Source organism: Bacillus sp. EU55, from assembly GCF_038005925.1.
GTDB lineage: Bacteria > Bacillota > Bacilli > Bacillales > Bacillaceae > Bacillus > Bacillus velezensis.
In genome coordinates, this window is sequence record NZ_JBBOUE010000001.1 from 95,172 (window position 1) to 150,925 (window position 55,754).

Annotated in this window: 62 protein-coding genes, 9 tRNA genes, 5 rRNA genes, 1 pseudogene and 2 other annotated features (2 of these 79 cut by a window edge); all 77 genes and pseudogenes read left to right on the plus strand. The window is 45.4% G+C overall.

Annotated elements, in window-relative coordinates; translation table 11 throughout:
- Window positions 1-654, plus strand: a 23S ribosomal RNA gene (locus NYE50_RS00495) (it extends 2,276 nt beyond the left edge of the window).
- A 50-nt stretch (window positions 655-704) separates the two neighbouring features.
- Window positions 705-820, plus strand: a 5S ribosomal RNA gene (gene rrf, locus NYE50_RS00500).
- 23 nt (window positions 821-843) lie between these two features.
- A tRNA-Val gene (locus NYE50_RS00505) sits at window positions 844-919 on the plus strand.
- 5 nt (window positions 920-924) lie between these two features.
- A tRNA-Thr gene (locus NYE50_RS00510) sits at window positions 925-1,000 on the plus strand.
- A 36-nt stretch (window positions 1,001-1,036) separates the two neighbouring features.
- Window positions 1,037-1,112, plus strand: a tRNA-Lys gene (locus tag NYE50_RS00515).
- Window positions 1,113-1,118: 6 nt separating this feature from the next.
- Window positions 1,119-1,200, plus strand: a tRNA-Leu gene (locus tag NYE50_RS00520).
- Between the two features lie 24 nt (window positions 1,201-1,224).
- A tRNA-Gly gene (locus tag NYE50_RS00525) sits at window positions 1,225-1,299 on the plus strand.
- Between the two features lie 14 nt (window positions 1,300-1,313).
- Window positions 1,314-1,399 (plus strand) — tRNA-Leu (locus tag NYE50_RS00530).
- Window positions 1,400-1,410: 11 nt separating this feature from the next.
- Window positions 1,411-1,487: transfer RNA gene (locus NYE50_RS00535), tRNA-Arg, on the plus strand.
- A 16-nt stretch (window positions 1,488-1,503) separates the two neighbouring features.
- A tRNA-Pro gene (locus NYE50_RS00540) sits at window positions 1,504-1,580 on the plus strand.
- A gap of 4 nt (window positions 1,581-1,584) precedes the next feature.
- A tRNA-Ala gene (locus tag NYE50_RS00545) sits at window positions 1,585-1,660 on the plus strand.
- A 165-nt stretch (window positions 1,661-1,825) separates the two neighbouring features.
- Window positions 1,826-3,375 (plus strand): 16S ribosomal RNA (locus tag NYE50_RS00550).
- Window positions 3,376-3,550: 175 nt separating this feature from the next.
- Window positions 3,551-6,480, plus strand: a 23S ribosomal RNA gene (locus NYE50_RS00555).
- Window positions 6,481-6,530: 50 nt separating this feature from the next.
- Window positions 6,531-6,646: ribosomal RNA gene (rrf, locus tag NYE50_RS00560) — 5S ribosomal RNA — on the plus strand.
- Together the 16S, 23S and 5S rRNA genes with 9 tRNA genes alongside form the textbook arrangement of a ribosomal RNA operon.
- A 279-nt stretch (window positions 6,647-6,925) precedes the next feature.
- Complete coding sequence (ctsR, locus tag NYE50_RS00565; RefSeq protein ID WP_003156396.1) at window positions 6,926-7,390, plus strand: transcriptional regulator CtsR; 465 nt, start codon at window positions 6,926-6,928, stop codon at window positions 7,388-7,390.
- Between the two features lie 13 nt (window positions 7,391-7,403).
- The gene (locus NYE50_RS00570; RefSeq protein ID WP_003156397.1) at window positions 7,404-7,961 is read left to right on the plus strand and encodes a UvrB/UvrC motif-containing protein; all 558 of its coding nucleotides are present in this window, start codon (window positions 7,404-7,406) and stop codon (window positions 7,959-7,961) included.
- Window positions 7,961-9,052 (plus strand): protein arginine kinase, encoded by a 1,092-nt coding sequence (locus NYE50_RS00575; protein ID WP_159353704.1) that lies wholly within the window; start codon window positions 7,961-7,963, stop codon window positions 9,050-9,052. The genes NYE50_RS00570 and NYE50_RS00575 overlap by 1 nt, the downstream gene beginning before the upstream one ends.
- On the plus strand, window positions 9,049-11,484 hold the full coding sequence (clpC, locus tag NYE50_RS00580; protein WP_159353705.1) for an ATP-dependent protease ATP-binding subunit ClpC: 2,436 nt from the start codon (window positions 9,049-9,051) through the stop codon (window positions 11,482-11,484). Before NYE50_RS00575 ends, clpC begins: the two co-directional genes overlap by 4 nt.
- A 93-nt stretch (window positions 11,485-11,577) precedes the next feature.
- Window positions 11,578-12,957, plus strand: a complete 1,380-nt coding sequence (gene radA / locus NYE50_RS00585) for a DNA repair protein RadA (protein WP_014416742.1) — start codon at window positions 11,578-11,580, stop codon at window positions 12,955-12,957.
- Between the two features lie 3 nt (window positions 12,958-12,960).
- The gene (gene disA, locus NYE50_RS00590) at window positions 12,961-14,043 is read left to right on the plus strand and encodes a DNA integrity scanning diadenylate cyclase DisA (RefSeq protein WP_003156401.1); all 1,083 of its coding nucleotides are present in this window, start codon (window positions 12,961-12,963) and stop codon (window positions 14,041-14,043) included.
- A 112-nt stretch (window positions 14,044-14,155) separates the two neighbouring features.
- On the plus strand, window positions 14,156-15,256 hold the full coding sequence (locus NYE50_RS00595) for a PIN/TRAM domain-containing protein (protein WP_003156403.1): 1,101 nt from the start codon (window positions 14,156-14,158) through the stop codon (window positions 15,254-15,256).
- Window positions 15,257-15,268: 12 nt separating this feature from the next.
- A complete protein-coding gene (ispD, locus tag NYE50_RS00600) occupies window positions 15,269-15,967 on the plus strand; it encodes a 2-C-methyl-D-erythritol 4-phosphate cytidylyltransferase (protein WP_003156405.1) in 699 nt (232 codons plus the stop codon).
- The gene (gene ispF / locus NYE50_RS00605) at window positions 15,960-16,436 is read left to right on the plus strand and encodes a 2-C-methyl-D-erythritol 2,4-cyclodiphosphate synthase (RefSeq protein WP_003156407.1); all 477 of its coding nucleotides are present in this window, start codon (window positions 15,960-15,962) and stop codon (window positions 16,434-16,436) included. The genes ispD and ispF overlap by 8 nt, the downstream gene beginning before the upstream one ends.
- A 91-nt stretch (window positions 16,437-16,527) precedes the next feature.
- A complete protein-coding gene (gltX, locus tag NYE50_RS00610) occupies window positions 16,528-17,979 on the plus strand; it encodes a glutamate--tRNA ligase (RefSeq protein ID WP_015388783.1) in 1,452 nt (483 codons plus the stop codon).
- Window positions 17,980-17,981: 2 nt separating this feature from the next.
- Window positions 17,982-18,215, plus strand: a binding site (T-box leader).
- Window positions 18,216-18,289: 74 nt separating this feature from the next.
- Entirely contained in the window at window positions 18,290-18,943 is a 654-nt protein-coding gene (gene cysE / locus NYE50_RS00615) for a serine O-acetyltransferase (protein WP_003156410.1), read from the plus strand.
- A complete protein-coding gene (cysS, locus tag NYE50_RS00620; RefSeq protein WP_109566634.1) occupies window positions 18,940-20,340 on the plus strand; it encodes a cysteine--tRNA ligase in 1,401 nt (466 codons plus the stop codon). The genes cysE and cysS overlap by 4 nt, the downstream gene beginning before the upstream one ends.
- A 4-nt stretch (window positions 20,341-20,344) precedes the next feature.
- The gene (locus NYE50_RS00625) at window positions 20,345-20,776 is read left to right on the plus strand and encodes a Mini-ribonuclease 3 (protein WP_003156412.1); all 432 of its coding nucleotides are present in this window, start codon (window positions 20,345-20,347) and stop codon (window positions 20,774-20,776) included.
- The gene (rlmB, locus tag NYE50_RS00630; RefSeq protein WP_033575236.1) at window positions 20,760-21,509 is read left to right on the plus strand and encodes a 23S rRNA (guanosine(2251)-2'-O)-methyltransferase RlmB; all 750 of its coding nucleotides are present in this window, start codon (window positions 20,760-20,762) and stop codon (window positions 21,507-21,509) included. Before NYE50_RS00625 ends, rlmB begins: the two co-directional genes overlap by 17 nt.
- A gap of 6 nt (window positions 21,510-21,515) precedes the next feature.
- Window positions 21,516-22,028 carry a ribosome-dependent mRNA decay endonuclease Rae1/YacP gene (gene rae1 / locus NYE50_RS00635; protein ID WP_003156414.1) on the plus strand — a complete coding sequence of 171 codons (513 nt, stop codon included), beginning with the start codon at window positions 21,516-21,518 and terminating at the stop codon, window positions 22,026-22,028.
- Window positions 22,029-22,090: 62 nt separating this feature from the next.
- Window positions 22,091-22,747, plus strand: coding sequence for an RNA polymerase sporulation sigma factor SigH (sigH, locus tag NYE50_RS00640; protein WP_003156415.1), 657 nt, complete (start codon window positions 22,091-22,093; stop codon window positions 22,745-22,747).
- An 85-nt stretch (window positions 22,748-22,832) separates the two neighbouring features.
- The gene (gene rpmG, locus NYE50_RS00645; RefSeq protein WP_003156421.1) at window positions 22,833-22,982 is read left to right on the plus strand and encodes a 50S ribosomal protein L33; all 150 of its coding nucleotides are present in this window, start codon (window positions 22,833-22,835) and stop codon (window positions 22,980-22,982) included.
- Window positions 22,983-23,014: 32 nt separating this feature from the next.
- Entirely contained in the window at window positions 23,015-23,194 is a 180-nt protein-coding gene (gene secE, locus NYE50_RS00650) for a preprotein translocase subunit SecE (protein WP_003156422.1), read from the plus strand.
- Window positions 23,195-23,358: 164 nt separating this feature from the next.
- A complete protein-coding gene (nusG, locus tag NYE50_RS00655; protein WP_003156423.1) occupies window positions 23,359-23,892 on the plus strand; it encodes a transcription termination/antitermination protein NusG in 534 nt (177 codons plus the stop codon).
- A 167-nt stretch (window positions 23,893-24,059) separates the two neighbouring features.
- Window positions 24,060-24,485, plus strand: a complete 426-nt coding sequence (rplK, locus tag NYE50_RS00660) for a 50S ribosomal protein L11 (RefSeq protein WP_003156430.1) — start codon at window positions 24,060-24,062, stop codon at window positions 24,483-24,485.
- Window positions 24,486-24,579: 94 nt separating this feature from the next.
- On the plus strand, window positions 24,580-25,278 hold the full coding sequence (gene rplA / locus NYE50_RS00665; protein WP_003156431.1) for a 50S ribosomal protein L1: 699 nt from the start codon (window positions 24,580-24,582) through the stop codon (window positions 25,276-25,278).
- A gap of 48 nt (window positions 25,279-25,326) precedes the next feature.
- Window positions 25,327-25,469 (plus strand) — a sequence feature (ribosomal protein L10 leader region).
- 63 nt (window positions 25,470-25,532) lie between these two features.
- Window positions 25,533-26,033, plus strand: coding sequence for a 50S ribosomal protein L10 (rplJ, locus tag NYE50_RS00670; protein ID WP_014416746.1), 501 nt, complete (start codon window positions 25,533-25,535; stop codon window positions 26,031-26,033).
- Window positions 26,034-26,074: 41 nt separating this feature from the next.
- A complete protein-coding gene (gene rplL / locus NYE50_RS00675) occupies window positions 26,075-26,446 on the plus strand; it encodes a 50S ribosomal protein L7/L12 (protein ID WP_003156436.1) in 372 nt (123 codons plus the stop codon).
- 91 nt (window positions 26,447-26,537) lie between these two features.
- Entirely contained in the window at window positions 26,538-27,143 is a 606-nt protein-coding gene (locus NYE50_RS00680; RefSeq protein ID WP_172869803.1) for a class I SAM-dependent methyltransferase, read from the plus strand.
- Between the two features lie 244 nt (window positions 27,144-27,387).
- Window positions 27,388-30,969 carry a DNA-directed RNA polymerase subunit beta gene (rpoB, locus tag NYE50_RS00685; RefSeq protein ID WP_003156440.1) on the plus strand — a complete coding sequence of 1,194 codons (3,582 nt, stop codon included), beginning with the start codon at window positions 27,388-27,390 and terminating at the stop codon, window positions 30,967-30,969.
- Window positions 30,970-31,031: 62 nt separating this feature from the next.
- Entirely contained in the window at window positions 31,032-34,631 is a 3,600-nt protein-coding gene (gene rpoC, locus NYE50_RS00690; RefSeq protein ID WP_016935905.1) for a DNA-directed RNA polymerase subunit beta', read from the plus strand.
- Between the two features lie 168 nt (window positions 34,632-34,799).
- A complete protein-coding gene (locus NYE50_RS00695) occupies window positions 34,800-35,048 on the plus strand; it encodes a 50S ribosomal protein L7ae-like protein (protein ID WP_045927004.1) in 249 nt (82 codons plus the stop codon).
- 115 nt (window positions 35,049-35,163) lie between these two features.
- Complete coding sequence (gene rpsL, locus NYE50_RS00700) at window positions 35,164-35,580, plus strand: 30S ribosomal protein S12 (protein ID WP_003156445.1); 417 nt, start codon at window positions 35,164-35,166, stop codon at window positions 35,578-35,580.
- Between the two features lie 39 nt (window positions 35,581-35,619).
- Entirely contained in the window at window positions 35,620-36,090 is a 471-nt protein-coding gene (gene rpsG / locus NYE50_RS00705; protein WP_003156447.1) for a 30S ribosomal protein S7, read from the plus strand.
- Window positions 36,091-36,142: 52 nt separating this feature from the next.
- Entirely contained in the window at window positions 36,143-38,221 is a 2,079-nt protein-coding gene (gene fusA / locus NYE50_RS00710) for an elongation factor G (RefSeq protein ID WP_007410399.1), read from the plus strand.
- A gap of 119 nt (window positions 38,222-38,340) precedes the next feature.
- Entirely contained in the window at window positions 38,341-39,531 is a 1,191-nt protein-coding gene (gene tuf, locus NYE50_RS00715; protein ID WP_003156451.1) for an elongation factor Tu, read from the plus strand.
- A gap of 104 nt (window positions 39,532-39,635) precedes the next feature.
- Window positions 39,636-40,601, plus strand: coding sequence for an alpha/beta fold hydrolase (locus NYE50_RS00720; RefSeq protein ID WP_060963746.1), 966 nt, complete (start codon window positions 39,636-39,638; stop codon window positions 40,599-40,601).
- Window positions 40,602-40,849: 248 nt separating this feature from the next.
- Window positions 40,850-41,158, plus strand: coding sequence for a 30S ribosomal protein S10 (gene rpsJ / locus NYE50_RS00725; protein WP_003156464.1), 309 nt, complete (start codon window positions 40,850-40,852; stop codon window positions 41,156-41,158).
- A gap of 39 nt (window positions 41,159-41,197) precedes the next feature.
- Window positions 41,198-41,827: a 50S ribosomal protein L3 gene (rplC, locus tag NYE50_RS00730; RefSeq protein WP_007410402.1), complete on the plus strand. Its 630-nt coding sequence runs from the start codon at window positions 41,198-41,200 to the stop codon at window positions 41,825-41,827.
- A 27-nt stretch (window positions 41,828-41,854) separates the two neighbouring features.
- Window positions 41,855-42,478: a 50S ribosomal protein L4 gene (gene rplD / locus NYE50_RS00735; RefSeq protein ID WP_224988806.1), complete on the plus strand. Its 624-nt coding sequence runs from the start codon at window positions 41,855-41,857 to the stop codon at window positions 42,476-42,478.
- Window positions 42,478-42,765 carry a 50S ribosomal protein L23 gene (gene rplW / locus NYE50_RS00740; protein ID WP_003156467.1) on the plus strand — a complete coding sequence of 96 codons (288 nt, stop codon included), beginning with the start codon at window positions 42,478-42,480 and terminating at the stop codon, window positions 42,763-42,765. The genes rplD and rplW overlap by 1 nt, the downstream gene beginning before the upstream one ends.
- 31 nt (window positions 42,766-42,796) lie before the next feature.
- A complete protein-coding gene (gene rplB, locus NYE50_RS00745) occupies window positions 42,797-43,630 on the plus strand; it encodes a 50S ribosomal protein L2 (RefSeq protein ID WP_003156470.1) in 834 nt (277 codons plus the stop codon).
- A gap of 57 nt (window positions 43,631-43,687) precedes the next feature.
- The gene (gene rpsS / locus NYE50_RS00750) at window positions 43,688-43,966 is read left to right on the plus strand and encodes a 30S ribosomal protein S19 (RefSeq protein ID WP_003156472.1); all 279 of its coding nucleotides are present in this window, start codon (window positions 43,688-43,690) and stop codon (window positions 43,964-43,966) included.
- A 16-nt stretch (window positions 43,967-43,982) separates the two neighbouring features.
- Window positions 43,983-44,324, plus strand: coding sequence for a 50S ribosomal protein L22 (gene rplV, locus NYE50_RS00755; protein WP_003156475.1), 342 nt, complete (start codon window positions 43,983-43,985; stop codon window positions 44,322-44,324).
- 3 nt (window positions 44,325-44,327) lie between these two features.
- On the plus strand, window positions 44,328-44,984 hold the full coding sequence (rpsC, locus tag NYE50_RS00760) for a 30S ribosomal protein S3 (RefSeq protein ID WP_003156476.1): 657 nt from the start codon (window positions 44,328-44,330) through the stop codon (window positions 44,982-44,984).
- A 1-nt stretch (window position 44,985) separates the two neighbouring features.
- The gene (gene rplP / locus NYE50_RS00765) at window positions 44,986-45,420 is read left to right on the plus strand and encodes a 50S ribosomal protein L16 (protein WP_003156478.1); all 435 of its coding nucleotides are present in this window, start codon (window positions 44,986-44,988) and stop codon (window positions 45,418-45,420) included.
- The gene (rpmC, locus tag NYE50_RS00770; protein WP_003156482.1) at window positions 45,410-45,610 is read left to right on the plus strand and encodes a 50S ribosomal protein L29; all 201 of its coding nucleotides are present in this window, start codon (window positions 45,410-45,412) and stop codon (window positions 45,608-45,610) included. Before rplP ends, rpmC begins: the two co-directional genes overlap by 11 nt.
- A 22-nt stretch (window positions 45,611-45,632) precedes the next feature.
- Complete coding sequence (gene rpsQ / locus NYE50_RS00775; protein WP_016935900.1) at window positions 45,633-45,896, plus strand: 30S ribosomal protein S17; 264 nt, start codon at window positions 45,633-45,635, stop codon at window positions 45,894-45,896.
- Window positions 45,897-45,936: 40 nt separating this feature from the next.
- Window positions 45,937-46,305: a 50S ribosomal protein L14 gene (rplN, locus tag NYE50_RS00780; protein WP_007410404.1), complete on the plus strand. Its 369-nt coding sequence runs from the start codon at window positions 45,937-45,939 to the stop codon at window positions 46,303-46,305.
- A 36-nt stretch (window positions 46,306-46,341) separates the two neighbouring features.
- The gene (rplX, locus tag NYE50_RS00785) at window positions 46,342-46,653 is read left to right on the plus strand and encodes a 50S ribosomal protein L24 (protein WP_003156486.1); all 312 of its coding nucleotides are present in this window, start codon (window positions 46,342-46,344) and stop codon (window positions 46,651-46,653) included.
- A gap of 26 nt (window positions 46,654-46,679) precedes the next feature.
- The gene (gene rplE / locus NYE50_RS00790) at window positions 46,680-47,219 is read left to right on the plus strand and encodes a 50S ribosomal protein L5 (RefSeq protein ID WP_003156487.1); all 540 of its coding nucleotides are present in this window, start codon (window positions 46,680-46,682) and stop codon (window positions 47,217-47,219) included.
- A 22-nt stretch (window positions 47,220-47,241) separates the two neighbouring features.
- Window positions 47,242-47,427 (plus strand): 30S ribosomal protein S14, encoded by a 186-nt coding sequence (gene rpsN, locus NYE50_RS00795; protein ID WP_003156488.1) that lies wholly within the window; start codon window positions 47,242-47,244, stop codon window positions 47,425-47,427.
- 31 nt (window positions 47,428-47,458) lie between these two features.
- Complete coding sequence (rpsH, locus tag NYE50_RS00800; RefSeq protein ID WP_003156489.1) at window positions 47,459-47,857, plus strand: 30S ribosomal protein S8; 399 nt, start codon at window positions 47,459-47,461, stop codon at window positions 47,855-47,857.
- 30 nt (window positions 47,858-47,887) lie between these two features.
- Complete coding sequence (gene rplF, locus NYE50_RS00805; protein WP_003156490.1) at window positions 47,888-48,427, plus strand: 50S ribosomal protein L6; 540 nt, start codon at window positions 47,888-47,890, stop codon at window positions 48,425-48,427.
- 34 nt (window positions 48,428-48,461) lie between these two features.
- The gene (gene rplR / locus NYE50_RS00810) at window positions 48,462-48,824 is read left to right on the plus strand and encodes a 50S ribosomal protein L18 (RefSeq protein ID WP_003156492.1); all 363 of its coding nucleotides are present in this window, start codon (window positions 48,462-48,464) and stop codon (window positions 48,822-48,824) included.
- Between the two features lie 24 nt (window positions 48,825-48,848).
- The gene (gene rpsE / locus NYE50_RS00815; RefSeq protein WP_003156493.1) at window positions 48,849-49,349 is read left to right on the plus strand and encodes a 30S ribosomal protein S5; all 501 of its coding nucleotides are present in this window, start codon (window positions 48,849-48,851) and stop codon (window positions 49,347-49,349) included.
- A gap of 13 nt (window positions 49,350-49,362) precedes the next feature.
- Complete coding sequence (gene rpmD / locus NYE50_RS00820) at window positions 49,363-49,542, plus strand: 50S ribosomal protein L30 (RefSeq protein WP_003156497.1); 180 nt, start codon at window positions 49,363-49,365, stop codon at window positions 49,540-49,542.
- A 30-nt stretch (window positions 49,543-49,572) separates the two neighbouring features.
- Complete coding sequence (gene rplO / locus NYE50_RS00825; protein ID WP_003156499.1) at window positions 49,573-50,013, plus strand: 50S ribosomal protein L15; 441 nt, start codon at window positions 49,573-49,575, stop codon at window positions 50,011-50,013.
- A 1-nt stretch (window position 50,014) separates the two neighbouring features.
- Window positions 50,015-51,310, plus strand: coding sequence for a preprotein translocase subunit SecY (gene secY, locus NYE50_RS00830; protein WP_007410406.1), 1,296 nt, complete (start codon window positions 50,015-50,017; stop codon window positions 51,308-51,310).
- Window positions 51,311-51,361: 51 nt separating this feature from the next.
- Window positions 51,362-52,015, plus strand: coding sequence for an adenylate kinase (locus NYE50_RS00835; protein WP_007410407.1), 654 nt, complete (start codon window positions 51,362-51,364; stop codon window positions 52,013-52,015).
- Complete coding sequence (gene map, locus NYE50_RS00840; RefSeq protein ID WP_007410408.1) at window positions 52,012-52,758, plus strand: type I methionyl aminopeptidase; 747 nt, start codon at window positions 52,012-52,014, stop codon at window positions 52,756-52,758. The genes NYE50_RS00835 and map overlap by 4 nt, the downstream gene beginning before the upstream one ends.
- Window positions 52,759-52,822: 64 nt before the next feature.
- Window positions 52,823-53,105, plus strand: a pseudogene (locus tag NYE50_RS00845) (KOW domain-containing RNA-binding protein).
- Complete coding sequence (gene infA / locus NYE50_RS00850; RefSeq protein ID WP_003156508.1) at window positions 53,083-53,301, plus strand: translation initiation factor IF-1; 219 nt, start codon at window positions 53,083-53,085, stop codon at window positions 53,299-53,301. The pseudogene NYE50_RS00845 and the gene infA overlap by 23 nt, the downstream one beginning before the upstream one ends.
- Window positions 53,302-53,334: 33 nt before the next feature.
- Window positions 53,335-53,448, plus strand: a complete 114-nt coding sequence (gene rpmJ / locus NYE50_RS00855) for a 50S ribosomal protein L36 (protein ID WP_003156543.1) — start codon at window positions 53,335-53,337, stop codon at window positions 53,446-53,448.
- Window positions 53,449-53,470: 22 nt separating this feature from the next.
- The gene (gene rpsM / locus NYE50_RS00860) at window positions 53,471-53,836 is read left to right on the plus strand and encodes a 30S ribosomal protein S13 (RefSeq protein ID WP_003156545.1); all 366 of its coding nucleotides are present in this window, start codon (window positions 53,471-53,473) and stop codon (window positions 53,834-53,836) included.
- Window positions 53,837-53,856: 20 nt separating this feature from the next.
- Complete coding sequence (gene rpsK, locus NYE50_RS00865) at window positions 53,857-54,252, plus strand: 30S ribosomal protein S11 (protein WP_003156547.1); 396 nt, start codon at window positions 53,857-53,859, stop codon at window positions 54,250-54,252.
- Between the two features lie 176 nt (window positions 54,253-54,428).
- Window positions 54,429-55,373 (plus strand): DNA-directed RNA polymerase subunit alpha, encoded by a 945-nt coding sequence (locus NYE50_RS00870; RefSeq protein WP_003156549.1) that lies wholly within the window; start codon window positions 54,429-54,431, stop codon window positions 55,371-55,373.
- 77 nt (window positions 55,374-55,450) lie between these two features.
- On the plus strand, window positions 55,451-55,754 hold the 5' portion of the coding sequence (gene rplQ, locus NYE50_RS00875; protein WP_003156550.1) for a 50S ribosomal protein L17. Its footprint extends 59 nt past the window's final position; only the first 304 of its 363 coding nucleotides appear in the window; its start codon is at window positions 55,451-55,453; its stop codon lies off the right edge, out of view.

Below are 55,754 nucleotides of genomic sequence, written 5' to 3' on the forward strand. Positions count from 1 at the left end.
GACTGGGGCGGTCGCCTCCTAAAAGGTAACGGAGGCGCCCAAAGGTTCCCTCAGAATGGTTGGAAATCATTCGCAGAGTGTAAAGGCACAAGGGAGCTTGACTGCGAGACCTACAAGTCGAGCAGGGACGAAAGTCGGGCTTAGTGATCCGGTGGTTCCGCATGGAAGGGCCATCGCTCAACGGATAAAAGCTACCCCGGGGATAACAGGCTTATCTCCCCCAAGAGTCCACATCGACGGGGAGGTTTGGCACCTCGATGTCGGCTCATCGCATCCTGGGGCTGTAGTCGGTCCCAAGGGTTGGGCTGTTCGCCCATTAAAGCGGTACGCGAGCTGGGTTCAGAACGTCGTGAGACAGTTCGGTCCCTATCCGTCGCGGGCGCAGGAAATTTGAGAGGAGCTGTCCTTAGTACGAGAGGACCGGGATGGACGCACCGCTGGTGTACCAGTTGTTCTGCCAAGGGCATCGCTGGGTAGCTATGTGCGGACGGGATAAGTGCTGAAAGCATCTAAGCATGAAGCCCCCCTCAAGATGAGATTTCCCATTCCGCAAGGAAGTAAGATCCCTGAAAGATGATCAGGTTGATAGGTCTGAGGTGGAAGTGTGGCGACACATGGAGCTGACAGATACTAATCGATCGAGGACTTAACCAATTTGAATGTATGCTTACTGTTATCTAGTTTTGAGAGAACACTCTCAATGGTTTGGTGGCGATAGCGAAGAGGTCACACCCGTTCCCATGCCGAACACGGAAGTTAAGCTCTTCAGCGCCGATGGTAGTCGGGGGTTTCCCCCTGTGAGAGTAGGACGCCGCCAAGCCATTACACGCAAGTGTAATATATGGAGGATTAGCTCAGCTGGGAGAGCATCTGCCTTACAAGCAGAGGGTCGGCGGTTCGAGCCCGTCATCCTCCACCATATTTGCCGGCCTAGCTCAATTGGTAGAGCAACTGACTTGTAATCAGTAGGTTGGGGGTTCAAGTCCTCTGGCCGGCACCATTTTTGGACAAGATAATAACATAAGTCTTTTAAAAAGAGCCATTAGCTCAGTTGGTAGAGCATCTGACTTTTAATCAGAGGGTCGAAGGTTCGAGTCCTTCATGGCTCACCATGTTACGCGGGTGTGGCGGAATTGGCAGACGCGCTAGACTTAGGATCTAGTGTCTTATGACGTGGGGGTTCAAGTCCCTTCACCCGCATTATACAGGATAACTATCCTGTATGCGGAAGTAGTTCAGTGGTAGAACACCACCTTGCCAAGGTGGGGGTCGCGGGTTCGAATCCCGTCTTCCGCTCCAACTATACCATCCACGCCGGGGTGGTGGAATTGGCAGACACACAGGACTTAAAATCCTGCGGTAGGTGACTACCGTGCCGGTTCAAGTCCGGCCCTCGGCATTCATTATTATGCGCCCGTAGCTCAATTGGATAGAGCGTTTGACTACGGATCAAAAGGTTAGGGGTTCGACTCCTCTCGGGCGCGCCATAATATTTTTAAAAATCGGGAAGTAGCTCAGCTTGGTAGAGCACATGGTTTGGGACCATGGGGTCGCAGGTTCGAATCCTGTCTTCCCGACCACTTCGGGGCCTTAGCTCAGCTGGGAGAGCGCCTGCTTTGCACGCAGGAGGTCAGCGGTTCGATCCCGCTAGGCTCCACCATTTATAAAAAAACATGTTGACTTTAAGAGGAACTTATTATATACTTAAAAAGTTGCTTGAGTAAGTGAACAAAATGATCTTTGAAAACTAAACAAGACAAAACGTACCTGTTAATTCAAAGTTTTAAATAAATCGCACAGCGATGTGCGTAGTCAGTCAAACACTTTATCGGAGAGTTTGATCCTGGCTCAGGACGAACGCTGGCGGCGTGCCTAATACATGCAAGTCGAGCGGACAGATGGGAGCTTGCTCCCTGATGTTAGCGGCGGACGGGTGAGTAACACGTGGGTAACCTGCCTGTAAGACTGGGATAACTCCGGGAAACCGGGGCTAATACCGGATGGTTGTTTGAACCGCATGGTTCAGACATAAAAGGTGGCTTCGGCTACCACTTACAGATGGACCCGCGGCGCATTAGCTAGTTGGTGAGGTAACGGCTCACCAAGGCAACGATGCGTAGCCGACCTGAGAGGGTGATCGGCCACACTGGGACTGAGACACGGCCCAGACTCCTACGGGAGGCAGCAGTAGGGAATCTTCCGCAATGGACGAAAGTCTGACGGAGCAACGCCGCGTGAGTGATGAAGGTTTTCGGATCGTAAAGCTCTGTTGTTAGGGAAGAACAAGTGCCGTTCAAATAGGGCGGCACCTTGACGGTACCTAACCAGAAAGCCACGGCTAACTACGTGCCAGCAGCCGCGGTAATACGTAGGTGGCAAGCGTTGTCCGGAATTATTGGGCGTAAAGGGCTCGCAGGCGGTTTCTTAAGTCTGATGTGAAAGCCCCCGGCTCAACCGGGGAGGGTCATTGGAAACTGGGGAACTTGAGTGCAGAAGAGGAGAGTGGAATTCCACGTGTAGCGGTGAAATGCGTAGAGATGTGGAGGAACACCAGTGGCGAAGGCGACTCTCTGGTCTGTAACTGACGCTGAGGAGCGAAAGCGTGGGGAGCGAACAGGATTAGATACCCTGGTAGTCCACGCCGTAAACGATGAGTGCTAAGTGTTAGGGGGTTTCCGCCCCTTAGTGCTGCAGCTAACGCATTAAGCACTCCGCCTGGGGAGTACGGTCGCAAGACTGAAACTCAAAGGAATTGACGGGGGCCCGCACAAGCGGTGGAGCATGTGGTTTAATTCGAAGCAACGCGAAGAACCTTACCAGGTCTTGACATCCTCTGACAATCCTAGAGATAGGACGTCCCCTTCGGGGGCAGAGTGACAGGTGGTGCATGGTTGTCGTCAGCTCGTGTCGTGAGATGTTGGGTTAAGTCCCGCAACGAGCGCAACCCTTGATCTTAGTTGCCAGCATTCAGTTGGGCACTCTAAGGTGACTGCCGGTGACAAACCGGAGGAAGGTGGGGATGACGTCAAATCATCATGCCCCTTATGACCTGGGCTACACACGTGCTACAATGGGCAGAACAAAGGGCAGCGAAACCGCGAGGTTAAGCCAATCCCACAAATCTGTTCTCAGTTCGGATCGCAGTCTGCAACTCGACTGCGTGAAGCTGGAATCGCTAGTAATCGCGGATCAGCATGCCGCGGTGAATACGTTCCCGGGCCTTGTACACACCGCCCGTCACACCACGAGAGTTTGTAACACCCGAAGTCGGTGAGGTAACCTTTTAGGAGCCAGCCGCCGAAGGTGGGACAGATGATTGGGGTGAAGTCGTAACAAGGTAGCCGTATCGGAAGGTGCGGCTGGATCACCTCCTTTCTAAGGATTTTAACGGAATATAAGACCTTGGGTCTTATAAACAGAACGTTCCCTGTCTTGTTTAGTTTTGAAGGATCATTCGATTCTTCGAGATGTTGTTCTTTGAAAACTAGATAACAGAAGTAATTCACATTCAATTAGTAATGCAAGATATCACGTAGTGATTCTTTTTAACGGTTAAGTTAGAAAGGGCGCACGGTGGATGCCTTGGCACTAGGAGCCGATGAAGGACGGGACGAACACCGATATGCTTCGGGGAGCTGTAAGCAAGCTTTGATCCGGAGATTTCCGAATGGGGAAACCCACCACTCGTAATGGAGTGGTATCCATATCTGAATACATAGGATATGAGAAGGCAGACCCGGGGAACTGAAACATCTAAGTACCCGGAGGAAGAGAAAGCAAATGCGATTCCCTGAGTAGCGGCGAGCGAAACGGGACCAGCCCAAACCAAGAGGCTTGCCTCTTGGGGTTGTAGGACACTCTGTACGGAGTTACAAAGGAACGAGGTAGATGAAGAGGTCTGGAAAGGCCCGCCATAGGAGGTAACAGCCCTGTAGTCAAAACTTCGTTCTCTCCTGAGTGGATCCTGAGTACGGCGGAACACGTGAAATTCCGTCGGAATCCGGGAGGACCATCTCCCAAGGCTAAATACTCCCTAGTGACCGATAGTGAACCAGTACCGTGAGGGAAAGGTGAAAAGCACCCCGGAAGGGGAGTGAAAGAGATCCTGAAACCGTGTGCCTACAAGTAGTCAGAGCCCGTTAACGGGTGATGGCGTGCCTTTTGTAGAATGAACCGGCGAGTTACGATCCCGTGCAAGGTTAAGCAGAAGATGCGGAGCCGCAGCGAAAGCGAGTCTGAATAGGGCGAATTGAGTACGTGGTCGTAGACCCGAAACCAGGTGATCTACCCATGTCCAGGGTGAAGTTCAGGTAACACTGAATGGAGGCCCGAACCCACGCACGTTGAAAAGTGCGGGGATGAGGTGTGGGTAGGGGTGAAATGCCAATCGAACCTGGAGATAGCTGGTTCTCTCCGAAATAGCTTTAGGGCTAGCCTCAAGGTAAGAGTCTCGGAGGTAGAGCACTGATTGGACTAGGGGCCCCTACCGGGTTACCGAATTCAGTCAAACTCCGAATGCCGATGACTTATCCTTGGGAGTCAGACTGCGAGTGATAAGATCCGTAGTCGAAAGGGAAACAGCCCAGACCGCCAGCTAAGGTCCCAAAGTATACGTTAAGTGGAAAAGGATGTGGAGTTGCTTAGACAACCAGGATGTTGGCTTAGAAGCAGCCACCATTTAAAGAGTGCGTAATAGCTCACTGGTCGAGTGACTCTGCGCCGAAAATGTACCGGGGCTAAACGTATCACCGAAGCTGCGGACTGTTCTTCGAACAGTGGTAGGAGAGCGTTCTAAGGGCTGTGAAGCAAGACCGGAAGGACTTGTGGAGCGCTTAGAAGTGAGAATGCCGGTATGAGTAGCGAAAGAGGGGTGAGAATCCCCTCCACCGAATGCCTAAGGTTTCCTGAGGAAGGCTCGTCCGCTCAGGGTTAGTCGGGACCTAAGCCGAGGCCGAAAGGCGTAGGCGATGGATAACAGGTTGATATTCCTGTACCACCTCCTCACCATTTGAGCAATGGGGGGACGCAGGAGGATAGGGTAAGCGCGGTATTGGATATCCGCGTCCAAGCAGTTAGGCTGGGAAATAGGCAAATCCGTTTCCCGTGAAGGCTGAGCTGTGATGGCGAGCGAATTATAGTAGCGAAGTTCCTGATTCCACACTGCCAAGAAAAGCCTCTAGCGAGGTGAGAGGTGCCCGTACCGCAAACCGACACAGGTAGGCGAGGAGAGAATCCTAAGGTGATCGAGAGAACTCTCGTTAAGGAACTCGGCAAAATGACCCCGTAACTTCGGGAGAAGGGGTGCTCTGTTAGGGTGCAAGCCCGAGAGAGCCGCAGTGAATAGGCCCAGGCGACTGTTTAGCAAAAACACAGGTCTCTGCGAAGCCGTAAGGCGAAGTATAGGGGCTGACGCCTGCCCGGTGCTGGAAGGTTAAGAGGAGCGCTTAGCGTAAGCGAAGGTGCGAATTGAAGCCCCAGTAAACGGCGGCCGTAACTATAACGGTCCTAAGGTAGCGAAATTCCTTGTCGGGTAAGTTCCGACCCGCACGAAAGGCGCAACGATCTGGGCACTGTCTCAACGAGAGACTCGGTGAAATTATAGTACCTGTGAAGATGCAGGTTACCCGCGACAGGACGGAAAGACCCCGTGGAGCTTTACTGCAGCCTGATATTGAATGTTGGTACAGCTTGTACAGGATAGGTAGGAGCCTTGGAAACCGGAGCGCCAGCTTCGGTGGAGGCATCGGTGGGATACTACCCTGGCTGTATTGACCTTCTAACCCGCCGCCCTTATCGGGCGGGGAGACAGTGTCAGGTGGGCAGTTTGACTGGGGCGGTCGCCTCCTAAAAGGTAACGGAGGCGCCCAAAGGTTCCCTCAGAATGGTTGGAAATCATTCGCAGAGTGTAAAGGCACAAGGGAGCTTGACTGCGAGACCTACAAGTCGAGCAGGGACGAAAGTCGGGCTTAGTGATCCGGTGGTTCCGCATGGAAGGGCCATCGCTCAACGGATAAAAGCTACCCCGGGGATAACAGGCTTATCTCCCCCAAGAGTCCACATCGACGGGGAGGTTTGGCACCTCGATGTCGGCTCATCGCATCCTGGGGCTGTAGTCGGTCCCAAGGGTTGGGCTGTTCGCCCATTAAAGCGGTACGCGAGCTGGGTTCAGAACGTCGTGAGACAGTTCGGTCCCTATCCGTCGCGGGCGCAGGAAATTTGAGAGGAGCTGTCCTTAGTACGAGAGGACCGGGATGGACGCACCGCTGGTGTACCAGTTGTTCTGCCAAGGGCATCGCTGGGTAGCTATGTGCGGACGGGATAAGTGCTGAAAGCATCTAAGCATGAAGCCCCCCTCAAGATGAGATTTCCCATTCCGCAAGGAAGTAAGATCCCTGAAAGATGATCAGGTTGATAGGTCTGAGGTGGAAGTGTGGCGACACATGGAGCTGACAGATACTAATCGATCGAGGACTTAACCAATTTGAATGTATGCTTACTGTTATCTAGTTTTGAGAGAACACTCTCAATGGTTTGGTGGCGATAGCGAAGAGGTCACACCCGTTCCCATGCCGAACACGGAAGTTAAGCTCTTCAGCGCCGATGGTAGTCGGGGGTTTCCCCCTGTGAGAGTAGGACGCCGCCAAGCTATCATTACGGTAAAGGCAGCTCATCATGAGCTGCCTTTTTTGTGTTTTTTTGCATACGTTATATAATATGAGAAACGTAACGATATGCCTTTTTGCAAAAGCAGGTTTTATGCTTGTGCAAAGTGGAAATAATAGAGATAGAGCGATACAGTTGAAAAATTTTGCGAAACACCTTATAGTAAGATTAAAGTCAAATATAGTCAAAGTCAATAAAGGCGAAACACCTTATAGTAAGATTAAAGTCAAATATAGTCAAAGTCAATAAAGGAGGGGGTTGAGTGGGACATAATATTTCTGACATCATTGAACAGTACTTGAAACAAGTATTAGATCAAAATGGCAAAGAAATTTTAGAGATCAAACGCAGTGAAATCGCTGATAAATTTCAATGTGTTCCTTCCCAAATAAATTATGTCATCAACACCAGATTTACAAGTGAAAGAGGATATATTGTTGAAAGTAAACGGGGAGGCGGCGGTTATATTCGTATTATCAAAATTAAAATGAATAACGAAGTCGTCCTCATCAATAATATTATTTCGCAGATTCATACCCACTTGTCCCAGGCAGCCTCTGATGACATTATTCTCAGACTGTTAGAGGACGGAGTTATTTCGGAAAGAGAAGCTAAAATGATGGTGAGTGTAATGGATCGTTCAGTTCTATATATTGATTTGCCCGAACGGGATGAGCTAAGAGCCAGAATGATGAAAGCAATGCTCACATCTTTAAAACTAAAGTAAGCGGGTGAAAAGATTGATTTGTCAAGAATGCAATGAGAGACCGGCCACTTTTCACTTTACGAAAGTTGTTAATGGAGAAAAACAAGAAGTTCATATTTGTGAACAATGTGCAAAAGAAAATAGCGATTCATACAGTATAAGTGGAAACCAAGGGTTCTCGATTCATAATTTATTATCAGGGCTGCTGAATATGGAGTCTTCATTTCAAAACACCGGTTCTCAAATGTTCGGCTATTCAGAGCAAGGGACAGCTTGTAAGAAATGCGGTATGACGTTTCAGCAGCTGAGAAAAACAGGGCGTTTCGGCTGTGCGGAATGTTACGATACGTTCTACAGCCAAATTACGCCGATCTTGCGAAAAGTTCATAGCGGGAATACGGTGCATGCCGGGAAAATTCCAAAACGAATAGGCGGAAACCTGCATGTAAGACGGCAAATGGAAATGTTAAAAAAAGAACTTGAATCTTTAATACACCACGAAGAGTTTGAAAGGGCAGCGGAGGTCAGGGATCAGATCCGATCGTTAGAGCAGGAATTAAAAAGTACAGACAGTGAGGGGGAACAAGGGTAATGTCGCTCAAGCATTTTATTCAGGACGCACTAAGCAATTGGATGAAGCAAAAGGGACCTGAAAGTGACATTGTACTCAGCAGCCGTATACGGTTGGCCCGAAACTTTGAAAATATAAAGTTTCCTGCCAGGTATACGAATGAAGAAGCCTCATCCATCATTCAGCAATTCGAAGATCATTTTTCAGGAAAAGAACTGCCTGATATCGGTCAATTTCATTTAATCAGAATGAGTGAAGCTCAGCCTTTGGAAAAACGGGTGCTAATGGAGAAACATCTGATCAGTCCTAATTTAACGGAATCTCCTTTTGGCGGCTGTCTGCTTTCTGAAAATGAAGAAGTCAGCATTATGTTAAATGAGGAAGATCATATCAGAATTCAATGCCTCTTCCCCGGCTTCCAGCTTCTCAACGCCATAAAAGTGGCAAACCAGGTTGATGACTGGATTGAGGAGAAAGTGGATTACGCCTTTGGAGAGAAGAGAGGGTACTTAACAAGCTGTCCTACAAATGTAGGGACGGGACTAAGGGCTTCAGTCATGATGCATTTGCCGGGCCTTGTATTAACTAGGCAAATGAATCGAATTATACCGGCAATTAACCAATTAGGTTTAGTTGTTAGAGGAATTTACGGTGAAGGCAGCGAAGCATTAGGAAATATCTTTCAAATTTCAAATCAAATCACACTCGGAAAATCAGAACAGGACATTGTAGATGATTTAAACAGTGTGGCTGCCCAGCTGATTGAGCAGGAACGTTCAGCCCGAGAAGCGCTTTACCAAACTTCGAAAATTGAATTGGAGGACCGGGTATTCAGATCTTACGGTGTTTTATCCAACTGCCGTATGATTGAATCAAAGGAAACGGCGAAATGCCTTTCTGACGTTCGGCTGGGGATAGACCTGGGGATCATCAAAGGGCTATCAAGCAATATACTTAATGAACTGATGATTTTGACACAGCCGGGTTTTCTCCAGCAATATTCGGGCGGTGCATTACGGCCGAACGAAAGAGACGCGAGAAGAGCGGCTCTTATCAGGGAAAGGCTGCATTTAGAAATGAGTGCAAATAGACAGGAGGATGATTCGATATGATGTTTGGAAGGTTTACAGAGCGAGCTCAAAAGGTATTGGCACTGGCACAGGAAGAAGCACTGCGCTTAGGCGATACAAATATCGGAACTGAACATATACTATTAGGGTTAGTCCGTGAAGGCGAAGGGATCGCATTTAAAGCTTTAGAGGCGCTTGGCCTTAATTCAGATAAAATGCAGAAAGAAGTGGAAAGTTTGATCGGTCGAGGGCAGGAAAGCACCACCTCTGTTCCTCATTACACACCTCGAGCCAAAAAGGTAATAGAGTTATCAATGGATGAAGCCAGAAAGCTAGGACATTCTTATGTGGGAACAGAACACATACTTCTCGGACTGATTCGTGAAGGAGAAGGCGTGGCGGCGAGAGTTCTGAATAATCTCGGTGTCAGCTTGAATAAGGCGAGACAGCAGGTGCTGCAGCTTCTGGGAAGCAATGAGACGGGATCTTCTGCATCCGGTACGAACAGCAATGCAAACACGCCGACGCTGGACAGTCTGGCGCGTGATTTAACTGCGATTGCGAAGGAAGACAGTCTTGATCCGGTTATCGGCCGAAGCAAAGAAATTCAGCGTGTTATTGAGGTATTAAGCCGCAGAACGAAAAATAATCCCGTTCTTATCGGAGAACCGGGTGTAGGTAAAACTGCGATTGCTGAAGGCCTCGCACAGCAGATCATCAATAATGAAGTGCCGGAAATTTTACGTGATAAACGCGTAATGACGTTAGACATGGGTACGGTTGTAGCCGGTACGAAATACCGCGGAGAATTTGAAGACCGCTTGAAAAAAGTAATGGATGAAATACGTCAGGCCGGCAATATTATTTTATTCATTGACGAACTGCATACACTGATCGGAGCGGGGGGAGCAGAAGGTGCGATTGACGCATCGAATATCTTAAAACCTTCACTGGCCCGCGGAGAGCTTCAATGCATCGGTGCCACAACGCTTGATGAATACCGTAAATATATCGAAAAAGACGCGGCTCTCGAGCGCCGTTTCCAGCCGATTCAGGTGGATCAGCCGTCAGCCGATGAAAGCATTCAAATTTTAAAAGGGCTCCGTGACCGGTATGAAGCGCATCACCGCGTATCCATTACCGATGAAGCGATCGAAGCGGCGGTTAAATTGTCCGACCGTTATATTTCTGACCGCTTCCTTCCGGATAAAGCGATCGATTTAATTGATGAAGCCGGTTCAAAAGTGCGTCTCCGTTCTTTCACAACCCCTCCGAACTTAAAAGAGCTTGAGCAGAAACTCGATGAAGTTCGCAAGGAAAAAGACGCTGCCGTTCAGAGCCAGGAGTTTGAAAAAGCGGCTTCCCTTCGTGATACAGAGCAGCGCCTGAGAGAACAGGTGGAAGATACGAAAAAAACGTGGAAAGAAAAACAAGGCCAGGAGAACTCCGAAGTTTCTGTAGAGGATATCGCGATGGTTGTATCCAGCTGGACCGGGGTTCCCGTATCTAAAATTGCCCAAACGGAAACAGATAAGCTTCTCAATATGGAAAGCATTCTGCATTCCCGCGTCATCGGCCAGGATGAAGCCGTTGTAGCCGTTGCAAAGGCTGTCAGACGTGCAAGAGCCGGACTGAAGGACCCGAAACGTCCGATTGGTTCATTCATCTTCTTAGGCCCTACAGGCGTTGGGAAGACAGAGCTGGCAAGAGCGCTGGCGGAATCCATTTTCGGTGATGAGGAAGCGATGATCAGAGTGGATATGTCCGAATACATGGAGAAACACTCGACTTCACGCCTTGTCGGTTCTCCTCCCGGATATGTCGGCTATGATGAAGGCGGCCAGCTGACAGAAAAAGTGAGAAGAAAACCTTACTCTGTCGTATTGCTTGATGAAATTGAAAAAGCGCACCCTGATGTGTTTAACATTCTCCTGCAAGTGCTTGAAGACGGACGCTTGACTGATTCAAAAGGACGCACTGTGGATTTCCGCAACACGATCCTGATTATGACGTCAAACGTCGGGGCGAGCGAGCTGAAGCGCAACAAATATGTGGGCTTCAATGTCCAGGATGAATCACAAAACCATAAAGACATGAAAGACAAAGTCATGGGAGAGCTGAAGCGTGCCTTCAGACCTGAGTTTATCAACCGGATTGACGAAATTATCGTCTTCCACTCCCTTGAGAAAAAACATCTTACAGACATCGTGTCGCTTATGTCTGATCAGTTAACAAAACGTCTGAAAGAACAAGATCTCTCTATCGAGCTGACGGATGCTGCAAAAGCAAAAGTAGCAGAAGAGGGCGTCGATTTGGAATACGGCGCACGTCCGTTAAGAAGAGCGATTCAAAAGCATGTGGAGGACCGGTTATCAGAAGAACTCCTCAGAGGCAATATTGATAAAGGCCAGCACATTGTTCTTGATGTTGAGGACGGCGAATTTGTCGTAAAAACAACTGCTAAAACGAACTAATATAGTGACAAACATGAGGCATACGTAAGCGAGTGTATGCCTCACTTTGTTATATAGAGAAATATTCGATAAGGAAGAGGTCTTACAACATATATGGCTAAATCAAAAACAAAATTCATCTGCCACTCATGCGGTTATGAATCCGCAAAATGGATGGGAAAGTGCCCGGGCTGCGGGGCTTGGAATACAATGGTGGAAGAAACCATAAAAAAAGCGCCGGCGAATCGGCGGGCGGCTTTCTCCCACTCCGTTCAAACCGTCCAGAAACCATCACCCATTACATCAATTGAAACATCAGAAGAACCCCGCGTTCACACAAAGCTCGAAGAATTCAACAGAGTGCTTGGCGGCGGCGTTGTGAAAGGCTCGCTAGTATTGATCGGCGGTGATCCCGGGATCGGAAAATCAACGCTCCTTCTCCAAGTATCCGCACAATTAGCAGATACAGCCGGCAGCGTGCTTTACATTTCAGGGGAAGAATCCGTGAAGCAAACGAAGCTGCGCGCCGACAGACTTGGAATCAACAGCCAAATGTTACATGTTTTATCTGAAACCGATATGGAGTATATTTCGTCTGCTATACAAGAGATGAAACCCGCATTTGTTGTCGTAGACTCCATTCAGACCGTTTACCAAAGTGATATCACCTCGGCTCCCGGCAGTGTATCACAAGTAAGAGAGTGTACGGCCGAATTGATGAAAATTGCGAAAACAAACGGCATACCTATTTTTATCGTCGGACACGTCACAAAAGAAGGATCGATCGCAGGGCCGAGATTGCTTGAGCACATGGTCGATACCGTTCTATACTTTGAAGGAGAGCGGCACCATACATTCCGTATTTTGCGGGCCGTAAAAAACCGTTTCGGCTCAACAAATGAAATGGGCATCTTTGAAATGCGGGAAGAGGGGCTTACGGAAGTGCTGAACCCTTCTGAAATTTTCTTGGAAGAGCGTTCTGCCGGGGCATCGGGCTCGAGTATCGTTGCGTCAATGGAAGGAACGAGACCGATCCTGGTTGAAATCCAGGCGCTCATATCACCGACCAGTTTTGGAAACCCGCGCCGTATGGCTACAGGCATTGACCACAACAGGGTGTCGTTAATTATGGCAGTGCTTGAGAAGCGGGTGGGTCTTTTGCTTCAAAATCAAGATGCGTATTTAAAGGTCGCCGGCGGGGTCAAACTGGATGAACCGGCGATTGATTTGGCAGTAGCCGTCAGCATTGCCTCAAGCTTCAGAGATACACCGCCGAATCCCGCAGATTGCTTTATCGGTGAAGTGGGACTGACAGGAGAAGTCCGCAGGGTGTCAAGAATCGAACAGCGCGTAAAAGAAGCGGCAAAACTCGGCTTCAAGCGCATGATCATACCTGAGGCGAATGCAGACGGGTGGACAATACCAAAAGGGATTGAGGTTGTCGGAGTAGCAAATGTTGCAGAAGCGCTTCGTACTTCATTAGGAGGATCATAATAGATGGAAAAAGAGAAAAAAGGGGCGAAACAAGAGCTTGACCTGTCTGCAATTCTGCAGTTCGTTGCACCGGGCACCCCGCTCAGAGCCGGGATAGAGAATGTACTTCGGGCAAATACAGGCGGCCTGATTGTTGTCGGATACAATGATAAGGTAAAGCAAGTCGTGGATGGCGGTTTTCATATTAATACATCATTTGCGCCCGCTCACTTATACGAGCTGGCCAAAATGGACGGTGCCATTATTTTAAGTGATTCCGGCCAGAAAATTCTTTATGCGAATACGCAGCTTATGCCGGAGGCGACCATTTCTTCTTCAGAAACGGGAATGAGGCACCGTACGGCGGAACGGGTGGCGAAGCAGACCGGCTGTCTCGTCATCGCCATTTCTGAGCGCAGAAATGTCATTACGTTATATCAGGACAGCATGAAGTACACACTAAAGGACATAGGTTTTATTTTAACAAAGGCAAATCAGGCGATTCAAACGCTCGAGAAGTATAAAACCATTTTAGACAAAACGATTACGGCTTTAAACGCATTAGAGTTTGAGGAGCTTGTGACATTCAGTGACGTGCTGTCTGTCATGCATCGGTATGAAATGGTGCTCCGAATAAAAAATGAAATCAATATGTATATTAAAGAACTCGGAACGGAAGGCCACTTAATCCGTCTGCAGGTGATTGAACTGATTACGGACATGGAAGAAGAGGCGGCACTTTTCATCAAAGACTATGTCAAAGAAAAAATCAAAGATCCGTTCGTGCTGTTAAAAGAGCTTCAGGATATGTCCAGCTATGATCTGCTTGATGATTCCATTCTGTTTAAACTGCTTGGATATCCGGCTTCTACGAATCTTGATGATTATGTGCTCCCGAGAGGCTACAGGCTGCTGAACAAAATTCCGCGTCTGCCGATGCCGATTGTTGAAAATGTGGTTGAGGCGTTCGGGTTTTTGCCAAGCATAACGGAAGCCACTGTAGAAGAGCTTGATGATGTCGAGGGTATCGGCGAAGTGCGCGCCCAAAAAATCAAAAAAGGCTTAAAACGCCTTCAGGAAAAACACTATATAGATAGACAGCTTTAAGTATCGCTTAAACCTGTCGGAATCCGGGTATATTATTGTTAGTTTTTGTTTATTCTGAATTTGTAGGCTCTGACAGTCTGCTGAAAAATGTTACTTAAAAGGAGGTGGAGGTATGTTAAAACGAATAGTTCAGGCGTTCTTCATTATTGTGGGCGGCGTTGTCGGTATCTTTTTAATACCTGAATTGTTTGTACTGTCAAATATACAGGACATACCTTTAATAACAAACGCATATACGTCTGCTGCAATTGGTGCTATTATCTTTTTTCTCATCAGTATATGGACGACAGAATATGTGATTAATTGGGTAAAATGGATTGAAGATTCTTTGCTGAGAGCTCCGGTGCCGGATCTGTTATTCGGGAGTCTCGGATTGGTTTTTGGACTTATCATCGCATATCTCATTGTAAACGTGATTCCGCTGGACAATATTCCGTACCGTATATTCAGCACCATCATTCCGGTCTTTCTGGCTTTCTTTCTCGGTTATCTGGGCTTCCAAGTCGGATTTAAGAAAAAGGATGAACTGATCAGTCTTTTCTCCATTTCTGCCAGAATGCAGAAGAAAAAGGGAAGTGCTGATGAGGAGCAGGAAGAACAGGATAAAAGGCTGAAAATCTTGGATACAAGTGTTATTATTGATGGGAGAATTGCAGATATTTGTCAGACGGGCTTTTTAGAAGGCGTCATTGTCATTCCTCAATTTGTGCTGGAGGAATTACAGCATATCGCTGATTCTTCAGATGTTTTAAAACGTAACAGAGGACGCCGCGGACTGGATATCTTGAATCGCATTCAAAAGGAACTGGATATTACGGTTGAAATTTATGAAGGCGACTTCGAAGACATTCAGGAGGTTGACAGCAAGCTTGTCAAACTTGCGAAGCTGACATCCGGTGTCGTTGTGACGAATGATTTTAATTTAAATAAAGTATGCGAGCTTCAAAAGGTTGCGGTACTGAATATTAATGACCTTGCAAACGCGGTGAAGCCGGTTGTGCTTCCGGGCGAAGAGATGAATGTGCAGGTGATTAAGGACGGGAAAGAGCATAATCAAGGTGTGGCTTACTTGGATGACGGCACGATGATTGTTGTGGAAGAAGGCCGCAATTATATAGGGAAACATATTGATGTGCTCGTAACCAGCGTACTGCAGACAGCGGCGGGACGAATGATTTTTGCCAAGCCCAAGCTGCTTGAGAAAGCTCTTTAAGAGGGAGTTCATATGGAGTATGTTGTCGTTATTCCGGCTGCCGGACAAGGAAAAAGGATGAAGGCCGGGAAAAATAAGCTGTTCATCAGCTTAAAAGGTGCGCCTGTTATTATACACACACTGCGGGTTTTTGAAAGCCACGCACCCTGTCAGAAAATAATCCTGGTGATAAATGAGAGTGAACGGGAAGATTTTCGCCAGCTGCTGGCCCAATTTCCGATTCAGACGGAAATTGAGCTTGTTACCGGAGGTGCGGAGCGTCAGCACAGTGTATACGAAGGACTGAAAGTGATTGATAAGGAATCGGTCGTCCTTGTTCATGACGGAGCACGCCCGTTTGTCACACATCAGCATATCGATAAGCTCGTTGAAACAGCAGAGGAGGCGGGAGCGGCTGTCCTGGCTGTTCCTGTGAAAGACACGATAAAACGGGCGGAAGGCTCCCGGGCTGCGGAGACCTTTGACCGTTCAAGCTTGTGGGCCGTTCAAACGCCGCAAGCTTTTCGTCTTTCTTTATTGAAGACGGCGCATATGGAAGCGGAAAACAAAGGCTTCTTAGGTACGGATGACGCCAGCCTCGTCGAGCGTCTTGATGGATATCAGGTGAGTATCGTTGAAGGAAGCTATACCAATATTAAGCTGACAACGCCGGATGACCTGATATTTGCGGAAGCAATCATGAAAGCGGAAAGTGGGAATCATAATGTTTAGAATCGGACAAGGATTTGATGTGCATCAATTAACGGAAGGCCGTCCTCTCATCATCGGCGGAATTGAAATTCCTTATGAAAAGGGACTGCTCGGACATTCAGATGCTGATGTATTGCTGCATACAGTCGCAGACGCGTGTCTCGGAGCGGCAGGTGAAGGAGATATCGGCAAACATTTCCCGGATACTGATCCGGAATTCAAGGATGCGGATTCTTTTAAGCTGCTTCAGCATGTCTGGAACATTGTAAAAGAAAAAGGGTACGTACTCGGAAATATAGACTGCACGATTATTGCGCAAAAGCCGAAAATGGCGCCGCATATTGATGCTATGAGAAAACGGATAGCTGAAGGCCTTGAGGCGGACGTCTCTCAAGTAAACGTAAAAGCGACGACGACCGAAAAGCTCGGGTTTACCGGAAGAGCCGAAGGAATTGCCGCTCAGGCAACCGTTCTGATCCAAAAAGCCTGATCATTGTTTTGATGCCGGGTCTATTTGGTGGTAGAATAGATACATATATTCGGCTAGAGGCTACAGACGAGATGAAAGGAAGTATTTGAACATGGGAAATGAAGTACGCGTTCGTTATGCACCGAGTCCGACCGGACATTTGCATATCGGTAACGCCAGAACGGCGCTTTTTAACTATTTATTTGCCCGCAGCCAAGGCGGAAAGTTTATTATCCGGATTGAGGATACGGACAAAAAGCGAAATATTGAAGGCGGAGAGCAAAGCCAGCTCAACTATTTGAAATGGCTCGGCATGGACTGGGATGAAAGTGTGGATGTCGGCGGAGAATACGGCCCGTACCGCCAGTCTGAGCGTAACGACATTTACAAAGAGTACTATGAAGAGCTTCTTGAAAAAGGGCTAGCTTATAAATGTTTCTGTACGGAAGAAGAACTTGAGAAAGAACGTGAAGAGCAAATCGCCCGCGGGGAAATGCCGCGCTATTCCGGCAAACACAGAAACCTGACTCAGGAAGAGCAGGAGCAGTTTTTAGCCGAAGGCAGACAGCCGAGCATCCGTTTCCGCGTGCCGGAAGGGAAAATCATCGCATTTAACGATATCGTAAAAGGCGAGATTTCTTTTGAATCAGACGGCATCGGCGACTTTGTCATCGTCAAAAAAGACGGAACACCGACGTATAACTTTGCTGTCGCGATTGACGATTACTTAATGAAAATGACGCACGTGCTCCGCGGTGAGGATCACATTTCAAATACACCGAAACAGATCATGATTTTCCAGGCATTCGGCTGGGATATTCCTGTCTTCGGACATATGACGCTTATCGTAAACGAAAGCCGCAAAAAATTAAGTAAACGTGATGAATCAATTATCCAGTTTATTGAGCAGTATGATGAGCTGGGTTACCTGCCTGAAGCGCTGTTTAACTTTATCGGACTTCTCGGCTGGTCTCCCGTCGGTGAAGAAGAGCTTTTCACAAGAGAACAATTCATTGAAATTTTTGATGTAAATCGTTTGTCTAAGTCACCGGCTCTGTTTGATATGCATAAACTGAAATGGGTCAACAACCAATACGTCAAAGCGCTGGATCTTGATCAAGTGGTTGAGCTGACCCTGCCGCACCTGCAAAAAGCAGGAAAAGTCGGCACTGAGCTTTCTGCCGAAGAACAGGAATGGGTTCGTAAATTAATCTCTCTTTACCATGAGCAATTGAGCTACGGCGCTGAAATTGTCGAGCTGACTGATTTGTTCTTTAAAGATGAGATCGAGTATAATCAAGAGGCAAAAGCCGTTCTGGAAGAAGAACAGGTGCCTGAAGTGCTCAGCGTATTTGCTGCGAAGCTTGAAGAGCTTGAAGAATTTACGCCTGAGTTGATCAAAGCCTCAATCAAAGCTGTTCAGAAAGAAACAGGCCATAAAGGCAAAAAGCTGTTCATGCCGATTCGTGTAGCGGTTACCGGTCAGACACACGGTCCGGAGCTTCCGCAGGCCATTGAGCTGATCGGCAGAGAAACAGCCGTCAGACGCCTGAAAAGCATTTAAATATACGATTGTTGACAGGGAAGAGTATAAAACAATGACCATTACAGAAAGAATCTTCGTCGGCTGAGAGAGATTCATGCGTCATGTTTTAGAAGTGCGCCCTTAAGACCTTTGAAGAACATTTCTGCGGAAATCAGTATTTAAAGGCGGCCGCCGCCGTTACCGGCTTTTAAGTTGGGAAAACAGTGACTTGTTTTTCAAACAGAGTGGAACCGCGCGGTAAAAGCGTCTCTGTCATGTTTACATGCAGAGGCGCTTTTTTTATAGGCGGAAAAACAGACTGGAGCGGGGAGAGAATGGGGGGAAGCATGTGTTTTTTAAAATGCTAAAAGAAGACATAGATACAGTGTTCGATCAAGATCCGGCAGCAAGAAGCTATTTCGAAGTTGTTTTAACTTATTCTGGTTTACATGCTATATGGGCGCATCGGATTGCACATGCTTTATATAAACGGAGATTTTTCTTCCTGGCGCGCCTGATATCACAGATTGCCCGTTTCTTTACCGGAATTGAAATCCATCCCGGCGCGACCATCGGGAGAAGGTTTTTCATTGACCACGGTATGGGGGTCGTCATAGGGGAAACATGTGAAATCGGCAATAACGTGACGGTATTCCAGGGTGTCACTCTCGGGGGAACGGGAAAAGAAAAGGGAAAGCGGCATCCGACCATAAAAGATGATGCTTTAATTGCAACCGGAGCGAAGGTGCTCGGCTCTATTACGGTCGGTCAGGGTTCTAAAGTAGGGGCCGGCTCCGTTGTGCTTCGTGATGTTCCCGACTTTTCGACCGTTGTCGGCATACCGGGGAAAGTCGTCATTCAGAACGGAAGAAAAATCAAACGCGATCTCAATCACCAAGACTTGCCCGATCCGGTTGCTGACCGGTTTAGAGCATTGGAGCAGCAGATTTTTGAACTGCAGGCTGAACTGGAAGATAAAAAAGAAAGGATCAACCAAAAATGACCATTACACTTTATAATACATTGACACGGAAAAAAGAAACATTCGTTCCTCTTGAGGAAGGCAAAGTAAAAATGTACGTGTGCGGACCGACTGTATACAACTATATTCATATCGGAAACGCCCGTCCGGCGATTATGTATGATACCGTACGCAACTATTTGGAGTATAAAGGATACGATGTTCAATACGTATCGAATTTCACCGATGTTGACGACAAACTGATTAAGGCGGCCAACGAGCTCGGCGAGGACGTCCCGACCGTTTCTGAACGGTTCATTAAAGCGTATTTTGAAGACGTGGGCGCCCTCGGATGCCGGAAAGCGGATCTTCACCCCCGGGTCATGGAAAACATGGACGCCATTATTGAATTTGTCAGCGAGCTGATTAAAAAAGGCTACGCTTATGAATCAGAAGGCGACGTCTATTTCAAAACAAGGGCCTTCGAAGGCTACGGCAAGCTATCTCAGCAATCAATTGATGAACTCAGATCAGGCGCGCGTATCCGTGTCGGCGAGAAGAAAGAGGATGCGCTGGACTTTGCGCTTTGGAAAGCTGCTAAAGACGGAGAAATTTCTTGGGATAGCCCTTGGGGAAAAGGCCGCCCGGGCTGGCATATTGAATGCTCCGCAATGGTGAAAAAGTATTTGGGTGACGAAATCGATATTCATGCCGGCGGTCAGGACCTGACATTCCCGCACCATGAAAACGAAATCGCGCAATCTGAAGCATTAACAGGCAAGACATTCGCAAAATACTGGCTTCATAACGGATATATCAATATCGATAATGAGAAAATGTCAAAATCGCTCGGCAACTTTGTTTTGGTGCACGATATCATTAAGCAATATGACCCGCAGCTTTTGAGATTTTTCATGCTGTCCGTTCATTACCGCCACCCGATCAACTATTCGGAAGAGCTGCTTGAGAAAACAAAAAACGCGTTTAACCGCCTGAAGACGGCATACAGTAATTTAAACCATCGTTTGATTAGCAGCACGAATCTGACTGACAATGATGAGGAATGGCTCGCTAAAATCGAAGAGCACCGCACTGCGTTTGAAGAAGCAATGGATGATGATTTTAATACGGCGAATGCGATTTCCGTTTGGTTTGATCTGGCGAAGCTCGCCAATTACTACATGCAGGAAGACAATACGGCGGATCACGTGATTAAAGCCTTTATCAGCATGTTTGACAGAATCGGATCTGTTCTCGGACTTACGCTCGGCGAAGAAGAGCTTGTCGACGAAGAGATTGAAGAGTTGATTGAGAAGAGAAATGAAGCCCGCCGCAATCGCGATTTTGCTTTGTCAGACCAGATTCGCGATCAGCTGAAAAGCATGAATATCATTCTTGAAGATACGGCCCAGGGAACTCGCTGGAAGCGGGGAGAATAAGCGGATGCTTCAATTTGAACAAATCAAAGATTCAAAGCAGTTAAACGGTCTTGCGCTCGCTTATATGGGTGATGCCATTTTTGAAATATACGTCCGGCATCACCTGCTTAAGCAGGGCTTTACGAAACCGAATGACCTTCATAAGAAGGCGAGCCGGATTGTATCGGCAAAATCACAGGCAGACATATTGTTCCGCCTTCAGGACGAATCCTTTTTCACGGAGGAAGAGGAAGCCGTGCTGAGAAGAGGCAGAAACGCGAAATCAGGGACGACGCCTAAAAACACAGATGTACAGACGTACCGCCATAGTACAGCTTTTGAGGCTTTACTCGGATACCTTTTTCTTGAGAAAAGAGAAGAAAGACTGAATCAGCTGATTGCTGAGGCTATACAAGTCGGGACGTCAGGGAGGAAAACAAATGAGTCAGCAACATGATTACGTCATAGGAAAAAACGCTGTGATTGAGACGTTAAAGTCAGATCGCAAGCTGTATAAGTTATGGATGGCGGAAAACACAGTAAAAGGACAGGCGCAGCAAGTTATGGAGCTTGCTAAAAAGCGCGGCGTCACCATTCAATTTGTACCGAGGAAAAAACTCGATCAGATGGTGGAGGGGCAGCATCAGGGTGTTGTCGCCCAGGTGGCGGCATATGAATATGCACAATTAGACGAATTATATAAAAGAGCGGAAGAGAGAAACGAACAGCCTTTCTTTCTCATATTGGACGAGCTGGAAGACCCTCATAATCTCGGTTCCATCATGAGAACGGCTGACGCTGTCGGTGCACACGGCATTGTGATTCCGAAACGCAGAGCGGTCGGACTGACGTCGACGGTCGCAAAAGCTTCGACCGGCGCGATTGAACACATTCCCGTCGTGAAGGTGACCAACCTTGCCCGGACACTTGATGAAATGAAGGAGCGGGGGGTTTGGGTCGTCGGAACGGATGCATCCGCCCGGGAAGACTACCGCTCTATGGACGGCAAGATGCCTTTGGCGCTCGTTATCGGAAGCGAAGGCAGAGGAATGGGCCGGCTTGTGAAAGAGAAATGTGATTTTCTCATTAAACTTCCGATGGCCGGAAAAGTCACGTCTCTGAATGCGTCGGTAGCGGCCGGCCTTCTCATGTATGAAGTCTACCGGAAGCGCAATCCTTTAGGGGAATGAAGACAGATGGACATCCTGTTAGTAGACGGATACAACATGATTGGAGCTTGGCCGCAGCTAAAGGATTTAAAAGCGAACAGTTTTGAAGAAGCGAGAGATGTACTGATCCAGAAGATGGCGGAATATCAGTCCTACACGGGAATCAGAGTCATTGTGGTGTTTGACGCACATCTGGTAAAAGGCATAGAGAAAAAACAAACGAATCACAGAGTCGAAGTGATTTTTACACGGGAGAATGAGACGGCGGATGAGCGGATCGAGAAGCTTGCCCAGGCGCTGAATAATATTGCGACACAGATTCATGTCGCAACCTCCGATTATACGGAGCAGTGGGCGATTTTCGGACAAGGGGCTCTCCGCAAATCCGCCCGGGAGCTCCTGAGGGAAGTGGATACGATAGAACGGCGGATTCAAAGGCGGGTTTCAAAGATCACTTCTGAAAAACCACCGGGGAAAATCGAGCTTTCCGAAGAGGTTTTGAAAACGTTTGAAAAGTGGCGCCGAGGCGGTCTGGATTAGGTTGACGCTTTTTCGCCCATTAATGTATAATATTTCTATCTACGTGCGCCGGGGGGATCGCAGTGAATCTACAGAACAGCAAGGGAAAGTTCAACAAAGTGCAATTTTGCCAGTTGGAGGACGAGCAGGTCATTGAAAAGGTTCATGTTGGGGATAGTGATGCGTTAGATTACTTGATTACGAAGTACCGTAATTTTGTACGGGCGAAAGCAAGGTCTTATTTTTTAATAGGGGCCGACAGAGAAGATATTGTGCAGGAAGGGATGATAGGCTTATATAAGTCTATCCGAGACTTTAGAGAGGACAAGCTTACTTCATTTAAAGCTTTTGCAGAATTATGCATTACCCGCCAGATTATTACCGCAATAAAGACAGCTACCCGTCAGAAACACATTCCTTTAAATTCCTATGTTTCTTTAGACAAACCTATTTTTGATGAAGAATCTGACAGAACACTGCTTGATGTCATTTCAGGCGCTAAAACGTTAAATCCTGAAGAGATGATTATTAATCAGGAAGAATTTGATGATATCGAAATGAAAATGGGAGAACTGCTGAGCGATCTGGAGAGAAAGGTGCTTGTTTTGTACTTGGACGGAAGAAGTTACCAGGAAATTTCAGATGATTTAAACCGACACGTAAAATCAATCGATAATGCCCTGCAGCGCGTGAAGCGCAAGCTTGAAAAGTATTTGGAAATAAGAGAAATCAGTCTGTAGCAGGTTTCTGTGTCATATTGACAGAATTTTTCTGACTGTGCTATTTTATTAAGATAAATGATTGTTTAGGAAAAGGTGTAACGACATGAGAAAAAAGATTACGCTGGCATGCAAAACATGCGGAAATCGTAATTATACGACAATGAAAAGCTCTGCATCAGCGGCTGAGCGGTTAGAAGTTAAGAAGTACTGCAGCACTTGCAATTCACATACAGCTCATTTAGAAACAAAATAGTGTTCGCTTTTTAAATTGTGGAGGTCTTTTACATGCGCATGATGAGTTTCTTTAAAGATGTTGGCAAAGAAATGAAAAAGGTTAGCTGGCCTAAAGGCAAAGAGTTAACGCGCTATACGATCACGGTAATTTCAACGGTTATCTTTTTTGTTATCTTTTTTGCCCTCCTTGATACAGGAATTTCTCAATTAATTCGTTTAATAGTTGAATAATGATCAGCAATACGTGCTATAATAGATCATAATATCGTTTGCCAAAACCCGTTCAGCGGGTTTTTTATTGTGTTGAAAAAAGGATTCATAGGCTCTGAGCCTATTTTTTGTTTTACACTTCATTTTTAAATGCGGGGAGGGAAGGACTGCAGAGTCCTGATAGAATGGAAAAGAATTGGTATGTTGTTCATACGTATTCCGGTTATGAAAACAAAGTAAAAGCGAACCTTGAAAAACGTGTGGAATCAATGGGAATGCAGGATAAAATTTTCCGCGTTGTCGTCCCTGAAGAAGAAGAGACTGATATTAAGAACGGCAAGAAAAAAGTAGTCAAAAAGAAAGTGTTCCCGGGTTATGTGCTTGTTGAAATCGTCATGACTGATGATTCCTGGTATGTGGTCCGCAACACGCCGGGCGTTACCGGATTCGTCGGATCAGCCGGTTCAGGCTCAAAGCCGACTCCGCTTCTTCCTGGCGAAGCGGAAACCATCTTAAAACGCATGGGCATGGATGAGCGGAAAACCGACATTGATTTTGAATTGAATGAGACAGTCAAAGTCATAGACGGACCTTTCGCCAACTTTACAGGATCAATTGAAGAGATTGATTATGATAAGAGCAAAGTGAAAGTATTCGTTAACATGTTCGGCCGTGAAACGCCGGTTGAGCTGGAATTTACCCAGATCGACAAATTGTAATGTGAAAAAACTTGAAATTGCTATATATTAATGATAATATAGCAAAGGTACGTCTTGGACTAATCCAAGGCAGCTAGCTTGATATTTCGTCATTCATATAAAGAATGAAACCTTGAGTGGGAGGGTTTACCCTATTACCACATCACGGACTTAAGGAGGTGTGTCTCGTGGCTAAAAAAGTAGTAAAAGTTGTAAAATTGCAAATTCCTGCTGGAAAAGCTAACCCAGCGCCGCCAGTTGGACCTGCACTAGGTCAAGCCGGTGTAAATATCATGGGATTCTGTAAGGAGTTTAACGCTCGTACAGCTGACCAAGCTGGTTTAATCATTCCTGTTGAAATTTCGGTTTACGAAGACCGTTCATTTACATTTATTACAAAAACTCCGCCTGCTGCAGTATTGCTTAAAAAAGCAGCTGGAATTGAGTCTGGTTCTGGTGAACCAAACCGTAATAAAGTGGCAACCGTTAAGCGCGATAAGGTTCGCGAAATCGCTGAAACGAAAATGCCTGACTTAAACGCAGCAGACGTTGAAGCGGCAATGCGCATGGTTGAAGGTACTGCCCGCAGTATGGGTATCGTTATCGAGGATTAATTTGTTTCTTGTCGGGTTGCGAGTTTTCACAAGTTCGCAACCCTTATTCGTGGGAGGTTATTCCGCTATAACCACATAAGGAGGAAATTTTAAAATGGCTAAAAAAGGTAAAAAGTACGTTGAAGCTGCGAAGCTTGTAGACCGTGCGAAAGCTTACGACGTCGCTGAAGCAGTGGCGCTTACTAAAAAAACAAACACAGCTAAATTCGACGCTACAGTTGAAGTTGCTTTTCGTTTAGGGGTTGACCCTCGTAAAAACGATCAGCAAATCCGCGGTGCAGTTGTACTTCCTAACGGAACTGGTAAAACTCAGCGCGTGCTTGTATTCGCTAAAGGCGAAAAAGCAAAAGAAGCTGAAGCTGCCGGTGCAGACTACGTCGGCGATTCTGATTACATCGCGAAAATCCAGCAAGGCTGGTTCGAATTCGATGTAATCGTTGCGACTCCTGACATGATGGGTGAAGTCGGTAAAATCGGCCGTGTGCTTGGACCAAAAGGTCTTATGCCAAACCCTAAAACAGGAACTGTTACATTCGAAGTAGAAAAAGCAATCGGCGAAATCAAAGCTGGTAAAGTAGAATACCGCGTTGACAAAGCTGGTAACATCCATGTTCCGATCGGAAAAGTTTCTTTCGAGGATGAAAAACTTGTTGAGAACTTCACAACAATGTATGATACAATCCTGAAAGCAAAACCGGCTGCGGCTAAAGGTGTTTACGTGAAAAACGTTGCCGTTACTTCTACTATGGGCCCTGGTGTCAAAGTAGACGCTTCTACTTTCAACGTAAAATAATATTTGACTTTAGATCAGCATTCTGATATGATTCAAAATGTTGTAAAATATAATATGTCATTTATACCGTAGACAGCAGGGGCCGTTGAGGCTTAATATCCTGCCGAGGTGTATATATATCACAGCTATTACGTTACGTATGCTTGTATATACAGCCTCCATGTCCACATGGAGGCTTTTTATATGAAATCGTCGTCACAGTCGTGATCACCTAGCGGTATAAGTGTTACACAAAATCTACAGGAGGTGTAACCATGAGCAGCGCAATTGATACAAAAAAAGTTGTTGTTGAAGAGATTGCTTCTAAGCTGAAAGAAAGCAAATCAACGATCATCGTTGACTACCGCGGACTTAACGTTTCTGAAGTAACTGAACTCCGTAAACAGCTTCGCGAAGCTAACGTAGAGTTCAAAGTGTACAAAAACACAATGACTCGCCGTGCGGTTGAACAAGCTGAACTTGATGGTTTGAATGATGTCTTAACTGGACCGAATGCGATCGCATTCAGTACTGAAGATGTTGTCGCTCCGGCAAAAGTTCTTAACGAGTTCGCGAAGAATCACGAAGCTCTGGAAATCAAAGCGGGCGTTATCGAAGGAAAAGTATCTTCTGTTGAAGAAGTGAAAGCTCTTGCTGAACTTCCTTCACGCGATGGCTTACTTTCTATGTTGCTTAGCGTACTTCAAGCTCCAGTTCGCAACCTTGCACTTGCAGCTAAAGCAGTTGCAGAACAAAAGGAAGAACAAGGCGCTTAATCTGATTTTACCCTAAAATAAAACAAATGGAGGAATTTCAAATGGCTTTAAATATCGAAGAAATCATTGCTTCCGTTAAAGAAGCAACTGTACTTGAATTGAACGACCTAGTAAAAGCAATCGAAGAAGAATTTGGCGTAACTGCTGCTGCTCCTGTAGCTGTAGCTGGCGGAGCTGCTGCTGGCGGCGCTGCTGAAGAGCAAAGCGAATTCGACCTTATCCTTGCTGGTGCAGGTTCTCAGAAAATCAAAGTTATCAAAGTTGTTCGTGAAATCACTGGTCTTGGCTTGAAAGAAGCTAAAGAACTTGTTGACAACACTCCAAAACCACTTAAAGAAGGTATTGCGAAAGAAGAAGCTGAAGAGCTTAAAGCTAAACTTGAAGAAGTTGGCGCTTCTGTAGAAGTTAAGTAATCTTCACTTGCCTGTAGGGGAAGCTCGCTTTTATGAGGCGGGCTTTTTCTTTGCTTTTCTTTAAGTGCCATTATAAAAGGAGGTTCTAATAATGAGTGATCACTATTATTCAGAAAAACCTTCAGTTAAAAGCGATAAACAGACATGGTCATTTACACTGCGGAACAGATCTTATACATTCACAAGTGATAGCGGCGTTTTCTCGAAAAAGGAAGTTGATTTCGGTTCGCGTGTCTTAATTGAAGCGTTTGAAGAGCCGGAGATCGATGGTGACTTCCTGGATGCAGGCTGCGGTTACGGCCCGATCGGTCTGTCACTCGCCGGTGCATTTACAGACCGGACTGTGCACATGATTGACGTGAATGAAAGAGCCGTAGAGCTGTCAAATGAAAATGCAGAAAAAAACGGAATAAAAAACGTTCGAATTTATCAGAGTGATTTATTTTCAAATATTGATTCTGTTCAAACATTTGCTTCTATTATTACAAACCCCCCAATCCGCGCCGGAAAAAAAGTTGTCCATGCCATTTTTGAAAAAAGCGCTGAGCATTTAAGGGCTTCAGGTGAATTGTGGATCGTTATACAGAAAAAACAGGGCGGGCCTTCTGCCATTGAAAAACTGAAGGAGCTTTTTGACGAAGTTTCTGTGGTTCAAAAAAAGAAAGGCTATTATATCATAAAAGCAAAAAAAGTTTGACTTGAATTTTCAGCTATGTTAATATTGTAAAATGCCAATGTATATATTTTGCATGATATGCTGAAATAATCATAGTGCATGTATAAATTATACAAACATGGAAATGCTAATAAAATCTGTATTTGTTTTTGGATGTGGTTTTCTTAATTAGAAACCCTTTTTTCTTTTGTCTTGTAAAAGTATTTCTTCATCGTAAGGAATGCTTATTACACATATAATACGCATGATTTGAGGGGTGAATCAGTTGACAGGTCAACTAGTTCAGTATGGACGACACCGCCAGCGCAGAAGCTATGCTCGCATTAGCGAAGTGTTAGAATTACCAAATCTCATTGAAATTCAAACCTCTTCTTATCAGTGGTTTCTTGATGAGGGTCTTAGAGAGATGTTTCAAGACATATCACCAATTGAGGATTTCACTGGTAACCTCTCTCTTGAGTTCATTGACTACAGTTTAGGAGATCCTAAGTATCCCGTTGAAGAGTCAAAAGAACGTGATGTGACTTACTCAGCTCCGCTAAGAGTGAAGGTTCGTTTAATTAACAAAGAAACTGGAGAGGTAAAAGACCAGGATGTCTTCATGGGTGATTTCCCTATTATGACAGATACCGGTACTTTTATCATCAACGGTGCAGAACGTGTTATCGTATCTCAGCTTGTTCGGTCTCCAAGTGTATATTTCAGTGGTAAAGTAGACAAAAACGGTAAGAAAGGTTTTACCGCGACTGTCATTCCAAACCGTGGCGCATGGTTAGAATACGAAACTGATGCGAAAGATGTTGTGTATGTCCGCATTGATCGCACACGTAAGTTGCCGGTTACGGTTCTTTTGCGTGCTCTCGGCTTCGGTTCCGACCAAGAGATTCTCGATCTCATTGGTGAGAACGAATATCTCCGCAATACACTGGATAAGGACAACACTGAAAACAGTGACAAAGCGCTTCTTGAAATCTATGAGCGCCTTCGTCCGGGAGAGCCGCCTACAGTAGAAAACGCAAAAAGTTTGCTGGATTCCCGTTTCTTTGATCCTAAGCGATACGACCTTGCGAATGTAGGACGCTATAAAATTAATAAAAAGCTTCATATCAAGAACCGTCTGTTTAACCAGCGCCTTGCAGAAACACTGGTGGATCCTGAAACAGGTGAAATCCTCGCTGAAAAAGGGCAGATTCTTGACAGAAGAACACTTGATAAAGTACTGCCATACTTAGAAAATGGAATCGGCTTCAGAAAACTTTATCCTAACGGCGGCGTTGTCGAGGATGAAGTGATGCTTCAATCCATTAAAATCTATGCTCCTACTGATGCAGAAGGAGAGCAGACGATCAATGTGATCGGCAATGCTTACATTGAAGAGGCGATTAAAAACATTACGCCTGCTGATATTATTTCTTCTATCAGCTACTTCTTCAATCTCCTGCACGGAGTGGGCGACACTGATGATATCGACCATCTCGGTAACCGCCGCCTGCGTTCTGTAGGTGAGCTCCTGCAAAACCAATTCCGTATCGGTTTAAGCCGGATGGAACGTGTCGTACGTGAAAGAATGTCTATTCAAGACACAAATACAATTACGCCGCAGCAGCTGATTAACATCAGACCTGTTATTGCGTCTATTAAAGAGTTCTTCGGAAGCTCACAGCTTTCTCAATTCATGGACCAGACGAACCCGCTTGCTGAATTGACGCACAAACGCCGTCTGTCAGCTCTCGGACCGGGCGGTTTGACGCGTGAGCGTGCAGGTATGGAAGTACGTGACGTTCACTACTCTCACTATGGCCGTATGTGTCCGATTGAAACGCCTGAGGGCCCGAACATCGGTTTGATCAACTCATTGTCATCATTTGCGAAAGTAAACCGCTTTGGTTTCATTGAGACGCCATACCGCCGCGTTGATCCTGAAACAGGAAAAGTAACGCCTAGAATCGACTACCTGACTGCTGATGAAGAGGATAACTATGTCGTAGCCCAAGCGAACGCTAAGCTGAGCGATGACGGTTCTTTCTTGGATGACAGCATTGTAGCCCGTTTCAGAGGGGAAAACACCGTTGTAGCCCGCAACCGCGTGGATTACATGGACGTATCTCCTAAACAGGTTGTATCTGCTGCGACAGCATGTATTCCGTTCTTGGAAAACGATGACTCGAACCGTGCCCTTATGGGAGCGAACATGCAGCGTCAGGCTGTGCCTTTGATGCAGCCGGAAGCTCCGATCGTCGGAACGGGTATGGAATACGTATCCGGTAAAGACTCCGGTGCAGCCGTTATTTGTAAACACCCTGGTATCGTTGAACGGGTGGAAGCGAAAAACGTATGGGTGCGCCGCTATGAAGAAATTGACGGCCAAAAAGTAAAAGGCAACCTGGATAAGTACAGCTTGCTGAAATTTGTCCGCTCCAACCAAGGTACGTGCTACAACCAGCGTCCGATCGTCAGTGTCGGCGATGAAGTAGTAAAAGGAGAAATCCTTGCTGACGGCCCTTCAATGGAGCTTGGTGAACTTGCTCTCGGCCGCAACGTAATGGTCGGCTTCATGACATGGGACGGCTACAACTATGAGGATGCCATCATCATGAGTGAACGCCTTGTGAAAGATGATGTATACACATCTATTCACATTGAAGAATATGAATCAGAAGCACGTGATACAAAGCTTGGACCGGAAGAGATCACCCGCGATATTCCAAACGTAGGGGAAGACGCGCTTCGCAACCTTGATGACCGCGGAATTATCCGTATCGGCGCGGAAGTCAACGACGGAGACCTTCTCGTGGGTAAAGTAACGCCTAAAGGTGTAACTGAGCTTACGGCTGAAGAACGCCTTCTGCACGCAATCTTTGGAGAAAAAGCGCGTGAAGTCCGTGATACTTCCCTCCGTGTGCCTCATGGCGGCGGCGGAATTATCCACGACGTAAAAGTCTTCAACCGTGAAGACGGAGACGAACTTCCTCCGGGAGTGAACCAGCTTGTACGCGTATATATCGTTCAGAAACGTAAGATTTCTGAAGGTGATAAAATGGCCGGACGTCACGGAAACAAAGGGGTTATCTCGAAGATTCTTCCTGAAGAAGATATGCCTTACCTTCCTGACGGCACGCCGATCGATATCATGCTTAACCCGCTGGGTGTACCATCACGTATGAATATCGGTCAGGTATTAGAACTTCACATGGGTATGGCTGCCCGCTACCTCGGCATTCACATCGCGTCACCTGTATTTGACGGCGCGCGTGAAGAAGATGTGTGGGAAACACTTGAAGAAGCAGGCATGTCAAGAGACGCTAAAACAGTTCTTTATGACGGCCGTACGGGAGAACCGTTCGACAACCGTGTATCTGTCGGAATCATGTACATGATCAAACTGGCACACATGGTTGATGATAAACTTCATGCCCGTTCTACAGGTCCTTACTCACTTGTTACGCAGCAGCCTCTCGGCGGTAAAGCCCAATTCGGCGGACAGCGTTTCGGTGAGATGGAGGTTTGGGCGCTTGAAGCTTACGGCGCAGCTTACACGCTTCAAGAAATCCTGACTGTGAAGTCCGATGACGTGGTCGGACGTGTGAAAACATATGAAGCCATCGTTAAAGGCGACAATGTTCCAGAGCCTGGTGTTCCGGAATCATTCAAAGTATTGATCAAAGAGCTTCAAAGCTTAGGTATGGATGTGAAAATCCTTTCAGGCGATGAAGAAGAAATAGAAATGAGAGATCTAGAAGACGAGGAAGATGCGAAACAAGCTGACGGCCTTGCATTATCAGGTGATGAAGCGCCGGAAGAAACAGCATCTCCAGACGTTGAACGTGACGCAGTAACGAAAGAATAGTCTGTGATTGATAAAGGCAAGTGACATCGGTTAATCCGAAGATAAAAAGGGAGGTAGGCCCCTTGCTAGATGTGAACAATTTTGAGTATATGAACATCGGTCTTGCTTCACCGGATAAAATCCGTTCATGGTCTTTTGGTGAAGTGAAAAAGCCTGAAACGATAAACTATCGTACATTGAAACCTGAAAAGGACGGCCTGTTCTGCGAACGCATTTTCGGACCGACTAAGGACTGGGAATGTCATTGCGGCAAGTACAAGCGGGTTCGTTATAAAGGCGTAGTTTGTGACCGTTGCGGAGTTGAAGTAACGCGGGCTAAAGTCCGTCGTGAGAGAATGGGGCATATTGAACTGGCTGCCCCGGTTTCTCACATTTGGTATTTCAAAGGTATTCCGAGCCGTATGGGTCTTGTATTGGATATGTCACCGCGTGCGCTGGAAGAAGTCATCTACTTTGCTTCTTACGTCGTAACTGACCCGGCCAATACACCGCTCGAAAAGAAACAGCTTTTATCCGAAAAGGAATACCGTGCGTATCTGGATAAGTACGGAAACAAATTCCAAGCCTCTATGGGCGCGGAAGCCATTAATAAACTTCTGCAGGACATCGACCTTGTCAAAGAAGTTGATATGTTAAAAGAAGAGCTGAAAACTTCTCAAGGACAGCGCCGCACACGTGCGATCAAACGCCTTGAAGTGCTTGAAGCCTTCCGTAATTCAGGAAACAAGCCGTCTTGGATGATTCTCGACGTGCTTCCGGTTATTCCGCCTGAATTAAGACCGATGGTTCAGCTTGACGGCGGACGTTTCGCAACGTCTGACCTGAATGACCTTTACCGTCGTGTCATCAACCGTAACAACCGTTTGAAACGCCTTTTGGACCTTGGTGCGCCAAGCATCATCGTTCAGAACGAGAAACGTATGCTTCAAGAGGCTGTCGATGCTTTAATTGACAACGGCCGGCGCGGACGTCCTGTAACAGGTCCTGGTAACAGACCGTTAAAATCTCTTTCTCACATGCTGAAAGGGAAACAAGGACGTTTCCGTCAGAACCTTCTTGGTAAACGTGTAGACTACTCAGGACGTTCCGTTATCGTCGTAGGTCCGCATCTGAAAATGTATCAGTGCGGATTGCCGAAGGAAATGGCGCTTGAGCTCTTCAAGCCATTCGTTATGAAAGAGCTTGTTGAAAAAGGTCTCGCTCACAACATCAAGAGCGCAAAACGCAAAATTGAACGTGTGCAGCCAGAAGTATGGGATGTACTTGAATCTGTCATTAAGGAGCATCCGGTCTTACTGAACCGTGCCCCTACGCTTCACAGATTAGGTATCCAGGCTTTCGAACCTACGCTTGTTGAAGGACGCGCCATCCGTCTTCACCCGTTAGTATGTACAGCTTATAACGCTGACTTTGACGGTGACCAAATGGCGGTTCACGTACCTTTATCAGCTGAGGCTCAAGCTGAGGCCCGCATTCTGATGCTTGCGGCCCAAAACATCTTGAACCCTAAAGATGGTAAACCGGTTGTTACGCCGTCTCAGGATATGGTATTAGGAAACTACTACCTGACACTTGAGCGCGCCGGAGCAGTCGGCGAGGGTATGGTCTTCAAAAATACGGATGAAGCACTTCTTGCTTATCAAAACGGTTATGTTCACCTTCATACGAGAGTAGCTGTTGCAGCGAACTCCCTGAAGAATGTGACATTTACGGATGAGCAGCGTTCAAAACTGTTAATTACAACAGTCGGTAAGTTGGTCTTCAATGAAATTCTTCCTGAGTCATTCCCTTACATGAATGAACCTACGAAGAGCAACATTGAAGAGAAAACGCCTGACCGTTTCTTCTTAGATAAAGGTGCTGACGTAAAAGCTGTGATTGCAGAGCAGCCGATCAACGCACCGTTTAAAAAAGGTATTTTGGGTAAAATCATCGCGGAAATCTTTAAACGATTCCATATCACGGAAACGTCTAAGATGCTTGACCGCATGAAAAACCTCGGTTTCAGATATTCAACGAAAGCTGGTATCACGGTAGGGGTTTCTGATATCGTCGTTCTCGATGATAAGCAGGAAATCCTCGAAGAGGCACAAAGCAAAGTTGATAATGTCTTGAAACAGTTCAGACGCGGTTTAATCACCGAAGAAGAACGATATGAAAGAGTCATTTCAATTTGGAGTTCAGCGAAAGATGTTATCCAAGGCAAACTGATGAAATCATTAGACGAAGTCAACCCGATCTACATGATGAGTGACTCAGGAGCCCGTGGTAACGCATCTAACTTTACGCAGCTTGCGGGTATGCGCGGTCTGATGGCCAACCCGGCTGGACGAATCATTGAATTGCCTATCAAATCAAGTTTCCGTGAAGGTCTGACGGTATTGGAGTACTTTATCTCCACTCACGGTGCGCGTAAAGGTCTTGCCGATACCGCCCTGAAAACAGCTGACTCAGGTTACCTTACACGCCGTCTTGTTGATGTTGCGCAGGATGTTATCATTCGTGAAACAGATTGCGGAACTGACCGCGGTATTCTTGCAAAACCGCTTAAAGAAGGTACGGAAATCATCGAGCGTCTGGAAGAGCGTCTGATCGGACGTTTCGCCAGAAAACAGATCAAACATCCTGAAACGGGTGCTGTGCTCATTAACGAAAACGAATTGATCGATGAAGATAAAGCGCTGGAAATCGTTGAAGCCGGAATCGAAGAAGTGTGGATCCGTTCTGCGTTCACATGTAACACTCCTCATGGTGTATGTAAACGATGCTACGGACGAAACCTTGCAACCGGAACTGATGTTGAAGTCGGCGAAGCAGTAGGTATTATCGCTGCCCAATCTATCGGTGAGCCTGGAACACAGTTAACAATGCGTACGTTCCACACAGGCGGGGTTGCCGGAGACGATATCACACAAGGTCTTCCGCGTATCCAAGAGCTTTTCGAAGCGCGTAATCCTAAAGGTCAAGCGACGATTTCTGAGATTGACGGTACAATTGCCGAAATCAATGAAGTCCGCGACAAACAGCAGGAAATTGTTGTTCAAGGCGCTGTTGAGACACGTTCATACACGGCACCTTACAACTCACGCCTGAAAGTGGCTGAGGGTGATCAGATTACCCGCGGTCAAGTGCTGACAGAAGGTTCTATCGATCCGAAAGAACTTCTTAAAGTCACTGACCTGACAACGGTTCAAGAATATCTTCTGCACGAGGTTCAGAAGGTTTACCGTATGCAGGGGGTTGAAATCGGCGATAAACACGTAGAAGTAATGGTTCGCCAGATGCTTCGCAAAGTCCGTGTGATCGATGCCGGAGATACTGATGTTCTTCCTGGCACATTGCTTGATATTCACCAATTCACAGAAGCGAACAAAAAAGTGCTGCTTGAAGGCAACCGGCCTGCTACAGGGCGTCCTGTCCTTCTCGGTATCACGAAAGCTTCACTCGAGACAGATTCATTCTTGTCTGCCGCATCATTCCAAGAAACAACACGCGTTCTTACGGATGCTGCGATTAAAGGCAAGCGCGATGAACTTCTCGGTCTGAAAGAAAATGTTATCATCGGTAAACTGGTTCCGGCCGGTACCGGTATGATGAATTACAGAAAAGTAAAACCTGTTTCAAACGTTCAGCCTTCGGAAGATATGGTTCCGGCTGAATAATGGAAACTGCTGCAGGAAAGGCTGTTTCGACAGCTTTTCCTCAGTATTACAATTATTCTGGCGGCAGACTGCACTAAAAAATGTCATACGATGTTGACATCCGTTCCGCAGAGTGATAATATAACCAAGGTGCTCGAAATAAAACCTGTTACTTTGGAGGATATGTTTATGTCTTATGATAAAGTATCACAGGCCAAATCAATTATTATTGGTACGAAGCAAACAGTGAAAGCTCTGAAACGAGGTTCAGTAAAGGAAGTCGTCGTGGCAAAAGACGCGGATACAGTTCTTACGGCTGGCGTTATCCAGCTTGCAAAGAACCGAGACATCGACGTCTGTATGGTAGATTCCATGAAAAAGCTCGGCAAAGCCTGCGGAATTGAAGTGGGAGCAGCAGCTGTTGCCATTATGTTATAGCGTACTTTTTGTTTTTATATAAGATTTCAATCTTGTGTAAAGACATTGTTTTTTGCCTAATGATGAACCACCTGGGTATGTGGGTTATAAAACGTAATGAAGGGAGGAACACAACATGCCTACAATTAATCAGCTAATTCGCAAGGGACGCGTGAGCAAAGTTGAAAACTCTAAGTCACCTGCACTAAACAAAGGATACAACAGCTTTAAAAAAGAGCACACTAACGTATCTTCTCCACAAAAACGCGGGGTATGTACTCGTGTGGGTACAATGACACCGAAAAAACCGAACTCAGCACTTCGTAAATATGCTCGTGTTCGTTTGACTAACGGAATCGAGGTTACTGCCTACATTCCTGGTATCGGTCACAACCTGCAAGAGCACAGCGTTGTACTGATCCGCGGCGGACGTGTAAAAGACTTACCGGGGGTACGCTACCACATCGTTCGTGGTGCGCTTGATACTGCCGGAGTTGAAAACCGTGCGCAAGGCCGTTCTAAGTACGGTACGAAACGCCCTAAAGCAAAGTAATTAAATAAATCATTAAAACTATGAAGGGAGGATATTCAGATGCCACGTAAAGGTCCTGTAGCAAAAAGAGATGTTTTACCTGATCCGCTTTACAACTCTAAGCTGGTATCCCGCCTGATCAACAAAATGATGATCGACGGTAAAAAAGGTAAATCTCAAACAATCCTATACAAGTCATTCGATATCATTAAAGAACGCACTGGCAATGATGCAATGGAGGTTTTCGAACAAGCATTGAAAAACATCATGCCTGTACTTGAAGTAAAAGCACGCCGTGTAGGTGGAGCTAACTACCAAGTGCCTGTAGAAGTTCGTCCTGAACGCCGTACAACTCTTGGTCTTCGCTGGTTGGTTAACTATGCGCGTCTTCGTGGAGAAAAAACAATGGAAGAGCGCCTAGCTAACGAAATTCTTGATGCAGCTAACAACACTGGTGCTGCCGTTAAGAAACGTGAAGACACTCACAAGATGGCAGAAGCGAACAAAGCATTTGCTCACTACCGCTGGTAGGATTCATATAATCAAAATAATAATTCCCTAATAAGGAAGGAGAAATTACCCAATGGCAAGAGAGTTCTCCTTAGAAAAAACTCGTAATATCGGGATCATGGCTCACATCGATGCCGGTAAAACGACTACTACAGAACGGATCTTGTTCTACACAGGCCGTATCCACAAAATTGGCGAAACTCACGAAGGTGCTTCGCAAATGGACTGGATGGAGCAGGAACAAGAACGCGGTATCACAATCACTTCTGCAGCAACGACTGCACAGTGGAAAGGCTACCGTGTAAACATCATCGATACACCGGGACACGTAGACTTCACAGTTGAAGTTGAACGTTCACTCCGTGTACTTGATGGTGCGGTTGCCGTACTTGATGCTCAATCAGGTGTTGAGCCTCAGACAGAAACAGTATGGCGCCAAGCAACAACTTACGGAGTACCGCGTGTTGTATTTGTCAACAAAATGGACAAAATCGGCGCAGACTTCCTTTACTCTGTAGGCACTTTAAGAGACCGTCTTCAAGCTAACGCTCACGCAATTCAATTGCCGATCGGTGCTGAAGACAACTTCGAAGGTATCATCGACTTAGTAGAAAACGTTGCGTATTTCTACGAAGATGACCTTGGAACTCGTTCAGATGCGAAAGAAATCCCTGAAGAGTACAAAGAGCAAGCTGAAGAGCTTCGCAGCAGCCTGATTGAAGCTGTAGCTGAGCTTGATGAAGAGCTTATGGAAAAGTACCTTGAAGGTGAAGAAATCACTATCCCTGAACTGAAAGCTGCTATCCGTAAAGGTACACTGAATGTTGAATTCTACCCTGTACTTGTTGGTTCTGCTTTCAAAAACAAAGGTGTTCAGCTTGTACTTGATGCTGTTCTTGACTACCTTCCTGCGCCAACTGATGTTGCTGCAATCAAAGGTGTACGTCCTGATACAGATGAAGAGATCGTTCGTCATTCTTCTGATGAAGAGCCGTTCTCTGCACTTGCATTTAAAGTTATGACTGACCCTTATGTCGGTAAGCTGACATTCTTCCGCGTATATTCCGGTACACTTGATTCCGGTTCATATGTAAAGAACTCTACAAAAGGCAAGCGTGAGCGCGTAGGACGTATCCTTCAAATGCACGCTAACAGCCGTGAAGAGATCTCTACTGTTTACGCTGGAGACATCGCAGCTGCTGTAGGTCTAAAAGATACTTCTACTGGAGATACTCTATGTGATGAGAAGGATCTTGTAATCCTTGAATCAATGGAATTCCCAGAGCCTGTTATCGACGTAGCGATTGAGCCTAAATCAAAAGCTGACCAAGATAAAATGGGTATCGCTTTAGCGAAACTTGCTGAAGAAGATCCTACATTCCGTACACAAACAAACCCTGAAACGGGTCAAACAATCATCTCTGGTATGGGTGAGCTTCACCTTGATATCATTGTTGATCGTATGAAGCGTGAGTTCAAAGTTGAAGCTAACGTTGGTGCTCCTCAAGTTGCGTACCGTGAGACATTCCGTACCGGTGCAAAAGTTGAAGGTAAATTCGTACGTCAATCAGGCGGACGCGGTCAGTTCGGTCACGTTTGGATCGAATTTGAACCGAACGAAGAAGGCGCTGGCTTTGAATTCGAAAACGCAATCGTCGGTGGTGTTGTTCCTCGTGAATACATCCCAGCCGTACAAGCAGGTCTTGAAGACTCTCTTGAAAATGGTGTCCTAGCCGGATTCCCGCTAATCGACATCAAGGCGAAACTTTTTGATGGATCTTACCATGATGTTGACTCAAATGAAATGGCGTTTAAAGTCGCTGCTTCTATGGCATTGAAAAATGCAGTCAGCAAATGTAACCCAGTTCTTCTTGAACCAATCATGAAAGTTGAAGTTGTTATTCCTGAAGAATACATGGGAGACATCATGGGTGATGTTACTTCTCGTCGCGGACGCGTAGAAGGTATGGAAGCTCGCGGTAACGCTCAAGTTGTGCGTGCGATGGTACCTCTTGCTGAAATGTTCGGTTACGCTACTGCCCTTCGTTCTAACACGCAAGGACGCGGTACGTTCACAATGTTCATGGATCACTACGAAGAAGTGCCGAAGAGCATCGCTGAAGAAATTATCAAAAAAAATAAAGGCGAATAATTGATTTTGCCACTTAACTCAAGTATAACTACTATTGTAAGATGAGGGAGTGAAAGCTTGCTTTCACTTTCTATCACTCTATACATTACTAATTAAAAGCTCTTAAGGAGGATTTTAGAATGGCTAAAGAAAAATTCGACCGTTCCAAATCACATGCCAATATCGGTACAATTGGACACGTTGACCATGGTAAAACAACATTAACTGCTGCTATCTCAACAGTACTTCATAAGAAATCTGGTAAAGGTACAGCTATGGCGTACGATCAAATTGATGGTGCTCCAGAAGAACGTGAGCGCGGTATCACAATCTCTACTGCACACGTTGAGTACGAAACTGACACTCGTCACTATGCACACGTTGACTGCCCAGGACACGCTGACTATGTTAAAAACATGATCACTGGTGCTGCGCAAATGGACGGAGCTATCCTTGTAGTATCTGCTGCTGATGGCCCAATGCCACAAACTCGTGAGCACATCCTTCTTTCTAAAAACGTTGGTGTACCATACATCGTTGTATTCCTTAACAAATGCGACATGGTAGACGACGAAGAGCTTCTTGAGCTTGTTGAAATGGAAGTTCGCGATCTTCTTAGCGAATACGACTTCCCTGGTGACGATGTACCAGTTGTTAAAGGTTCTGCTCTTAAAGCTCTTGAAGGCGACGCTGAGTACGAAGAAAAAATTCTTGAACTAATGGCTGCAGTTGACGAGTACATCCCAACTCCAGAACGCGACACTGAAAAACCATTCATGATGCCAGTTGAGGACGTATTCTCAATCACTGGTCGTGGTACAGTTGCTACTGGCCGTGTAGAACGCGGACAAGTTAAAGTCGGTGACGAAGTTGAAATCATCGGTCTTCAAGAAGAAAACAGCAAAACAACTGTTACAGGTGTTGAAATGTTCCGTAAGCTTCTTGATTACGCTGAAGCTGGAGACAACATCGGTGCACTTCTTCGCGGTGTAGCTCGTGAAGACATCCAACGTGGGCAAGTACTTGCTAAACCAGGTACAATCACTCCACACAGCAAATTCAAAGCTGAAGTTTACGTTCTTTCTAAAGAAGAGGGTGGACGTCATACTCCATTCTTCTCTAACTACCGTCCTCAGTTCTACTTCCGTACAACTGACGTAACTGGTATCATCAATCTTCCAGAAGGCGTAGAAATGGTTATGCCTGGAGATAACACTGAAATGATCGTTGAACTTATCTCTACAATCGCTATCGAAGAAGGAACTCGTTTCTCTATTCGTGAAGGCGGACGTACAGTTGGTTCAGGCGTTGTTTCTACAATCACTGAGTAATCGACTCGTTTATACATGCGGGGTCCCTTATGGGGCCTCGTTTTTTTTGTTTCCCGGCTGATTCAATGTATAATAGAGATTATACAAATTTTAGGAGCAGAGTGATGAATGATAACTTCAAGACAAACAAACGGATTTCAATGCTTCAGCAATTGCTGATTAACGACTGCGAACAGACCGTTATGATTAATGGCGACGACAGGAGTAATCCGCTGCTTCTGTTTTTGCACGGCGGCCCCGGCACCCCTCAAATCGGCTATGCGAGAAAATACCAAAAAAAGCTGGAAGAGCATTTCACTGTTGTGAACTGGGATCAGAGAGGGGCGGGACTCTCGTATTCAAAAGATATTCCAGAATCATCTATGACTTTGGATCAGCTGACGGCCGACACCATTCATTTGACCGAACGTTTATGTAAGCAATTCGGCAGGCAAAAAGTATATATCGCAGGCTATTCGTGGGGATCAGTTTTGGCGCTTCACGTTCTTCAAAAGAGATCTGATTTGTATTATGCGTATATCGGTATCAGTCAAGTGGTTAATATCCAAAAGGAGGAAGCAGAAGCTTACCGGCAGCTGACAGCATGGAGCAGGGAGCGTAAGCACCGCCTGCTGCAAAAGACGCTGGATTTTATCGGTGCACCTCCATGGGACGGACAGGTGCAGCGGTCTTTGTTTCTGCTTTGTATCGAGATGAAGGGAGGAGGCTTCACCCACAATCCGATCGGCGCTCTAAAAGCAGGCGGACGAATGCTGTTTGGGGAACCGTACGGTGTGAGAGGGAGCTTTTTGGCTGCGCGGGGACAAATGTTCAGCCTGAAACATCTGTGGGAGGATCTCATTTTCTTTGATGCCGGGAAATCAGTTTCTTCTATTGAAATACCATGCTGTTTTATGTCAGGCAAATTCGATTTGACGGTTCCGGGAACGACATCTTACGAATATTATCAGAAGGTTGAAGCGCCGTATAAAGAATGGCACTGGTTTGAAAACTCAGCCCATTCGCCTCACTTGGAGGAGCCTGACCGCTTTGCCGAAGTTGTCAGCCGATTCGCATCTTTCCATCTCTGAAAGAAAACAGGCATATCCTTGATTAATCAAGACATCACCTGTATAATAATCAAAGTGTGAAAACCACAAGGTTCTTCAAATAAACCTTGCAACATACGTCTATTTTCTGTATAATAGTGTATGTTGGTCTTTGACTGCGATGAAGTGAGAGGTTGCTGACACACCCGGCCGCTTTGCCATGGCAAGGTGATCAGGTTTTTCTCACGGAGAACTGTCTAACGTGATGTAGGCGAAAAGGAGGGAAAATAATGGCAAAACAAAAAATTCGTATTCGTTTAAAAGCATATGATCATAGAATCCTTGATCAATCTGCAGAGAAGATTGTTGAAACGGCAAAACGTTCTGGTGCCAGCGTATCTGGTCCGATTCCGTTGCCAACTGAAAAATCAGTTTACACAATCCTTCGTGCGGTGCACAAATACAAAGATTCTCGTGAGCAATTTGAAATGCGTACACATAAACGTTTAATCGACATTGTGAACCCAACACCACAAACTGTTGATGCTCTCATGCGATTAGACTTACCATCTGGTGTCGATATCGAAATCAAACTTTAATTCAAAAATATAGAATGATCTTAATAGGAGGTGTGACGAATGACCAAAGGAATCTTAGGAAGAAAAATTGGTATGACGCAAGTATTCGCAGAGAACGGTGATCTTATCCCGGTAACTGTTATTGAAGCAGCTCCAAACGTTGTTCTTCAAAAGAAAACAGCTGAAAACGATGGCTATGAAGCGATCCAGCTTGGTTTTGACGATAAGCGTGAAAAGCTTTCAAACAAACCGGAAAAAGGACACGTTGCAAAAGCGGAAACTGCTCCTAAGCGCTTCGTTAAAGAATTACGCGGCGTGGATATGGATGCGTATGAAATTGGTCAGGAAGTCAAGGTTGAAATTTTCTCTGCAGGAGAAATCGTAGATGTAACAGGAGTATCTAAAGGTAAAGGTTTCCAAGGTGCGATCAAGCGCCACGGACAATCTCGCGGACCTATGTCTCACGGTTCACGCTACCACCGTCGTCCTGGTTCAATGGGACCTGTAGATCCTAACCGTGTATTCAAAGGTAAACTATTACCTGGACGCATGGGCGGAGATCAAATCACTGTCCAAAACCTTGAAATCGTAAAAGTTGATGCTGAGCGCAATCTTCTTTTGATTAAAGGTAACGTACCTGGTGCGAGAAAAACTTTAATCACTGTAAAAAGTGCTGTTAAATCTAAATAAGTCTCTTAGGAAAGGAGGAAATTGATCATGCCAAAAGTAGCATTATACAACCAAAACGGTTCTACTGCTGGTGATATCGAATTAAACGCTTCTGTATTTGGAATTGAGCCAAATGAGAGCGTAGTATTCGACGCTATTCTTATGCAAAGAGCTTCCTTACGTCAAGGATCTCACAAAGTAAAAAATCGTTCTGAAGTACGCGGCGGAGGTCGCAAACCATGGCGTCAAAAAGGTACAGGTCGTGCCCGTCAAGGTTCAATCCGTTCACCGCAATGGCGCGGAGGTGGTGTCGTATTCGGCCCAACACCACGCAGCTATTCTTACAAATTACCTAAAAAAGTTCGCCGCTTGGCAATCAAATCAGTATTGTCTTCTAAAGTGAACGACAACAACATTATTGTTCTTGAAGATCTTACTCTTGATACGGTTAAAACAAAAGAAATGACAGCTATCCTTAAAGGATTGTCTGTTGAGAAAAAAGCTTTAATCGTAACTGCGGATGCAAACGAAGCAGTATCTCTTTCTACACGCAACATCCCTGGAGTTACAGTTGTTCAAGCTAACGGAATCAACGTGTTAGACGTTGTCAACCACGAGAAGCTTCTGATTACAAAAGCTGCGGTTGAAAAAGTAGAGGAGGTGCTTGCATAATGAAAGATCCTCGTGATGTTCTTAAGCGCCCCGTCATTACTGAACGTTCTGCTGATTTAATGACTGAAAAGAAATATACTTTTGAAGTTGATGTAAGAGCTAATAAAACAGAAGTGAAAGATGCAGTTGAAAGTATCTTTGGAGTGAAAGTTGACAAAGTCAACATCATGAACTACAAAGGGAAATCAAAACGTGTCGGCCGCTATACTGGTATGACTAGCCGTCGCAGAAAAGCGATCGTAAAACTTACTGCAGACAGCAAAGAAATCGAAATTTTTGAAGCTTAATTATCTGTAAAAAGAAGGAGGGAAATTCAAAATGGCGATTAAAAAGTATAAACCGACCTCTAACGGACGTCGTGGCATGACAACTTCAGATTTTGCTGAAATCACGACTGACCAGCCGGAAAAATCCTTGCTTGCTCCCCTTCACAAAAAAGGCGGACGTAACAACCAAGGTAAATTGACTGTACGTCACCAAGGTGGCGGACACAAACGCCAATACCGTGTTATCGACTTCAAACGCGATAAAGATGGTATACCTGGACGCGTTGCTACAGTTGAATACGATCCAAACCGTTCAGCTAACATCGCACTAATCAACTATGTAGACGGAGAAAAACGTTACATTCTTGCACCAAAAGGAATTCAAGTAGGTACTGAAATCATGTCCGGCCCTGAAGCTGACATCAAAGTAGGTAACGCACTTCCGCTTATCAACATCCCTGTTGGTACTGTTGTGCATAACATTGAATTAAAACCTGGTAAAGGCGGACAGCTTGTACGTTCAGCTGGTACATCTGCTCAGGTTCTTGGTAAAGAAGGCAAATACGTTCTTGTACGTCTTAACTCTGGTGAAGTTCGCATGATCCTTTCTGCTTGCCGCGCTTCTATCGGTCAAGTAGGTAACGAGCAGCACGAACTTATCAACGTTGGTAAAGCAGGACGCTCTCGCTGGAAAGGCATCCGCCCTACAGTCCGCGGTTCTGTAATGAACCCTAACGATCACCCGCACGGTGGTGGTGAAGGTCGCGCGCCAATCGGACGTAAATCACCAATGTCTCCTTGGGGCAAACCGACTCTTGGATTCAAGACACGTAAGAAAAAGAACAAATCTGATAAATTTATCGTACGTCGTCGTAAAAATAAATAACGGGGTTGTCTACGGTTCATTTCGGACCGTAGTGCAATCACGAAGGGAGGTTCCAAAATGGCTCGCAGCTTGAAAAAAGGACCATTTGTCGATGGACACTTGATGACAAAAATCGAGAAATTAAATGAAACGGACAAGAAACAAGTTGTAAAAACTTGGTCTCGCCGTTCAACTATTTTCCCACAATTTATCGGTCACACAATCGCAGTATATGACGGACGTAAACACGTGCCTGTATTCATTTCTGAAGACATGGTAGGCCACAAGTTGGGCGAATTCGCACCGACTCGTACTTACAAAGGCCACGCCAGTGACGATAAAAAAACAAGACGCTAAGAGAGGAGGCTTTTAAATGCAAGCTAAAGCTGTTGCAAGAACAGTCCGTATTGCTCCTCGTAAAGCACGTCTAGTAATGGACCTGATTCGAGGTAAGCAAGTAGGCGAAGCAGTATCTATCTTGAACCTAACTCCGAGAGCTGCTTCTCCAATCATCGAAAAAGTTTTAAAATCTGCTATCGCAAATGCTGAGCACAACTACGAGATGGACGCTAACAATCTGGTTATTTCTCAGGCATTTGTTGACGAAGGCCCAACGTTAAAAAGATTCCGCCCGCGTGCTATGGGACGTGCGAGCCAAATCAACAAACGTACGAGCCACATTACAATCGTTGTATCAGAAAAGAAGGAGGGATAAGTAGTGGGTCAAAAGGTAAATCCAGTCGGTCTTCGTATCGGAGTCATTCGTGATTGGGAATCTAAGTGGTACGCTGGTAAAGATTACGCTGACTTCCTGCACGAAGATTTAAAAATTCGTGAATTCATTAGCAAACGCCTTTCTGACGCTTCTGTTTCTAAAGTAGAAATCGAGCGCGCAGCAAACCGCGTTAACATTACGATCCACACTGCTAAGCCTGGTATGGTAATCGGTAAAGGCGGATCTGAAGTTGAAGCACTTCGTAAAGCCCTTAACAGCCTAACTGGCAAGCGTGTACACATTAACATTCTTGAAATCAAAAGAGCAGATCTTGATGCTCAGCTTGTAGCTGACAACATCGCTCGTCAACTAGAAAACCGTATTTCTTTCCGCCGTGCGCAGAAACAACAAATCCAACGCACTATGCGTGCTGGAGCACAAGGTGTGAAAACAATGGTTTCCGGCCGTCTTGGCGGAGCTGACATCGCTCGTTCTGAATACTACAGTGAAGGAACTGTTCCATTGCACACTTTACGTGCTGACATCGACTATGCAACATCTGAAGCTGACACAACTTACGGTAAGCTCGGTGTAAAAGTCTGGATCTATCGTGGAGAGGTTCTTCCTACTAAGAAGAAAACTGAGGAAGGAGGAAAATAATATGTTATTACCAAAACGCGTTAAATATCGCAGAGAGCATCGCGGAAAAATGCGCGGTCGCGCTAAAGGCGGTACTGAAGTACATTTTGGTGAGTACGGTATCCAGGCTCTTGAAGCTTCTTGGATCACGAACCGCCAAATCGAAGCTGCACGTATTGCGATGACTCGTTACATGAAACGTGGCGGTAAAGTTTGGATTAAAATTTTCCCTTCAAAACCTTACACTGCTAAACCGCTTGAGGTACGGATGGGTTCCGGTAAAGGGGCTCCTGAAGGCTGGGTAGCTGTTGTAAAACCGGGCAAAGTTTTATTTGAGATTTCTGGTGTGTCTGAAGAGGTAGCTCGTGAAGCGCTTCGTCTTGCATCTCACAAATTGCCAATTAAAACGAAGTTCGTAAAACGTGAAGAAATTGGTGGTGAATCAAATGAAAGCTAATGAAATTCGTGACCTTACCACTGCTGAAATTGAACAAAAAGTAAAGTCTCTTAAAGAAGAACTTTTCAATCTTCGCTTTCAATTAGCGACAGGACAACTTGAAAATACTGCTCGCATTCGTGAAGTGCGCAAAGCTATCGCGCGCATGAAAACTGTGATTCGTGAAAGAGAAATTGCTGCTAACAAATAATCACTGAGGGGAGGTCGTGAGCATGAGCGAACGTAACCAACGCAAGGTTTACCAAGGCCGTGTTGTTTCTGACAAAATGGATAAAACCATCACTGTTGTTGTTGAAACATACAAAAAGGATCCTATTTACGGTAAACGCGTAAAATACTCAAAGAAATTAAAAGCACATGATGAAAATAATCAAGCTAAAATCGGAGACATCGTGAAGATCATGGAAACTCGTCCATTATCTGCAACTAAACGTTTTCGTCTAGTAGAAGTTGTCGAAGAAGCTGTTATTATCTAATAAAGTTCGGAATTCTTTTTCCGAAGGGAGGTAACAAATAATGATTCAACAAGAGACTCGTTTAAAAGTTGCTGACAACTCCGGTGCGCGTGAGGTACTTACTATTAAAGTTCTTGGCGGTTCTGGACGTAAAACGGCTAACATTGGTGATGTAATTGTTTGCACGGTTAAACAAGCAACACCAGGAGGCGTTGTCAAAAAAGGTGAAGTCGTAAGAGCTGTTATCGTTCGCACAAAAAGCGGAGCACGCAGAACTGACGGATCATACATCAGCTTCGATGAGAATGCATGTGTTATCATCCGTGACGACAAGAGCCCGCGTGGAACTCGTATCTTCGGACCGGTTGCTCGTGAATTACGTGAAAACAACTTCATGAAAATTGTTTCTCTGGCTCCAGAAGTTATCTAATGAAATAAATGCCTTACTCAAGGAGGTGCGATCAGGATGCATGTGAAAAAAGGCGATAAAGTAATGGTTATCTCTGGTAAAGATAAAGGCAAACAAGGTACGATCCTTGCTGCTTTTCCTAAAAAGGACCGCGTTCTAGTTGAGGGCGTAAACATGGTGAAGAAGCACTCTAAACCAACTCAAGCAAACCCTCAAGGCGGTATTTCTAATCAAGAGGCGCCAATTCATGTATCAAACGTTATGCCGCTCGATCCTAAAACAGGTGAAGTGACTCGCGTAGGATACAAAGTGGAAGATGGCAAAAAAGTTCGTGTTGCAAAAAAATCTGGGCAAGTCTTAGATAAATAGTATTTAAAGGAAGGGAGGTCTATCTCATGAACCGCCTTAAAGAAAAGTACAATAAAGAAATTTCACCTGCTTTGATGACGAAGTTCAACTACGACTCTGTTATGCAGGTGCCAAAAATCGAAAAAATCGTAATCAACATGGGTGTCGGTGATGCTGTTCAAAACGCGAAAGCAATCGACAGTGCTGTTGAAGAATTAACGTTTATCGCAGGTCAAAAACCTGTCGTTACTCGTGCGAAGAAATCAATTGCTGGATTCCGTCTTCGTGAGGGAATGCCTATCGGTGCGAAAGTAACTCTTCGCGGAGAGCGCATGTATGATTTCCTTGATAAACTTATTTCTGTATCTTTACCGCGTGTACGTGACTTCCGCGGGATTTCTAAGAAATCTTTCGACGGTCGCGGAAACTACACTCTTGGTATTAAAGAACAGTTAATCTTCCCTGAAATTGACTACGATAAAGTAACAAAGGTTCGCGGAATGGACATCGTTATCGTAACGACTGCTAACTCTGACGAAGAGGCTCGTGAGCTATTAACTCAAGTAGGTATGCCGTTCCAGAAATAATCAATGAAAGGGAGGCGAAATCGTGGCTAAAAAGTCAATGATTGCGAAACAACAACGTACACCAAAGTTTAAAGTGCAAGAGTACACTCGCTGTGAACGCTGCGGACGTCCGCACTCAGTCATTCGTAAATTTAAACTTTGCCGTATTTGTTTCCGTGAGCTTGCATATAAAGGACAAATTCCTGGCGTGAAAAAAGCCAGCTGGTAATCCCCAAGAATGGGAAGGAGGTAATTATATAATGGTTATGACAGATCCAATTGCAGATATGCTGACTCGTATTCGCAATGCAAACATGGTACGTCATGAGAAGCTTGAAATTCCTGCTTCTAAATTGAAAAGAGAAATTGCTGACATTTTAAAGCGTGAAGGTTTCATTCGTGACGTTGAGTTCGTAGAAGACAGCAAACAAGGTATCATCCGCGTTTTCTTGAAATACGGACAAAACAACGAGCGCGTTATCACTGGTCTTAAAAGAATCAGCAAACCAGGTTTGCGTGTATACGCTAAATCAAATGAAGTACCTCGCGTACTTAACGGTCTTGGAATCGCGATTATTTCTACATCACAAGGTGTTTTAACGGACAAAGAAGCCCGTGCAAAACAAGCTGGTGGAGAAGTACTAGCATACGTTTGGTAAGAAGTTTAACAAGAATGGAGGTGTTTTAGTATGTCTCGTGTAGGTAAAAAACTGCTTGAGATCCCTTCTGGAGTTACAGTAACGCTGAACGAAGGCAACACTGTAGCTGTAAAAGGACCAAAAGGAGAATTAACTCGTACTTTCCATCCTGATATGGAAATCAAAATTGAGGACAACGTGCTTACAGTTACTCGTCCTTCTGATCACAAAGAGCACCGTGCGCTGCATGGTACGACTCGCAGTCTGCTTGGAAACATGGTTGAAGGCGTATCTAAAGGATTTGAAAGAGGTTTGGAATTAGTCGGTGTCGGTTATCGTGCGGCTAAATCCGGAAACAAACTTGTTTTAAACGTTGGATACTCTCACCCTGTTGAGATCGTTCCTGAAGAGGGCATCGAAATCGAAGTTCCTTCTCAAACTAAAGTAGTTGTAAAAGGTACAGACAAAGAGCGTGTAGGAGCTATCGCTGCTAACATCCGCGCTGTACGTTCTCCAGAGCCTTACAAAGGTAAAGGAATCCGCTACGAAGGTGAAGTTGTTCGCCGTAAAGAAGGTAAATCTGCTAAGTAAGACCGCTTAAAGTGAAGAAAGGAGTGACCTAAGGATGATTACGAAAACTAGCAAAAATGCTGCTCGTCAAAAAAGACATGCCCGTGTTCGTGCTAAACTTTCAGGCACAGCTGAAAGACCTCGTCTGAATGTGTTCCGTTCAAACAAACACATTTATGCTCAAATCATCGATGATGTAAATGGCGTTACACTTGCTAGTGCCTCTACTCTCGATAAAGATTTGAACGTGGAAAGCACTGGTGACAGCGCTGCTGCTGCTAAAGTCGGTGAACTCGTTGCGAAACGCGCTTCTGAGAAAGGTGTTTCTGACGTAGTATTTGACCGCGGCGGATACTTATACCATGGACGTGTAAAAGCTCTGGCCGATGCAGCTCGTGAAGCCGGACTGAAATTTTAATAAAAAAAGGAGGGACACATGATTATGCGTCGTATTGACCCAAGCAAATTAGAGTTAGAAGAACGCTTAGTTACGGTTAACCGCGTAGCGAAAGTTGTTAAAGGTGGTCGTCGTTTCCGTTTCGCAGCTCTAGTCGTTGTCGGTGACAAAAACGGTCACGTAGGTTTCGGTACTGGTAAAGCACAAGAAGTACCTGAAGCCATCCGCAAAGCTGTTGAAGATGCGAAAAAGAATTTGATTGAAGTACCAATGGTTGGAACTACGATTCCACACGAAATCATCGGACGTTTCGGTGCAGGCAATATCTTGTTGAAACCTGCTTCTGAAGGTACTGGAGTTATCGCTGGAGGCCCTGTACGTGCGGTACTTGAGCTTGCTGGCGTTGCTGATATCCTTTCTAAGTCTTTAGGTTCTAACACACCGATCAACATGATCCGTGCAACACTTCAAGGTTTAAGTGAGCTTAAACGTGCCGAAGAGGTTGCGAAGCTTCGTGGAAAATCTGTAGAAGAACTGTTAGGATAAGGAGGGAACATTAATGGCTAAATTAGAAATTACCCTCAAACGCAGTGTAATCGGTCGCCCGGAAGATCAGCGCGTTACTGTAAGAACACTTGGTTTAAAGAAAACAAACCAAACTGTCGTTCATGAAGATAACGCTGCGATCCGCGGTATGATTAATAAAGTATCTCATCTAGTTTCTGTTAAAGAACAATAAAAATAAATTATAGGCTAAGGAGGTGTCCTAATGAAACTTCATGAATTAAAGCCTTCAGAAGGTTCACGTAAAGTACGCAATCGCGTAGGTCGTGGTATTGGTTCTGGTAACGGTAAAACAGCTGGTAAAGGTCACAAAGGTCAAAACGCTCGTTCTGGCGGCGGTGTACGCCCTGGATTCGAGGGGGGACAAATGCCTTTATTCCAACGTCTTCCTAAACGCGGTTTTACAAACATCAACCGTAAGGAATACGCTATTGTGAACGTAGACAAATTGAACGGTTTTGCGGAAGGAACGGAAGTCACTCCTGAACTTCTTCTTGAGACTGGTGTTATTAGCAAACTTAATGCAGGAGTAAAGATTCTTGGCAACGGTAAATTAGAGAAAAAATTAACTGTAAAAGCCAATAAATTCTCTGCTTCTGCGAAAGAAGCTGTTGAAGCTGCTGGCGGTACAGCTGAGGTGATCTAACTTGTTTAAGACAATCTCCAACTTTATGCGTGTGAGTGATATTCGGAATAAAATCATTTTTACATTACTCATGCTAATCGTCTTTCGCATAGGTGCGTTTATCCCTGTGCCATATGTAAATGCTCAGGCGTTGCAGACACAAAGTTCGATGGGGGTTTTTGATCTCCTTAATACATTTGGCGGCGGTGCGCTTTATCAGTTCTCCATTTTTGCGATGGGAATTACGCCTTACATCACTGCTTCAATCATCATTCAGCTGCTTCAGATGGATGTTGTGCCGAAGTTTACCGAGTGGTCTAAGCAAGGTGAAGTCGGCCGCCGTAAATTAGCTCAGTTCACGAGATATTTTACGATTGTGCTTGGTTTTATCCAGGCATTAGGTATGTCTTACGGGTTTAACAACCTGGCAAACGGTATGCTGATTGAAAAATCCGGCATATCGACATATCTGATTATTGCTTTAGTACTCACTGGAGGAACTGCTTTTTTAATGTGGCTGGGAGAACAAATTACTTCCAATGGAGTAGGTAACGGAATTTCGATCATCATCTTCGCGGGGATTGTGGCTAGTATTCCGAAAACTGTTGGGCAGATTTATGAGACTCAATTTGTCGGCAGCAGCGATCAGCTGTTTATTCATATTGTAAAAATCGCTTTACTGGTGATTGCGATTTTGGCCGTTATTGTTGGTGTTATATTCATTCAGCAGGCCGTACGCAAAATCGCGATTCAATATGCAAAAGGGCAAGGTCGTTCACCTGTTGGCGGAGGCCAGTCAACTCACCTTCCGCTTAAAGTGAATCCGGCAGGGGTTATTCCGGTAATCTTTGCGGTTGCGTTTCTTATTACGCCGCGTACTATCGCGTCATTTTTCGGAGAAAACGATGTGACAAAGTGGATTCAAGCCAACTTTGACAATACACATCCGGTGGGCATGGCGGTTTATGTCGCATTAATTATCGCCTTTACGTACTTCTATGCTTTTGTGCAGGTAAACCCTGAACAAATGGCTGATAACCTTAAAAAACAGGGTGGCTATATCCCGGGGGTTCGTCCAGGGAAAATGACTCAAGATAGAATTACGAGCATTTTGTATCGACTTACGTTTGTGGGTTCTATATTCTTAGCCGTGATTTCCATTCTTCCTATCTTTTTCATTCAATTCGCTGGATTGCCTCAAAGTGCACAGATTGGCGGAACATCATTGTTAATTGTCGTCGGGGTAGCCTTGGAGACAATGAAGCAGCTGGAGAGCCAGTTAGTGAAACGTAATTACCGAGGATTTATGAAAAATTAGAGGACTGGTTTTAACCATTCCTCTAAATAAGAGAGGACGGGGGAAATCCGAATGAACTTAGTCTTAATGGGACTTCCTGGAGCCGGTAAAGGCACACAGGGAGAACGAATTGTTGAGGATTATGGGATACCTCATATCTCAACGGGAGATATGTTCCGTGCTGCTATGAAAGAAGAAACACCACTCGGACTCGAAGCAAAGTCTTATATTGATAAAGGCGAGCTCGTACCGGACGAAGTCACAATCGGCATTGTCAAAGAAAGACTCGGCAAAGATGATTGTGAAAGAGGTTTTCTTCTGGACGGATTTCCGCGAACAGTCGCTCAGGCTGAAGCTCTTGAAAACATTCTTGAGGAATACGGCAAGCCGATTGATTATGTCATTAACATTAAAGTAGACAAAGACTCTTTAATGGAACGTTTGACTGGACGCAGAATTTGCAGTGTTTGCGGCACAACCTATCATTTGGTTTTCAATCCGCCGAAAACGCCGGGTGTTTGTGATAAAGACGGAGGAGACCTTTATCAACGGGCAGATGATAATGAGGAAACCGTCTCAAAACGGCTTGAGGTCAACATGAAGCAGACTCAGCCTTTACTCGATTTTTATTCTGAGAAAGGGTATCTTGTCAACGTCAATGGCCAGCAGGACATTAACGACGTGTACAAAGATGTGAAAGAGCTTCTTGGAGGATTGAGCAAATGATTATCTGTAAGACCCCTCGTGAGCTTGGCATCATGCGGGAAGCAGGGCGAATCGTGGCTTTGACTCATGAAGAGATGAAAAAGCACATTAAACCAGGAATCTCGACAAAAGAATTGGATCAAATTGCCGAACGTTTTATTGAGAAGCAGGGTGCAATCCCATCTTTTAAGGGGTATAATGGGTTTCGCGGGAGCATCTGTGTATCAGTTAATGAAGAACTCGTTCACGGAATTCCCGGTAAAAGGGTTTTGCGTGACGGTGACATTATCAGCATTGATATCGGTGCTAAATTAAATGGTTATCATGGTGACTCTGCTTGGACATATCCGGTAGGAAACATCAGTGATGATGATAAACGACTGCTGGAAGTGACAGAGGAGTCTTTATATAAAGGCTTGAAGGAAGCAAAACCAGGTGAACGTTTGTCGAATATTTCCCACGCAATACAAACGTATGTCGAAAATGAGCAGTTTTCAGTTGTTAGGGAGTATGTCGGACATGGTGTTGGTCAAGACTTGCATGAGGATCCGCAAATTCCTCATTACGGTCCGCCAAACAAAGGACCTAGGCTGAAGCCTGGTATGGTTCTCGCTATAGAACCGATGGTTAACGCTGGCAGCCGATATGTGAAAACATTGGCTGATAACTGGACGGTTGTAACGGTAGATGGGAAAAAGTGTGCTCATTTTGAACATACGATTGCGATTACGGAAACGGGTTTTGATATACTGACAAAAGTCTAGATGATGAAATGAATTCCATGACACATGTTTTTCATTCCGCACCTGGGCAGATTGTAGGTTTACAATTGGTCGGAAGAAAAACCGGCTAGCTGCTGTCATAGGAATGAAGATTCATCATCGTGTACTAAAGCAGACGGAGAAAAGCGTACATTTCATTCTCCTTAGAAAAAGAATATCAATCATTCACCCTTTATGATTGCGTATCTCCGGAAGTTCAGAACAGTATAAACGAAACAGGGCGTGTGACAAACGGATAACTGAGATTTTCTCTTTTGAAATTTGTCAGAGAGCAAGTTACTGATTTGAAGAAGGGAGAACACTTGAATGGCGAAAGACGATGTAATTGAAGTGGAAGGTACGATTGTCGAAACACTGCCAAACGCGATGTTCAAAGTTGAACTCGAAAATGGCCATACGGTTTTGGCTCACGTATCTGGTAAAATCCGCATGCACTTCATTCGCATTTTACCTGGAGACAAAGTTACGGTAGAATTATCTCCATATGACTTAACTCGTGGCAGGATTACGTACCGTTACAAATAAAGCACTCCGGAAACTGAAGGAGGTTGGAAACACATGAAAGTGAGACCATCAGTTAAACCAATCTGCGAGAAATGTAAAGTTATTCGCAGAAAAGGAAAAGTAATGGTGATCTGTGAAAATCCAAAGCATAAACAAAAACAAGGATAATTAATAAGGAGGTGCCCAGAGAATGGCTCGTATTGCTGGTGTAGATATCCCACGTGACAAACGTGTTGTTATTTCTTTAACATATGTCTTCGGAATTGGCCGCACAACGGCTCAGCAAGTCTTGAAAGAGGCTGGTGTTTCTGAAGATACTCGTGTGCGTGATCTTACTGAAGAAGAACTTGGTAAAATCCGTGATGTTATTGACAAACTGAAAGTAGAAGGTGACCTTCGCCGTGAAGTTTCTCTTAACATCAAGCGTCTGATCGAAATCGGAAGCTACCGCGGAATCCGCCATCGCAGAGGTTTGCCTGTTCGCGGACAAAACTCTAAAAACAATGCGCGTACTCGTAAAGGTCCGCGTCGTACTGTAGCTAACAAGAAAAAATAAGTAAGGGAGGTACCTAAACAATGGCTGCTGCTCGTAAACAAAACACGCGTAAACGTCGCGTGAAAAAGAATATTGAGTCAGGAATCGCTCATATTCGTTCAACTTTCAACAACACGATCGTTACGATCACTGATACTCATGGTAATGCTATTTCTTGGTCAAGTGCCGGAGCTCTAGGATTCAGAGGTTCTCGTAAATCGACTCCTTTTGCTGCGCAAATGGCTGCTGAAACAGCTGCTAAAGGTTCAATCGAACACGGACTTAAAACTCTTGAAGTAACTGTTAAAGGACCAGGTTCTGGCCGTGAAGCTGCAATCCGTGCTTTACAAGCTGCCGGACTTGAAGTTACAGCTATCAGAGACGTAACTCCTGTTCCTCATAATGGATGCCGTCCACCAAAACGTCGCCGCGTGTAATTTGTTTGTATAGATTTTGTGTCCCTGTCAATAATGGGTTATGATACAGTTATTTATGAAACGAATGCACCGACTCGTTGCCTGAGCACATACGGGACTAAACAATGGGGAATTTCGGATGGAATCTCATATGATTCTATTCGAGGTTTCGACGTTTTGAAGGAGGGTTTTAAGTAATGATCGAGATTGAAAAACCAAAAATCGAAACGGTTGAAATCAGCGACGATGCCAAATTTGGTAAGTTTGTCGTAGAGCCGCTTGAGCGTGGATATGGTACAACTCTGGGTAACTCCTTACGTCGTATCCTCTTATCCTCACTCCCTGGTGCCGCTGTAACATCGATCCAGATAGATGGTGTACTGCACGAATTCTCGACAATCGAAGGCGTTGTGGAAGATGTTACAACGATTATCTTGCACATTAAAAAGCTTGCATTGAAAATCTACTCTGATGAAGAGAAGACGCTCGAAATTGATGTACAGGGTGAAGGAACTGTCACAGCAGCTGATATTACACACGACAGCGATGTTGAAATCCTTAATCCGGATCTTCATATCGCGACTCTTGGTGAGAATGCGAGTTTCCGAGTTCGCCTTACTGCACAAAGAGGACGTGGGTATACACCTGCTGATTCGAACAAAAGAGACGATCAGCCAATCGGCGTGATTCCGATCGATTCAATCTTTACGCCAGTTTCTCGTTTATCTTATCAGGTAGAAAACACTCGTGTAGGCCAGGTTGCAAACTATGACAAACTTACACTTGATGTTTGGACTGACGGAAGCACTGGACCGAAGGAAGCAATTGCTCTCGGTTCTAAGATTTTAACTGAACACCTTAATATATTCGTTGGTTTAACTGACGAAGCTCAGCATGCTGAAATCATGGTTGAAAAAGAAGAGGATCAAAAGGAAAAAGTTCTTGAAATGACGATTGAGGAACTTGATCTTTCTGTCCGTTCTTACAACTGCTTGAAGCGTGCGGGCATTAACACGGTTCAAGAACTTGCGAACAAGACGGAAGAAGATATGATGAAAGTTCGCAACCTGGGACGCAAATCACTTGAAGAAGTGAAAGCGAAACTAGAAGAACTTGGACTCGGCCTTCGCAAAGACGATTGATCTAGTTTCCATGTGAACTAGGATTTTCGTGTGTTTTTTATTTAGAAACAGCATTCCATTAAAGGAGGGGACATCACATGTCATACAGAAAACTAGGACGTACGAGTTCACAGCGTAAAGCTATGCTTCGTGATCTTACAACAGATTTGATCATCAACGAAAGAATTGAAACAACTGAAACACGTGCGAAAGAACTTCGCTCTGTTGTTGAAAAGATGATCACTCTTGGTAAGCGCGGTGACTTGCATGCTCGTCGTCAAGCTGCTGCATACATTCGCAACGAGGTTGCAAATGAAGAAAATAACCAAGATGCACTTCAAAAATTATTCTCTGACATTGCAACTCGTTACGAGGAGCGCCAAGGCGGATACACACGTATTA

What these genes read in the sequence shown, in the direction of transcription:
- NYE50_RS00575 (WP_159353704.1), top strand. Translation starts at nt 7,961, where the DNA reads ATGTCGCTCAAGCATTTTATTCAGGACGCACTAAGCAATTGGATGAAG.
- clpC (WP_159353705.1), top strand. Translation starts at nt 9,049, where the DNA reads ATGATGTTTGGAAGGTTTACAGAGCGAGCTCAAAAGGTATTGGCACTG.
- radA (WP_014416742.1), top strand. Translation starts at nt 11,578, where the DNA reads ATGGCTAAATCAAAAACAAAATTCATCTGCCACTCATGCGGTTATGAA.
- disA (WP_003156401.1), top strand. Translation starts at nt 12,961, where the DNA reads ATGGAAAAAGAGAAAAAAGGGGCGAAACAAGAGCTTGACCTGTCTGCA.
- NYE50_RS00595 (WP_003156403.1), top strand. Translation starts at nt 14,156, where the DNA reads ATGTTAAAACGAATAGTTCAGGCGTTCTTCATTATTGTGGGCGGCGTT.
- ispD (WP_003156405.1), top strand. Translation starts at nt 15,269, where the DNA reads ATGGAGTATGTTGTCGTTATTCCGGCTGCCGGACAAGGAAAAAGGATG.
- ispF (WP_003156407.1), top strand. Translation starts at nt 15,960, where the DNA reads ATGTTTAGAATCGGACAAGGATTTGATGTGCATCAATTAACGGAAGGC.
- gltX (WP_015388783.1), top strand. Translation starts at nt 16,528, where the DNA reads ATGGGAAATGAAGTACGCGTTCGTTATGCACCGAGTCCGACCGGACAT.
- cysS (WP_109566634.1), top strand. Translation starts at nt 18,940, where the DNA reads ATGACCATTACACTTTATAATACATTGACACGGAAAAAAGAAACATTC.
- NYE50_RS00625 (WP_003156412.1), top strand. Translation starts at nt 20,345, where the DNA reads ATGCTTCAATTTGAACAAATCAAAGATTCAAAGCAGTTAAACGGTCTT.
- rlmB (WP_033575236.1), top strand. Translation starts at nt 20,760, where the DNA reads ATGAGTCAGCAACATGATTACGTCATAGGAAAAAACGCTGTGATTGAG.
- rae1 (WP_003156414.1), top strand. Translation starts at nt 21,516, where the DNA reads ATGGACATCCTGTTAGTAGACGGATACAACATGATTGGAGCTTGGCCG.
- rpmG (WP_003156421.1), top strand. Translation starts at nt 22,833, where the DNA reads ATGAGAAAAAAGATTACGCTGGCATGCAAAACATGCGGAAATCGTAAT.
- secE (WP_003156422.1), top strand. Translation starts at nt 23,015, where the DNA reads ATGCGCATGATGAGTTTCTTTAAAGATGTTGGCAAAGAAATGAAAAAG.
- nusG (WP_003156423.1), top strand. Translation starts at nt 23,359, where the DNA reads ATGGAAAAGAATTGGTATGTTGTTCATACGTATTCCGGTTATGAAAAC.
- rplA (WP_003156431.1), top strand. Translation starts at nt 24,580, where the DNA reads ATGGCTAAAAAAGGTAAAAAGTACGTTGAAGCTGCGAAGCTTGTAGAC.
- rplJ (WP_014416746.1), top strand. Translation starts at nt 25,533, where the DNA reads ATGAGCAGCGCAATTGATACAAAAAAAGTTGTTGTTGAAGAGATTGCT.
- rplL (WP_003156436.1), top strand. Translation starts at nt 26,075, where the DNA reads ATGGCTTTAAATATCGAAGAAATCATTGCTTCCGTTAAAGAAGCAACT.
- NYE50_RS00680 (WP_172869803.1), top strand. Translation starts at nt 26,538, where the DNA reads ATGAGTGATCACTATTATTCAGAAAAACCTTCAGTTAAAAGCGATAAA.
- NYE50_RS00695 (WP_045927004.1), top strand. Translation starts at nt 34,800, where the DNA reads ATGTCTTATGATAAAGTATCACAGGCCAAATCAATTATTATTGGTACG.
- rpsL (WP_003156445.1), top strand. Translation starts at nt 35,164, where the DNA reads ATGCCTACAATTAATCAGCTAATTCGCAAGGGACGCGTGAGCAAAGTT.
- rpsG (WP_003156447.1), top strand. Translation starts at nt 35,620, where the DNA reads ATGCCACGTAAAGGTCCTGTAGCAAAAAGAGATGTTTTACCTGATCCG.
- fusA (WP_007410399.1), top strand. Translation starts at nt 36,143, where the DNA reads ATGGCAAGAGAGTTCTCCTTAGAAAAAACTCGTAATATCGGGATCATG.
- tuf (WP_003156451.1), top strand. Translation starts at nt 38,341, where the DNA reads ATGGCTAAAGAAAAATTCGACCGTTCCAAATCACATGCCAATATCGGT.
- NYE50_RS00720 (WP_060963746.1), top strand. Translation starts at nt 39,636, where the DNA reads ATGAATGATAACTTCAAGACAAACAAACGGATTTCAATGCTTCAGCAA.
- rpsJ (WP_003156464.1), top strand. Translation starts at nt 40,850, where the DNA reads ATGGCAAAACAAAAAATTCGTATTCGTTTAAAAGCATATGATCATAGA.
- rplC (WP_007410402.1), top strand. Translation starts at nt 41,198, where the DNA reads ATGACCAAAGGAATCTTAGGAAGAAAAATTGGTATGACGCAAGTATTC.
- rplD (WP_224988806.1), top strand. Translation starts at nt 41,855, where the DNA reads ATGCCAAAAGTAGCATTATACAACCAAAACGGTTCTACTGCTGGTGAT.
- rplW (WP_003156467.1), top strand. Translation starts at nt 42,478, where the DNA reads ATGAAAGATCCTCGTGATGTTCTTAAGCGCCCCGTCATTACTGAACGT.
- rplB (WP_003156470.1), top strand. Translation starts at nt 42,797, where the DNA reads ATGGCGATTAAAAAGTATAAACCGACCTCTAACGGACGTCGTGGCATG.
- rpsS (WP_003156472.1), top strand. Translation starts at nt 43,688, where the DNA reads ATGGCTCGCAGCTTGAAAAAAGGACCATTTGTCGATGGACACTTGATG.
- rplV (WP_003156475.1), top strand. Translation starts at nt 43,983, where the DNA reads ATGCAAGCTAAAGCTGTTGCAAGAACAGTCCGTATTGCTCCTCGTAAA.
- rplP (WP_003156478.1), top strand. Translation starts at nt 44,986, where the DNA reads ATGTTATTACCAAAACGCGTTAAATATCGCAGAGAGCATCGCGGAAAA.
- rpmC (WP_003156482.1), top strand. Translation starts at nt 45,410, where the DNA reads ATGAAAGCTAATGAAATTCGTGACCTTACCACTGCTGAAATTGAACAA.
- rpsQ (WP_016935900.1), top strand. Translation starts at nt 45,633, where the DNA reads ATGAGCGAACGTAACCAACGCAAGGTTTACCAAGGCCGTGTTGTTTCT.
- rplN (WP_007410404.1), top strand. Translation starts at nt 45,937, where the DNA reads ATGATTCAACAAGAGACTCGTTTAAAAGTTGCTGACAACTCCGGTGCG.
- rplX (WP_003156486.1), top strand. Translation starts at nt 46,342, where the DNA reads ATGCATGTGAAAAAAGGCGATAAAGTAATGGTTATCTCTGGTAAAGAT.
- rplE (WP_003156487.1), top strand. Translation starts at nt 46,680, where the DNA reads ATGAACCGCCTTAAAGAAAAGTACAATAAAGAAATTTCACCTGCTTTG.
- rpsH (WP_003156489.1), top strand. Translation starts at nt 47,459, where the DNA reads ATGGTTATGACAGATCCAATTGCAGATATGCTGACTCGTATTCGCAAT.
- rplF (WP_003156490.1), top strand. Translation starts at nt 47,888, where the DNA reads ATGTCTCGTGTAGGTAAAAAACTGCTTGAGATCCCTTCTGGAGTTACA.
- rplR (WP_003156492.1), top strand. Translation starts at nt 48,462, where the DNA reads ATGATTACGAAAACTAGCAAAAATGCTGCTCGTCAAAAAAGACATGCC.
- rpsE (WP_003156493.1), top strand. Translation starts at nt 48,849, where the DNA reads ATGCGTCGTATTGACCCAAGCAAATTAGAGTTAGAAGAACGCTTAGTT.
- rpmD (WP_003156497.1), top strand. Translation starts at nt 49,363, where the DNA reads ATGGCTAAATTAGAAATTACCCTCAAACGCAGTGTAATCGGTCGCCCG.
- rplO (WP_003156499.1), top strand. Translation starts at nt 49,573, where the DNA reads ATGAAACTTCATGAATTAAAGCCTTCAGAAGGTTCACGTAAAGTACGC.
- NYE50_RS00835 (WP_007410407.1), top strand. Translation starts at nt 51,362, where the DNA reads ATGAACTTAGTCTTAATGGGACTTCCTGGAGCCGGTAAAGGCACACAG.
- map (WP_007410408.1), top strand. Translation starts at nt 52,012, where the DNA reads ATGATTATCTGTAAGACCCCTCGTGAGCTTGGCATCATGCGGGAAGCA.
- infA (WP_003156508.1), top strand. Translation starts at nt 53,083, where the DNA reads ATGGCGAAAGACGATGTAATTGAAGTGGAAGGTACGATTGTCGAAACA.
- rpmJ (WP_003156543.1), top strand. Translation starts at nt 53,335, where the DNA reads ATGAAAGTGAGACCATCAGTTAAACCAATCTGCGAGAAATGTAAAGTT.
- rpsM (WP_003156545.1), top strand. Translation starts at nt 53,471, where the DNA reads ATGGCTCGTATTGCTGGTGTAGATATCCCACGTGACAAACGTGTTGTT.
- rpsK (WP_003156547.1), top strand. Translation starts at nt 53,857, where the DNA reads ATGGCTGCTGCTCGTAAACAAAACACGCGTAAACGTCGCGTGAAAAAG.
- NYE50_RS00870 (WP_003156549.1), top strand. Translation starts at nt 54,429, where the DNA reads ATGATCGAGATTGAAAAACCAAAAATCGAAACGGTTGAAATCAGCGAC.